Raw genomic sequence first — 54067 nt, 5'->3', positions numbered from 1 at the left:
GGCGGGGCGCAAGCAGAAGTTCGAGGTCAGGGCCTACACCCGGTGCTCGCGTTGCGGTCGTCCGCGCGCCGTGTACCGCAAGTTCGGCCTGTGCCGCGTGTGCTTCCGCGAGATGGCGCACCGGGGCGAGCTGCCCGGCATCACCAAGTCGAGCTGGTAGATACCCTGGGGGACGGCCCCGCGTCGTCCCCTGGGACCCATGTTCAGAAGAAGACAGGACGCTCCGCGTCCATGACCGCGCCGAAGGTCCACCGGCAGAGCGCTGCTTGGCCGACTGGAAACCGCGGCGAGGAAGGCCACTGGCCATGACGATGACCGACCCGATCGCAGACATGTTGACGCGTCTGCGTAACGCGAACTCGGCGTACCACGAGAGCGTGTCGATGCCGTATTCGAAGATCAAGGCGCATATCGCCGAGATCCTCCAGCAGGAGGGTTACATCCAGTCCTGGGCCGTCGAAGACGCCAAGGTTGGAAAGAACCTCGTGGTGGAGCTCAAGTTCGGGCCCACCCGTGAGCGTTCGCTCGCGGGCCTGCGCCGGGTTTCCAAGCCCGGTCTGCGGGTTTATGCAAAGAAGGACAACCTGCCTCGAGTCCTGGGCGGGCTGGGCGTCGCGATCATCTCGACGTCCGCCGGTCTCATGACTGACAAGCAGGCCGGCAAGCGTGGCGTGGGCGGCGAAGTCCTCGCCTACGTCTGGTAGAGGGGAGGAACACAGCATGTCGAGAATCGGACGGCTGCCCATCCCTGTGCCCAGTGGCGTAGACATCACGATCACCGGCCAGGATGTCCAGGTCAAGGGCCCGAAGGGCACGCTTTCTCACACGGTCGCGGACCCGATTTCGGTCGGTCGTGACGACGACGGCGCCATCGCCGTCTCCCGGCCCAACGACGAGAACAAGGTCCGTGCGCTGCACGGCCTGTCCCGGACGCTGATCGCCAACATGGTGCAGGGCGTCACCCAGGGGTACACCAAGGCCCTTGAGATCGTCGGCGTCGGTTACCGCGTCCAGGCCAAGGGCCCGACGCAGCTGGAGTTCTCGCTGGGCTTCAGCCACCCGGTCATCGTCGACGCCCCCGAGGGTGTCACCTTCCGCGTCGAGAAGCCGACCCTGTTCCACGTGGACGGCATCGACAAGCAGAAGGTCGGCGAGGTCGCGGCCAACATCCGCAAGTTGCGCAAGCCTGACCCGTACAAGGGCAAGGGCGTGCGTTACCAGGGCGAACAGATCCGCCGCAAGGTCGGAAAGGCTGGTAAGTAGGCATGGCTCCGAAGACTGCGTTCAGCAAGCACACGGCTGCCCGCACCGTCTCGCGGGCTCGCCGTCACCGCCGCGTCCGCAAGTTCGTCGTCGGTACGGCCGAGCGTCCGCGCCTGGTCGTCAACCGCTCGACCCGTCACATGTTCGTCCAGATCGTGGACGACTCCGTCGGCCACACGCTGGTCAGCGCGTCCACCATGGACGCCTCGCTGCGAACCCTTGAGGCCGACAAGACGGAGAAGGCCAAGAAGGTCGGCGAGCTCCTCGCTCAGCGGGCCAAGGAAGCCGGGATCACCAAGGTCGTCTTCGACCGCGGTGGCAACCGCTACGCCGGTCGCATCGCGGCTCTGGCGGACAGCGCCCGCGAAAGCGGGTTGGAATTCTGATGGCAACTGAGAAGAGGAACCACTGATGGCTGCAGCTCCGCGTCGCGGTGGCGGCACCGGTGGCGAGCGGCGGGACCGTCGTGACGATCGCCGCGGTGGCGCCGCCGACAAGGGCGTCTCGTACATCGAGCGCGTAGTGAAGATCAACCGAGTGGCCAAGGTCGTGAAGGGTGGTCGTCGCTTCAGCTTCACCGCCCTCGTCATCGTCGGTGACGGCAACGGCCTGGTCGGCGTCGGTTACGGCAAGGCCAAGGAAGTCCCCGCGGCCATCGCCAAGGGCGTCGAAGAGGCGAAGAAGCACTTCTTCAAGGTGCCTCGGATCCAGGGCACCATCCCGCACACCGTGCAGGGCGAGGAGGCGGCCGGTGTCGTCTTCCTGCGTCCGGCCTCGGCCGGTACCGGCGTCATCGCCGGTGGCCCGGTGCGCGCGGTCCTGGAGTGCGCCGGCATCCATGACGTGCTGTCCAAGTCGCTCGGCTCGGACAACCCGATCAACATCGTGCACGCCACGGTGGCGGCTCTGAAGGGCCTTTCGCGCCCCGAGGAGATCGCCGCCCGCCGTGGTCTGCCGATCGAGGACGTCGCCCCGGCCCGCATGCTCAAGGCTCAGCGCGAGGGCATCGCCGAGGCCGCGGCCGCGAAGGCGGTGAGCTAGTCATGGCACGCCTGAAGATCACTCAGGTTCGCTCGAAGATCGGTGGCAAGCAGAACCAGCGTGACTCGCTGCGTTCGCTTGGCCTGAAGCGAATCGGCGATGTCGTCGTCAAGGAGGACCGTCCCGAGATTCGCGGGATGGTGTCCGTGGTGACGCACCTCGTCGAGGTGGAAGAGGTCGACTAGTCATGACTGACAAGGCTCCGCTCAAGATTCACGACCTGCGTCCTGCTCCGGGTGCCAACAAGGCCAAGATCCGCAAGGGTCGCGGCGAGGCGTCCAAGGGCAAGACGGCCGGTCGCGGCACCAAGGGCAGCCACGCCCGTACCACGGTTCCCCTCGGCTTCGAGGGTGGCCAGGTGCCGCTGCAGAGGCGTCTGCCGAAGCTCAAGGGCTTCTCCAACGCGATGTTCAAGACGACCTACCAGGTCGTCAACCTGGACAGGCTCGGCGAGCTGTTCCCCGAGGGTGGCGACGTCACCGTCGAGGCCCTGGTGGCCAAGGGCGCCGTTCGCAAGAACCAGCTCGTGAAGGTGCTCGGCACCGGCGAGATCTCCGTCGCTGTGAACGTTACGGCTCACGCCTTCTCGTCCGCCGCGAAGGAGAAGATCGCCGCCGCCGGTGGTTCCGTTACCGAGCTGTAGCTCCGCTATGACGAGGCGTGGGGGTTCCGACAATGGGCCCCCACGCCCTTAGTGCGTTAGAGTTCGGCGAGGCGGCAGGATTCTGTCCGGCTCGTTTGACTGAGACTTGACATGGCAGATCCCCGCACCACCGCATACTCACATCGCCATAAAGGCGCGCAGGAGGGACCGTGCTGACCGCGTTTACCCGGGCGTTCCGGACACCGGACCTGCGCAAGAAGTTGCTCTTCACCCTGGGCATCATCGCGCTGTTCCGTCTCGGCTCGGTTCTTCCGACTCCGGGAGTTCACGTCCAGAACCTCGCGGCCTGTTTCGATCAGGCCCGTAACGGAGCCACCGGCAACATCTATGGGATGGTGCAGCTCTTCAGTGGTGGTGCGCTCCTGAAGCTGTCGGTGTTCGCGCTGGGCATTATGCCGTATATCACCGCGAGCATCATTCTCCAGCTGCTCGTCGTGGTGATTCCACGTCTTGAGGCTCTCAAGAAAGAAGGCCAGGCGGGTCAGGCCAAGATCACGCAGTATACGCGTTATCTGACCATCGGCCTCGGCATCCTCCAGTCGACCGCTTTCATCGCGCTCGCGCGTTCCGGTCAGCTGTTCCCGAACTGCCAGCAGGACGTCCTGCTCGACCCCGACAACATCTTCGGCATCGTCACGATGGTCATCATCATGACGGCCGGCACGTCGGTGATCATGTGGCTGGGTGAGCTCATCACCGACCGCGGCGTCGGCAACGGCATGTCCATCCTGATCTTCACGCAGGTCGTCGCGGTCTTCCCGTCCGAGCTGTCCAACATCTTCCGCGCGAACAAGTTCACCTTCTCGGTGGTCATGGTCGTCGGTGTCTTCATGATCGCGGCTGTGGTCTTCGTCGAGCAGGCGCAGCGCCGCATCCCGGTCCAGTACGCCAAGCGCATGGTGGGCCGCAGGATGTACGGCGGCACCTCGACGTACATCCCGCTCAAGGTCAACCAGGCCGGCATCATCCCGGTCATCTTCGCCTCGTCGCTGCTCTACCTGCCGCAGCTGCTGACCTCGCTCTTCCCGACCTCGAACAACGCGGTCGTCCAGTGGATCTCCCAGTACCTGGTCAGAGGCGACCACCCGGTCTACATGGCCACGTTCTTCCTGCTGATCGTCTTCTTCACGTACTTCTACGTGTCGATTACGTTCAACCCCGCTGAAGTCGCCGACAACATGAAGAAGTACGGTGGGTTCATTCCGGGCATCCGTCCCGGCCGTCCGACGGCTGAATACCTGAACTTCGTGCTCACCCGTCTGACCGCGCCTGGCGCGCTCTATCTGGGTCTGATCTCCATGATCCCGATCGTCGCGCTGGCGGTGGCCGGGGCTAGCCAGAACTTCCCGTTCGGAGGGACGAGCATTCTGATCATGGTTGGTGTCGGCCTGGACACGGTGAAGCAGATCGAGAGCCAGCTGCAGCAGCGTAACTACGAAGGTTTCCTGCGGTAGTGCGTCTCGTTCTCGTCGGGCCCCCCGGAGCGGGTAAGGGGACTCAGGCCCAGTACATCGCATCGAACCTGTCCATCCCGAAGATCTCGACAGGTGACATCTTCCGTGCCAACGTCTCCGGCGGCACGGACCTCGGCAAGCTGGCCAAAACCTACATGGACCGTGGCGATCTCGTGCCCGACGAGGTCACCATCGCCATGGTCCGCGACCGACTGTCCGAGGACGACGCGCAGGACGGGTTCCTGCTCGACGGCTTCCCGAGGAACGTCGCGCAGGCGGAGATCCTGCGCGACATGCTCAAGGACTGGGGTCTGGAGCTCGACCTGGTGCTGGAGCTGGTCGTGGACGACGACGAGGTCGTCCGGCGGCTGGCGGGGCGGCGTACGTGCAGTCAGTGCGGCCGCATCTGGCACGTGGAGTTCGACGACAAGAAGGACGACAAGTGCGACGCCTGCGGCGGCGCGCTGTTCCAGCGTGACGACGACAAGGAAGAGACCGTCAGGCACCGCCTGGAGGTCTACCAGGAGCAGACCGCGCCGCTGGTCTCGTACTACGTCGACGAGGACATCCTCGTGGGTGTAGACGCGACCGGGCCGGTCGAAGAGGTGACTCAGCGGGCAATGGAGGCGATCCGCCCGTTCCTGGGATGACGCCGGACACGATCTCCTGCGAAGGTGGCACGGATATCCGTGCCACCTTCCTTTTTTGTGTGCGGCTATTGTGGGGGAATTAGGGCTCCCACGAGGCCCGTTAGAACCCCCGGGGGGTGCCGAACAATGTTCAAGAGAAACCGACACGGAATCCAGATCAAGTCGCCCGAGCAGCTGGAGAAGATGCGGGCCGCCGGCCTGGTGGTCGGACGGACGCTCGATCTGCTGAGGCGTTCCGTCGAGCCGGGCATGACGCCGCTCGACCTCGACTCCATCGCCGAGAAGGCGATCCGGGACGAAGGCGCGATCCCGTCGTTCAAGGGTTACCAGGGTTTCCCGGCGACGATCTGCGCGTCCGTCAACGACGAGGTGGTGCACGGCATCCCCACGGACGCCCGCAAGCTGCGCGAGGGCGACGTCATCTCCATCGACTGCGGCGCGATCCTGGAGGGCTGGCACGGCGACTCCGCCGTCACGGTGCCGGTCGGCGAGGTCGACCCGAAGCTGACCGAGCTGATGCGGGTCACCGAGGAGGCCATGTGGCGCGGCATCGCCGCGCTGAAGATCGGCCGCCACCTGTCCGACATCGGCTACGAGGTCGAGCGCTACGTGAAGTCTCAGGGCCGCTTCGGCATCCCTCCGGAGTACGGCGGCCACGGCATCGGCACCGAGATGCACATGGACCCGTGGATCGCCAACCAGGGCAAGCCGGGCCGTGGCCCGCTGCTGGAGGAAGGCATGTGCCTGGCCATCGAGCCCATGGTGAACCTGGGCACCGAGCGCACGCGCGTGCTGTCCGACGACTGGACGGTGGTGACGATCGACGGGAAGGCGTCGGCACACTTCGAACACAGCGTCGCGGTGACACATAATGGACCTTGGGTGCTTACCGCCCTGGACGGCGGCGAAGAGCGCCTGCGTCACCTTCAGCTCTGACCCCCGGGAGTGGTGGGAATGGCGAACAGCCCCGAGATGCGTGCCTCGGACGTCGACCGCGATCGGGTCGCCGCCATCCTCCGCGAGCACACCGCGCAGGGCCGCATCACGATGGACGAGTTCAACGAGCGACTCGAAGAGCTCTACAAGAGCAAGACCTACGGCGACCTGGCCAAGCTGACGGCCGACCTGCCCGACGTCGACCTGCGCCACCGGGCCGCCAAGCCCGAGGCGGTGCCCGCGACGCGTGGCAACCTCCATCCGGGCATGCGGGCGGCCTGGGGCGCCTGGGCCGCGGCCAGCGCCGTCAACTGGGTGATCTGGCTGATCGTGGGCATCTCGACCGGCCACATGATCTACCCGTGGCCGCTGTGGGTGATGGGCCCGTGGGGCGCGATCCTGCTGATGAGCACGATCTTCGGGAACGGGCAGAAGCGCGACTAGTCCGGAGCCGTTTGTGGCGTAATGCACTGTGTGTATTCCTCCGCAGTGCGTGAGGGCGGTCGTTCCTAGCGTGAGCCGTGTCAGGAACACGATTCACGGAGGAATCAGATGCGCAAGGTCCTCGCAGCCGCCGCCCTCGCCGGCTCGATCGCCGTCACCGGTCTCGCCGTCGCCCCCGCCGCGCAGGCGGCCTCGTCCGGCGGGTGGGGCACGTTCTACGCCGGCAACCACAAGGCGTCCACCCACGGGAGCACGTACCGGTCGCACGGCAGGGTCTACACCCACTGGTACGGCAGGGAGTCCACGCCGAAGTTCGGCTACGTGTGGTTCCGGTACTACGCGAACGGGAGCTGGCACCAGTTCTTCAAGAAGTGGGACGGGAACCACGACGAGACCTGGTCCGGCCGGGACATCAAGAAGATCTACACCTGGACCTGCTGGGGCGGCTCGGTCAGGTACTGCGGTGACCGGCACCGCATCTATTAGGAACGCCTCGCGGAAGGCCCGCCCTCCCCGGCGGGCCTTCCGTCGTACGGTCTTAGGACTAGGAGCCGTGGGGTAGACTCTTACATGGTTGTGTCAGGACACCTGGCACGCGTTTCGCGTTTTTGGCTCAGGTGTCGTACACTCCTTAGTCGGCTCACTATGACTATCACGCGTCGGCGGTCTTTGCCGATCGCCGCTCTCTTCGAAGCGTGAGGTCGCGGCTGCTTAGTGAACCGTAGCCTCAGACGACCGATCAGTGAAACGCGAGGGATTTTGGCCAAGAAAGACGGCGCCATCGAGATCGAGGGCACTGTGGTTGAGTCGCTCCCGAACGCCATGTTCCGGGTGCAGCTCGACAACGGCCATAAGGTCCTGGCCCACATCAGCGGACGGATGCGGATGCACTACATCCGGATTCTTCCTGACGACCGGGTAGTCGTTGAACTGAGCCCCTACGACCTGAGTCGCGGGCGGATCGTCTACCGATACAAGTAAGACGTCTGAGGAACACGAAGGACAATGAAGGTAAAGCCGAGCGTCAAGAAGATCTGCGACAAGTGCAAGGTGATTCGCCGGCACGGTCGCGTCATGGTGATCTGCGACAACCTGCGCCACAAGCAGCGTCAGGGCTAGTCGTACGCAAGGTTTCTCCGAGTCCGCCCCGAATTTCAGGGAGCGGGCTCGACGTATGAGGAGCCTGCGACAGTAATCGCGTCTCACACCTGAGCAGGCGGAGCGATCCGTACCTCTCAGGAGACCCCCGGTCGGAGGCCGGGGCCCTCACCCCGGGCATGGGGAGGGGTAGTGCGGCGCAAGACCTCCGCTCAAAAGAAGGAGAATGCCCGACCATGGCTCGCCTGGTTGGCGTCGACCTCCCCCGCGAGAAGCGGCTGGAGATCGCTCTCACCTACATCTACGGAATCGGCCGCACCCGCGCCCAGGAGATCCTCCAGGCGACCGGTGTCAGCGGCGACCTCCGCGTGCACCAGCTCTCCGACACCGAGCTCGTCCCGATGCGTGACTACATCGAGGCGAACTTCAAGATCGAGGGTGACCTGCGCCGCGAGGTCCAGGCCGACATCCGTCGCAAGATCGAAATCGGTTGCTACCAGGGCATCCGGCACCGCAAGGGCCTTCCGGTCCACGGTCAGCGCACGCAGACCAACGCGCGTACCCGTAAGGGCAAGAAGAAGACCGTCGCCGGTAAGAAGAAGCCCGGTAAGAAGTAGTCCACAGCCGCGGACCGAAGATCTCAGGAGTAATGGCAAACAATGCCTCCTAAGAGCCGTCAGGGTGCACCGAAGAAGGTGCGCCGCAAGGAAAAGAAGAACGTCGCTCACGGGCACGCCCACATCAAGAGCACGTTCAACAACACGATCGTCTCGATCACCGACCCGAACGGGAACGTGATCTCCTGGGCCAGCGCCGGCCACGTGGGTTTCAAGGGCTCCCGTAAGTCCACCCCGTTCGCCGCCCAGATGGCCGCCGAGAACGCCGCCCGCCGCGCCATGGAGCACGGCATGCGCAAGGTCGACGTGTTCGTCAAGGGTCCCGGCTCCGGCCGCGAGACCGCGATCCGCTCCCTCCAGGCCACCGGCCTTGAGGTGGGTTCGATCCAGGACGTCACGCCGGTCCCGCACAACGGCTGCCGTCCGCCGAAGCGCCGCCGCGTCTGAATTTCCCCAGGAGATATTGAGAAATGGCTCGTTACACGGGCGCGGACTGCAAGCTCTGCCGTCGCGAGAAGACAAAGCTCTTCCTCAAGGGCAGCAAGTGCGAGTCCGCCAAGTGCCCCATCGAGATCCGTCCTTACCCGCCGGGTGAGCACGGCCGCGGACGCCCCAAGGAGTCCGAGTACCAGCTTCAGCTTCGCGAGAAGCAGAAGACCCGTCGTATCTACGGCGTCCTCGAGAAGCAGTTCCGTAACTACTACGAGGAGGCCGCGGGCAAGAGCGGCAAGTCGGGTGAGGTGCTGCTCCAGATCCTGGAGAGCCGTCTCGACAACGTCGTCTACCGCGCCGGCTTCGCCCAGTCGCGTGACGCCGCCCGCCAGCAGGTGCGCCACGGCCACATCCTGGTGAACGGCAAGAAGGTCGACATCCCGTCGTACCGCGTTCGCGAGCACGACATCATCGAGGTCCGCGAGACCAAGCGCAACCTGCTGCCGTACGAGGTCGCTCGGGCGACCGCGGGCGAGCGCACGGTTCCCGCGTGGCTCGGCGTCGTGCCGGAGAAGCTCCGCGTCCTGGTCCACCAGCTGCCGGTTCGCCAGCAGATCGACACCCAGGTCCAAGAGCAGCTCATCGTCGAGTACTACTCCAAGTAGTCACTGACGTCCTAGTTCGGGTGCGGAATTCCGTGCCCGAACTAGACTGTTTATCGGAGTGGCGTCATATAGCGGGCGCCACACGACAAGGGGAGAACCCACACCATGCTGATCGCTCAGCGTCCGACTCTTCTCGAAGAGTCGATCGACGAGACCCGGTCCCGGTTCGTCATCGAGCCGCTGGAGCCGGGCTTCGGCTACACCATCGGCAACTCGCTGCGCCGCACGCTGCTGTCGTCCATCCCGGGCGCGGCCGTGACGAGCATCCGCATCGAGGGCGTGCTGCACGAGTTCTCGACCGTTCCCGGGGTCAAGGAAGACGTCACCGACATCATCCTGAACCTCAAGGAGCTGGTCGTCTCCTCCGAGCACGACGAGCCGGTCGTGATGTACCTGCGCAAGCAGGGCCCGGGTGAGGTCACCGCCGCCGACATCGCGCCGCCGGCCGGTGTCGAGGTGCACAACCCCGAGCTGCGCATCGCCACGCTCAACGGCAAGGCGAAGCTGGAGATGGAGCTGACCGTCGAGCGCGGTCGCGGCTACGTCTCCGCCGCCCAGAACAAGCAGCCGGGCCAGGAGATCGGGCGCATCCCGATCGACTCGATCTACTCCCCGGTGCTCAAGGTCACCTACAAGGTCGAGGCGACCCGAGTCGAGCAGCGCACCGACTTCGACCGTCTCATCCTCGACGTCGAGACCAAGCCCGCCATGAAGCCCCGCGACGCGGTGGCCTCGGCCGGCAAGACCCTCGTCGAGCTCTTCGGCCTGGCCCGTGAGCTCAACGTCGAGGCCGAGGGCATCGACATCGGCCCGTCGCCGACCGACGCCGCCCTGGCCGCCGACCTGGCGCTGCCGATCGAGGAGCTGAACCTGACCGTTCGCTCCTACAACTGCCTCAAGCGCGAGGGCATCCACACCGTGGGTGAGCTCGTCGCCCGCAGCGAGCAGGACCTTCTCGACATAAGGAACTTCGGGGCCAAGTCGATCGAAGAGGTCAAGCAGAAGCTGCACGAGATGTCGCTGGCGCTCAAGGACTCCCCGCCCGGGTTCGACCCGAGCGCGGTGGCCGGCGGCGGCTACGACGACGACGACAGCGCGTACGTCGAGACCGAGCAGTACTGAGCTTCGTGCGGAGACCCCGTCTCCGCACGTGCCCCGCACGCGCCGAGTGGTCCGACCGCTCGGCGCGTGACGAACGTAACGGCCCAGTCGCCATGATTGCGGCCGGCCCGACTCCGGTACCTGGTACGGCCGGGGCGGGTTAACCCAAGAGGAGAAAGCAATGCCCAAGCCCACCAAGGGTGCACGTCTTGGCGGCAGCCCGGCGCACGAGCGGCTGATCCTGGCGAACCTCGCCACGGACCTGTTCCGCCACGGCAAGATCCGCACGACGGTGACCAAGGCCAAGCGCCTTCGTCCGCTGGCGGAGCGCCTGATCACCAAGGCGAAGAAGGGCGACATCCACAACCGTCGCCAGGTCCTGACCGTGGTCAGGGACAAGGGCGTGGTTCACCACCTGTTCACCGAGATCGCGGTGACGTTCGCCGAGCGTCCGGGTGGTTACACCCGGATCACCAAGATCGGCGCGCGTAAGGGCGACAACGCTCCGATGGCCGTCATCGAGCTGGTGTCCGAGCCGCTGAACGGTGTCACCACCCGCCGCGCCGAGGCGCCGGCCGCCGCTGCCGCTCCGGCTCCGGCCGCCGAGGAGACCGAGGTCGCCGAGACCGAGGCCCCCGAGGCTCCTGAGGCCGCCGCCGAGGAGACCCCGGCTGCCGCCGAGGAGGCTCCGGCCGCCGAGGCCGAGGCGAAGAAGGACGAGGCCTGATCTCTCAGGCTGGTTGAATCGGGCCCGGATCCCCTTCGCGGGGGTCCGGGCCCTTTTCCGTGAACGCGAAAGGGACGATCGTGCTACGGCTCCGCCTGGATCTGGCATACGACGGGACCGACTTCTCCGGATGGGCCAGGCAGCCCGGTCGCCGTACCGTCCAGGGTGAGATCGAGCTGGCGCTCACCAGGATCCTGCGCCTGGCCGAGCCCGCCGCGCTGACCGTGGCGGGGCGCACTGACGCGGGCGTGCACGCGCGCGGACAGGTGGCGCACGTGGACGTGCCGGTCACGTCGTTGGCCGAGCTCGACGGCAACCGCGGGCCCCTGGAGCTCGATGAGCGGCTCTCTGCGCTCGTCCGGCGGCTGGGTGGGATTCTGCCCTTGGATGTACGCGTTCAGCGGGTCTCGGTGGCTCCTGAGGGCTTTGACGCCCGGTTCTCCGCAATGTTCCGGCGGTACGCGTACCGGGTGTGCGACACGGCCGGCGGGGCCGATCCGCTGCGACGGCACGAGGTGGTCTGGCACAGCCGTCCGCTGGACCTCGACGCCATGAACGAGGCCGCCCGGCGGCTGGTGGGCGAGCACGACTTCGCGGCGTTCTGCAAGAAGCGCGAGGGCGCCACGACGATCAGGGAGCTGCAACGCCTGGAGTGGACGCGCGAGGCGGACGGCGTGCTGGTGGCCGCCGTCGTGGCGGACGCGTTCTGCCACTCGATGGTCCGCGCGCTGGTCGGCTCCCTGCTGGCCGCCGGCGACGGGCGCCGGCCGGTGGAGTGGCCCGGCCAGGTGCTGACGCGGGCCGTACGGGACTCCGGGGTGCACGTCGCGCCCGCGCACGGGCTGTGCCTGGAGGAGGTGGGCTACCCGGCGGCGGACGAACTCGCCGCGCGGGCAGCGGCCACGCGGCGGGTCCGCACGCTCTCAGCCCTTGGTGACGCGGCGCTCCAGGACGAGTGAGGTCTGGTCCCTGAACGCCCCGCTGACCTTGGCGAGCGTCTTGTCCTTGGCGTCCGGGGTGTGGCCGTCGACGTGGGTGGCGTAGCTGAAGACGATGTACCTGCCCCACACCAGGCCGGCCGCGTAGCCGCCGGCGATGGACACCCGCTCGCCCCCGCTTCCCTTCGCGCCGGGCAGCGCGCGGAACCAGATGTTGCGCGAGAGGTTCTTGGCCTGGTCGGTCAGGGTGGCGTCCTCCTTGGTCGGCAGCACCGCGATGCCGGTGGTCACGGCCCAGCGGCGCTTGCTGTCGACGTAGGTGGCGCGGATGATCCGGCTGCACTTCCGCTCGCTCAGCGCGTCGGCGAACGCGCCGGTCGCCGCCTTGTCGCAGCTCGTCTCCGTGTCGGTCTTGACCCTGGTGAACGTCACGCCGGCCGCCGAGACCTTCTTCTTCGGGAAGGCCTCCGTCAGGGACATCTTCTTCGGGTCCGTCTCCTCCGAGTTCAGCATCGACGAGCCCGGGACGTCGGCGGGCGGGCTGCTGGACAGCTCCGTGCTGGGCAGCAACGTGGGCGGGGTGGGGCGGGGACCCGCGGTCGTGGCGGCCGGCGGGGCGGTGTTCAGGGCGCGGTAGGCGAAGAAGCCGCCGGTCGCGACGCCTGCCAGGGCCAGGGCGCCGAGGGTGACGAGCAGGGCCCGCTTGCTCTTGCCCCGGGCGGGGGGCGGCGGGGGCGGGATCTGGAACGGGGGTTGCCTGAACGCGCCGGGTGGGAAGGTGGGGGTGCCGGCGGGCGGGGTGGGGAGGTCCAGGGCGGTGCTGGGCCTCTTGCTCCACAGGTCCTGGTTGAAGGGCAGGTCGGGGAGTTTGTCCGTGGCGGGTGTCTCGTCCGGGCGCTGGTCTGATGGACGCTCGTCGTCGGCGGGCTGGTCCGCTGAGGCCGTTTCGGCTGGGTGCCTGGGCTCGGGGTGGGGGTCCGCCGGGCGTGCGCCTTCTGGGTGCGTCGTCGGGGTGTGGCCGGACGTGCGCTGGTTCGCCTCCTCGCGGCCGTCCTCCGTGTGGACCTCCTCCGGGAGCCTCTCCTCGGCGGGGGGCACGGGGGGCACAGGGGACGCGGGGGGCCATACGGGCACGTCGCCGGGCTCCGGGGGGCGTCCCGTCGGGTTGGTGGGGTGGGGCTCGACGTAGTGGGCCGTCCGCATGGGGCCCGTGGGTTCCTCGCGGGGGTCGGACGCGCGCATGCCCTGCGGCGGGGTGTCCTGGGCCGTCGGGTCGTCCCCGTGGGGAGGGGCGGGCGCGGCGTGCTGCTGGACGGCGGCCGCGGCCTCGCGCTTGGCGGCCTCGGGGTCGAAGTAGTGGGCCGCTTTGGGAATCCCGCCGGGGCGGGTGGCATCGGGGTCGTACGACCCTGCGCCCCCGCCGTTGAACGGTTCTGCGTCGGAACCGCCGTACGACGCGGGGTCCGGCGCGTACGGCGCCGGGTCCGGGCTGTACGGCGTGGCATCCGGGCTGTACGGCGGGGTGTCGGGTTTGTGGGGTGCCGGGTTTGTGTGGGGCGCGGGGTTGCGGCCGGGCAGTGTGGCGTCGGGGTCGCGGGGGAACGCGGGCTCGGCGGCATGCCGGTCGCCGGGCGTGCCGATGGTGTCGGCCCCGGCGGCCGACGGGCTGGTCGGTGCATCGACGGGGTGGACGGTCGGGGTGGTGGGGAAGCGGGCGGTGGGTTCGCCCGTGGCCGGGTCGTCGTTGTCCGGCTCGGCCACCAGTTCGCCCGTGGCGGCGGGCCAGGGGGGCATGACGTCCGGGTCGGCGACCGGGGCGGGCCACACCTGCAGGCCCGCGGCGGCGGCCGTGAACGCCGGTGGCGGCTCCCACGGCGGCGCGCCGGGCACGACCGGCTTGGCGGGCCAGCCGGGAGGGTCCTCCTCCGGGGTGGCGGCCCACTGCGCGGGGGCGGCGGACCAGGAGGCGTCGTCCTCAGGCTGGGGACCCCAGGTGGCTTCGGCGGCGTTTCTGGGCGTCCAGGCGGCTTCGTCGGACGCGCTGGGAGCCCACTCGGGCGTGCCGGAGGCGCGAGGAGGCCACGCAGGCGCGTCGGAGGCGGGGGGAGGCCAGGCGGGCGCGTCGGCGGGCCCGGCGCTTCGGCCGGTCTCGTTGGACGCCCTGGGGCCCCATGCTGCCTGGTCTGGGGTTCCGGGGCCTCGGCCGGTCTCCTCGGGAGGGGCGGGTGCCCATGCGGGTTGGCCTGGAGCTCCGTCGGTTCGTCCGGTGTCGTGCGGGGTTCCGGGGGCCCATGCGGCTTGGCCGGGGGAGGCGGGAGTTCGCCCAGGTTGGTCGGGGGGGACCCACGCGGGTTGGCTGGGCGCTCCGGGTGCGCGCCCCGGGGCTGCGGGCGGCTGCTCAGGGGTCGAACCGGACTCGGGGGAGGCGCCGGGGGGCCAGCCGGTCTCGTGGGAGGTGCCCGGGGTCCAGCCGGGTCGGTTGGACGGTCGGGGCGGCCCTGTGGGGTCCTCGGGAATGTGGGGAGCCCAGGCGGGTCTCGTGGGAGCGTCGATGGCCCAGTCGGGGGCACCGGCGGGGTCGGAGATGCCGGCGGGGGCGCCAAGGGGGCCGGACGCCGCGGTGGGCGCACCGGTGAACGTACCGGGGGCGTCGGCGAACGTGCCGGGGGCGTTGGAGCCAGGGGTGGGCGTGGCTGGAGTTCCGGGGGCCCAGGTGGGGGCGTCCCCTCTGTGCGGGGGGCGGGAGGCGGTGATGGTCTCTTCGCCGGGACCGGAGGCGGTGGGCCCCGGTGTGCCGGACGGGCCGCCCGTGACGGGGCCGGAGGGGGCGCCGGTTCCGTAGGGGGGCTTGGTGGGGGCGGAAGAGGGGGCGGGGTCGGGGGCGTCGTCGGCGAACCAGTCGTAGGGGGCCGAGTCGTCGCCGGTCACCTCCCACGGTTGTACGCCGGCGGACGACTCGGCGGGCTCCGGTGGGGTGCCACGCGGAACCCGCGTCTCGTCGGACGGGGTGATCGCCGACGGAACGCCGCCCCCGATGCGGCCGAAACTCGGCGGTGGCATCGGTGATGCGGTCGTACGGTCGGCTTCCCTGCGATCGTGCTCAGACCCGGGTTCCTGGCCACGCATAGGGCGAGCCTAGCGAGAGTAGCGAGATCGTTATGTCGGTATGGGGGTTCCCAACGGGAACCGCCGTCCCCTTTGAGGGGTTATCGACCGTGATGCCGGTTCAGCTGAGCGCGCTCCCCGTCATCGACCGGCTGTCCAGAGCCTTGAAGACCGTCGCGTCGGTGAGGTCCTTGATGGCCTCGAAGATACGCTTCGATCCCTTCTTGTCCGGTTTGCTGCCGTCCTTGTTCTGGAACCACACCATGATCGCGTAGTGGCCGTGGGTCGAGATCTTGGCACCGCCGCTGCCCGAGCCGAGCATCTTGGTGACGCTGTCCTTGCCGGCCAGCGGCTTGACGTAGTTGCTCGCGTCGCCGACCTTGGCCACCTTGGTGGCGGTGCCGCTCGTCTTGAGGTTGGCCACGCCGATCGTGCCGATCACCTTGCCGGCCTTGTCACGGAAGCTGGCCCGCAGGAACTGGGTGCACTTGCCGGACTTGAGGGCCTTCTGGAGCTTGTCGCCCAGGGCGCCATCGGTGCACTTCTTGTCCTTGCTGGTGACCGTCATCTCGTAGCCGCGCCCCGAGACGGTGAACTTCTTCGCCGACCCGAAGATCTCCTTGACCGTGATCGGGTCGGGGTCGGTCTTGCGGTCGGCCGCGAAGCCGTACTTGCCGGGCGGGGCCGACGGGAGCGGCGCGGAGGTACGGGTGGGCGCGCCGGCCTCGGCCGTGCTGGGGCTGCCCGCGTTCCACATCATCGCCAGGCCGCCGCCGAGCAGGCCCAGCAGCAGGACGCCGCCGATCGCGAACCACAGCGGGGCGCGTGAGCGCCGGCCCTCGTCGTAGGGGCTCCAGCCGACCCTGCTCTGCTGCGCCTGCGACACCTGCGTCGGCTGCCCGGAGTCCGGCGACTGGGCGGACTGCCCGGCCGGCGGCGTCGGCCCGCTCAGCGGCGGCTGTCCGGGCTGCCCGGTCGGCGGTTGCTGCTGTTGGGCCGGTGTGAACGGAGACTGCCCGAACGAGGACTGCGCGTACGGCGGGGCCTGCGGTGACTGCTGAGTGGTCTCGGCCCCGGCGGCGCGGTCTCTACGCGAACGGCGGGGACCGCTGTCCATGCCACGTTCCTCATTGCCGTTGGAAACCATGCGGAGACATTACCGTGATGTTCGTCATCGGGTCCCGAAGTCCTGGGTCCACCATGGGCCGTCCGGTCCGGAGGCGACGCCGACGCCGATGGCCTTGAGTGTGCAGTCCAGGATGTTCCTGCGGTGGTCGCGGCTGTCCAGCCAGCCGCGTACGGCCTGCTCGGCAGTGCTGTAACCGTTGCCGATGTTCTCGGCGGCGCCCCAGTGGTAGCCGGCGCGGTCCATGCGGTCCCAGGGGGAGGCGCCGTCGGGGGAGTTGTGGGCGAGCTGCCCGGTACGCGCCATCTCCAGCGAGTGCTGGCGCGCCGAGCGTGCGAGCCTGCCGTCCACGCGCAGCGGGCCGCAGCCGTGCTCGGCGCGGGCGGCGTTGGTGAGCGTGATGACCCGGGCGGCCATGCCGGGCATCACCTTGGCCTGGTCGTCGCCGCCGCCGGTGAACACCTGGGTGGGGTCGCCCTTGGCGTCGAAGCCCGCGATCTGCCCTTCCGGGATCTTCGTGGGCTTGGGGGTGGATCTGCCGCGCGGGGTCCTGACCGTGGTGGCCTGCCGCGGGATGCGGTCCAGCTCGGGCCGGGCCTTCTGCGCCGTGGTGGGGGCGGGGCGCGCGGTGGCCGCGGCGGGCGGGGCGGTCTCGTTGAGGTAGATGTGCGCGGTGGGCTCGACGTCGTCGGACAGCCGGCCGAGCAGCACGCCCGTGAACAACGCGGCCATCAGGCAGGTCAGCACGCCCAGGCTGTTCCGGCGCCGCGCGCCCCGCTGGGTTTGCCGGGTGTGAGAGTTCCGCCACATACCGCAGCTAACGATAGAGATGTCGGGTACCGGGAAAGAAGGGATCCCAGGGAAACGAAATGGAACCGTTCTGTCGTCGGGTAGACTCGTGCAGGGTTACCGGTCTTTTGACCTGCGCGCCTTCAGGCGGGTAACCTAATCGTTCGTTGTGTGCATAGGTCCAGCGTGACCGATGCGCGGCGCGTCCGGCGTCATCTCCCATCATCAAGCCCATCGGGCTCGGGAGACGGAAGGTCCGGGCTGCCGTGTGCCCGCACCGACCGACCCATGTAGCTGTCGCATCCGACAGCGCCGAAGACGCGAGCAAAAGAAGGCTACGACCGTGCGCACGTACTCACCGAAGCCCGCCGACGTCCAGCGTCAGTGGTACGTCATCGACGCGACCGATGTCGTGCTGGGCCGGCTGGCCAGCCACGTCGCGAACCTGCTCCGCGGCAAGCACAAGCCGATCTTCGCGAACCACGTCGACACCGGTGACTTCGTCATCGTCATCAACGCCGACAAGATCGCGCTGAGCGGTAACAAGCGTGAGCAGAAGAAGGCGTACCGTCACTCGGGCTACCCGGGCGGTCTGCGTTCCGTCACCTATGGCGAGCTCATGGACAAGCGGCCGGAGAAGGCCGTCGAGAAGGCCGTCAAGGGCATGCTGCCGAAGAACTCCCTCGGCCGGAAGATGGCCAAGAAGCTGAAGGTCTACGCGGGTACCGACCACCCGCACCAGGCCCAGCAGCCGGTGCAGTTCCAGATCACCCAGATCGCCCAGTAGTAGTTCGAAAGAGTTAGAGGAGAACCGTGGCTGAGCCCACCGGTGTCGAGACGGTCGTCGAGACCGAGCTGGAGGAATTCTCCGGCGAGGACTTCCCGTCCGAGTACACCACCGAGTCCGCTGCCAGCGCTGACGCGCCCGTGCGCAAGCCCGTCACCACGGGTAACTCGTACGGCACCGGTCGCCGCAAGGAGGCGATCGCCCGCGTGCGCATCGTCCCCGGCACCGGCAAGTGGACGATCAACGGTCGTTCGCTGGACGTCTACTTCCCCAACAAGGTCCACCAGCAGATCGTCAACGAGCCCTTCGTGGTGCTCGGCGCCGAAGAGGCGTTCGACGTCATCGCGCGCATCGACGGCGGCGGCGTCACCGGCCAGGCCGGCGCGCTGCGCATGGGCCTGTCCCGCGCCCTGGCGATCCTGGACGTCGACGTCAACCGGCCGCCGCTGAAGAAGGCCGGCTTCCTCACCCGTGACGCCCGCGCCACGGAGCGGAAGAAGTACGGCCTCAAGAAGGCCCGCAAGGCTCCGCAGTACAGCAAGCGCTAAATTGGCGCGCCTCTTCGGCACCGACGGGGTACGTGGGGTCGCTGGTCGCGACCTCACGGCCGAGCTGGCCATGGATCTGTCCGTGGCGGCCGCCCACGTACTCGGTGATGCGGGCGCGTTCGCGGCCACGGGGCGTCGTCCCGTGGCCGTCGTGGGCCGGGACCCGCGAGCCTCCGGGGAGTTCCTGGAGGCCGCAGTGGTCGCCGGCCTCGCGGCGTCTGGAGTGGATGTGCTGCGCCTCGGCGTGCTGCCCACCCCGGCCGTCGCCCATCTCACCGCCGCTCTCGGCGCCGACCTCGGCGTCATGCTGTCCGCCTCGCACAACGCGGCGCCGGACAACGGGATCAAGTTCCTGGCCAGGGGCGGCTTCAAGCTGTCCGACGTGGTCGAGGACGAGATCGAGCGCCGGCTCGGTGAGAACTGGTCCTTCCCCGTCGGTTCGGGGGTCGGGCGCGTACGCGACGCGTACGGCGAGGCCGACCGCTACATCTCGCACGTCCTGACCACGATGACCGCCGCGCTCGACGGCCTGCACATCGTGGTCGACTGCGCGCACGGCGCCGCCCACATGGTCGCGCCCGAGGCGCTGGTGCGTGCGGGCGCCCGGGTCGAGGCCATCGGCGCCAGACCCGACGGGCTCAACATCAACGCCGGGCACGGCTCCACCCACCTGGACAAGCTCCAGCAGGTGGTCGTGTCCAGGGGCGCCGATCTGGGCGTGGCCTACGACGGCGACGCCGACCGCTGCCTGGCGGTCGACCACACGGGCACGGTCGTCGACGGCGACCAGATCATGGCGGTGCTCGCCGCCGCCATGCACGGCGACGGCCAGCTGGCCAAGGACACCGTGGTCGCGACCGTCATGTCCAACCTGGGCTTCAAGCTGGCGATGCGCGAGACCGGCATCACCGTGATCGAGACCGCGGTCGGCGACCGCTACGTCCTCGAACGCATGAAGTCCGAGGGGTTCAACCTGGGCGGCGAGCAGTCCGGCCACGTCATCCTGCTCGACCACGCCACCACGGGCGACGGCCTGCTCACCTCGCTGCACCTGCTGGGCGTGGTGGCCAAGTCGGGCGTCCCGCTGAAGGAGCTGGCCTCGGTGATGACCCCGCTGCCGCAGATCCTGATCAACGTCAAGGACGTCGACAAGGGCAAGGCGTCGGTGCCCGAGCTCATCGCCGCCGTGGCCGAGGCCGAGGCGGAGCTGGGGGAGACCGGCCGGGTCCTGATCCGGCCGAGCGGCACCGAGCCCATGATCCGGGTGATGGTGGAGGCCGCCTCCGAGGAGCACGCCAACCAGGTGGCCGGTCGCCTGGCCGACGTGGTCCGTACGGCCTGCGCCTCCTGACGCGCCTGGGCGGGTACGGCCTCGCGCCGTACCCGCCGGGCCGCTACTCGTCGCCGGTGAGGGCGAACACCCGCAGCCTGCGGCCGGCCCAGAAGACCGCGCCCACGGTCACGATGACGAGCGCCGGGACGGCGAAGCCCATCGTGACGGTCGACTGCAGGAACGGCGAGTCGGAGATCTGGTCGGCGATGGTCTTGGCCCACGCCTGGACCGAGAACTTGCCCGCCCCTGGCATCAGGGTGACCACGGTGACCTCCCAGACGAGGGCGTAGATGACGCCGATCGTGACCGCGTGCTTGGTCACGACCCCGAGGAGCAGGAAGAGCGCGGCGTAGGCGATGCCGGCGACCAGGGCGCCGAGGGCGAAACCGGTCGCGATGCCGTCCTCGCCGCCCACCAGGATCCAGGCCGCCACGTACGTCGGCAGGGCCCCGAACAGGGCCATGAGCGAGGCCGCCACCCCGAACTTGGTCAGGGCGATCACGGGCCTGGAGATCGGCTTGGACATCAGGTGGATGACGGTGCCGTCGTCGATCTCCGGCGCGATGACGCCGGTGCCCGCGATGACTCCCAGCAGCGGCAGCATCGCCTGGACGGCGAACTTCTGCATCAGGTCCACGGCCAGTTTCTGGTCGGTGCCGGTCGCCACGCGCAGCAGCACGGCCAGGGCGATCAGGGCCAGCGGGAGCAGCAGGAGCAGGATGATGCGGCGACGCCCGAGCAGTGAGCGGTACGTGATGCCCGCGACCACGGTGTTCATTCAGGTGCTCCTGTTGATCAGGTAGGCGAAGACGCTCTCCAGGTCCTCGTCGGCGGGGGAGACCTGGTGCAGGCGCACACCCTCGTCGCGGGCGACGCGGGGGAGCAGCCGGGCGAATCGCCGCAACTCGGTCGCCTGGACCTCCAGGCCGTCCGGGCGGAGCGTGATGCCGCCGGCCGACTCGTCGCGGATCAGGGCCGCGGCGAGCTTCCGGTCGTCGCTGGACCGGATGACGAACAAGTGGGGCCGGTCGGTCATCAGGCGCCTGATCTCGCGGAAGTTGCCCGAGGCCGCGTGCCGGCCGGACACCAGGACCTCGATGTGCTGGGCGACCCGCTCGACCTCCTCCAGGATGTGCGAGCTGAACAGGATCGTCTTGCCGGCGGTGCCCATGGCGCGGATGAGGTCCATCAGGTGCAGGCGCTGGCGCGGGTCCATGCCGTTGAACGGCTCGTCGAGCAGCAGCACGGCCGGGTCGTGGACGAGGGCGGCGGCCACCTTGACCCGCTGGCGCATGCCCTTGGAGTACGTCTCCACCCGGCGGTCCTTGGGCTCCTCCATCTCGACCGTGGCCAGGGCCTTGCGGGCGGCCTCGACGGGGTCGGGGAGGCCGTGCAGGCGGGCGGCGGACAGGACGAACTGCCAGCCGGTGAGGAAGCCGTACACGCCCTCACGTTCCGGGACCAGGCCGATATTTCGGTAGATGTGGTGGTTCTTCCAGACCTGGGTGCCGTCCAGCGTGACCGAGCCGCCGGACGGCGCCAGGAACCCGGCCATCATGTGCAGCAACGTCGACTTGCCGGCGCCGTTGGGCCCGAGCAGGCCGGTGACGCCGGGGCCGATCGTCATGGTCACGTCGTTGACCGCCACCACGTTGCCGTACCAGCGGGACACCTGGGAGAGGTCGATCCTCATCGCGAGGCCGCCTTCCTGTAGCGCAGCGCGAGAGCGGCCAGGCCGACGCCGATCAGCACCACCAGGATCGCCGCCGAGGCGGGACCGCTGGGGTAGGGGCCATCGGCGTGGGACGGGGTGCCGAACAGCCACGACTGCACGGAGTCGACCAGCCAGAACGGGTTCATCAACCAGGCCCAGGCGGCCCCCGACTCGTTCCCGGTGCTGATCATCGTGCCGTAGAGCAGCGGCACCGACGCCGAGGACAGCAGGTAGACCGTGATCACCGAGGCCACCCCCAGCCCGCGCCGCGGCGTGAACGAGGCGAGGGCCAGGCCGAAGGCCGACAGCAGCAGCGCCAGCACCAGCGCCATGAGCAGCGCGCCGAGGTACTCGCCGGTGGCGGGCGGCCCGGGCAGGTCGACGACCAGCTCGCCGATCCACAGCAGCGTCAGCGGCCCGCCGACCAGCAGGAAGAGCGCGGCGGTCATCGCGATCACCTTGGCGGCCACGTACTGGAAGACCGAGATCGGCCGGGACAGGTACAGGGGCAGCACGCGGTGGCGCAGGTCGGGGGCGACGACCGTGGGGGCCTGGGAGGCCAGGAAGATGGCCACCACGGCCTGCAGGAGGACCGCGAACCCGCTGTAGGGGATGCCGCGCTGCTGGGCAAGCGCCATGAGCGCGATCGACACCACCATGGGCAGCAGCATGATGACGACCAGCGCGAACGGCACGATCTTGCTGCGCGCCGGACGGCCGAGGCCGAAGATGCCGCGCAGGCTGTGGACGGTGAGCGCGCGGGTGGCGTACGCGCCGCCCATGCGGGGGCCGTCGTAGTGCCGGTAGCCGATGTCGTAGATCTCAGACACTGGCCGTCTCCTCCCTGAAGACGTCCTCGATGCGGTGGCGTCCCTGTTCGAGGCGGATGAGGCACAGGTCGAGGTCGACGGCGGCGTCGCGGATGGCGTCGTAGGTCTCGGGGCCGAGCACCTTGACCACCAGCAGGCGGCCCTGCTGGGAGACGGTCTGGCCGGTCTCGGTCAGCCGCCGGGCCAGCGGCTCCAGGCCGTCCTCGACCTCGACCGTGACCGTCTGGGTGGCCTGGGTGAACTCCGAGATCGCCGACGAGCGCAGCAGGCGGCCGCCGTCGATGACGATGACGTGGTCGCAGACGCGTTCCAGCTCGCCCAGCAGGTGGGAGGTGACCAGCACGCTGATGCCGAACTCGGTGCCGATGCGCCTGATCAGCGTCAGCATTTCGTCGCGGCCGCGCGGGTCGAGCCCGTTGGTGGGCTCGTCGAGGAAGACGAGCTTGGGGTCGTGCACGAGGGCCTGGGCCAGTTTGACCCGTTGCTTCATGCCGGTGGAGTAGCCGCCGATCGGGCGGTAACGCTCTTCGGCCAGGCCCACGTGGCGCAGCACGTCGGCGGCGCGCTCGCGGGCGGCCGTGCGCGGCAGCCCGGAGATCCTGGCGAGGTGGACGACCAGCTCGGTCGCGGAGACGTCGGGAGGGAGGCATTCGTGCTCGGGCATGTAGCCGACGAGCCGGCGGATCTCGGCGCCCTGCGCGGTCACGTCGAGGTCGAGCACCCGCGCGGCGCCCTGGCTGGGCGGCAGCAGGCCGAGCAGCATCTTGATCAGTGTCGACTTGCCCGCGCCGTTCGCCCCCACCAGACCGGTGACGCCGGATCCCACGGTCACCGTGAGCCCGTCGACCGCGGTGACGGTGGGGAAGCGTTTGGTCAGCCCCTCGGTGGCGAGGATGTGCATGTGGCGGACCCTACCCGTCGCGGGGTGGGCGTGGCCTCGTTCACACGGATGAACGCTGTCCTACTTGAGGCCAGAATTTCCGCTGGACCATGAGCGTGGCCGTGCCCGAGATGACCATCCCGAGGATGTTCACCGCGAGCTGCGAGACCGACCCCGCGACCTCGGCCCAGTCGCCGAGCCCCAGCGCGACGGCGAGGTAGCCGGCCGCCGGGACCGTGGTGACCGAGATGAACACGCCGATCAGCGCCGAGGACTTGCCCGCCGTCACCGACAGGACGCCCGCCGCCCCCGCCAGCAGCGCCACGATGAACGACCATTTGTCGGGCTTGACGATGAACTGCACCTCCGCGTTCGCCTTCAGGTTGCCGATGTCGATCCAGCCGAACCACTTGGAGACGAGCGCGCAGGCGAAGGTGACGGCGATGGCGGCCGTGAAGCCGATGACCAGCGTCCGGAGGGCGGTGGTGATCAGACGTCCGCGCCGGCCCAGCAGGCCGAAGCAGATGGCGGCGATCGCGCCGAACTCCGGGCCGAGCACCATCGCGCCGACGATCAGGATGGGCGAGTTCTGCAGCACGCCGATGCCCGCGAGCTGCGTCGCGATGGCGAGGAAGGCCAGGTAGGCCCAGGTGATGCGGGACTCGCTGGAGACCTTGTGGGCCAGCTCCTCCCACACCACCGCGTCGTCGGGATCGCCGGGAGCCTCCTCGACCGCCGCCGTGGCCGCCCTGGACAGCGACAGGTCCACCTGCTCGATGGCGATCGAGCCGACGTCCTCCAGCCACTTGAGCCGGCTGATCACCTCGTTGGCCGCCTCGCGGGCGGAGTCGCAGAGGACGACGTCGCCCGCCGGCTCGCGGGCGGCGCCCGGCAGGACGACGATGTTGGTGACGCCCGTGCACTCCTGAAGCAGCTCGACGGCCTCGTCGGTGCGGTCGGGAGGGATGATCAGTCGCAGATGCAGCACTCCGCCATTGTTGTCCATCGGACATTGACGTCGCGTTGACCGGCGTACGCGAGGCTGCCTCACATGATTCGCTTCAGATGCCACGATCATGGTGAGGACTGCTGGTTCGCCGACATCGACGACCAGGAGTGCGCGGGCCGGTTCGCCGCCTACGTCTTCGACGAGGTGTTCAGGTCCGGCGAAGCCGTACCCGCCTGACCGCGTGGTCGGCGCCCTTCTTCAGGACGAGATCGGCCCGGCCCCTGGTGGGGGCGATGTTCTCGACCAGGTTGCGCTCGTTGATGTCGCGCCACACGTTGACCGCGAACTCCGTGGCCTGCTCGTAGGTGAGCTCGGCGATGTACTTGAAGTAGGACTTGGGGTCCTCGAAGGCGGTGCGGCGCAGCTTGTGGAAGCGTTCGACGTACCAGGTGCGGATGTCCTCGACCTTGGCGTCCACGTAGATGGAGAAGTCGAAGTAGTCGTTGACGGCCAGGGACGTGGGCGGGGCGGGCTGGAGGACGTTCAGGCCCTCGATGATCAAGATGTCTGGATTTTTCACGACCTGGCGGGCGCCGGGGACGATGTCGTACTCCAGATGGCTGTAGACGGGCGCGTACACCTCGGGGGCGCCCGCCTTGACCTCCGCCACGAACCTGACCAGCGCGCGCCGGTCGTAGCTCTCCGGGAAGCCCTTGCGCTGCATGATGCCCTTGGCCTCCAGCACCGCGTTGGGGTAGAGGAAGCTGTCGGTGGTGATCAACTCCACGTGCGGGTGCTCGGGCCAGCGGGCCAGCAGGGTGTGCAGGAGCCGCGCCGTGGTCGACTTGCCGACCGCGACGCTGCCGGCGATGCCCAGGATGTACGGGAGGCGCGTCCCCGCGTCCCCGAGGAAGGCGCTCAGCACGCTGCTGCGCTGCTTGGACCCGGTGAAGTGCAGGTTCAGCAGCCGGGTCAGGGGGAGGTAGATGTCGGTGACCTCGGTCAGGTCGATGGGGTCATCGACGCCGCGAAGGTCCTCCAGCTCGTCTGCGGTGAGAGTCAAGGGCGTGTTCTTGCGGAGCTCGCTCCACTGCTCCCTGCTCAGTTCCACGTAGCCGTTGTTCACCTAGGCAGCGTAGCGATGGGGGACAAATGCGATCATGGGCGGGTGCGGCGCGGCGGCCGTCCACAGCCTGTGGATAAAAACGTGGGATTACCAAAGCATGATTCCGGGAAGGAAGACCGGTTCTGACGATCCGGGCATGCCGGAACCGGCAGGCGGCTACCGTTCCGGACGTATCCTCCGGGAGGTCTTGTGGATCGTCGCCGCTTCCTCGCCGGCGTGGTCGCCGTCGCCGGGCCCTTCGCCGGGGTCGCCTGCGCCGGGGCCCGCGGCGGCCTCCGTCCCGCGGCCGGCTACGGGCCGCTGAAGCCGGTCGCCGACCTGCGCGACGGCAAGGTACGCCTGCACCTCCCCGACGGTTTCCGCTACCGCTCGTTCAGCGCCGCGGGCGAGAAGTTCTCCGACGGGAGCACGGTCCCCGGCCGGCACGACGGCATGGCGGCCTTCGCCGGCCCCAAGGGCGGCACGATCCTCGTACGCAACCACGAGGTCGCCGGCCCGGTCGGCGCGTTCGGCGACAAGGACGCCGCCTACGACCCCATGGCGGGCGGCGGCACCTCGACCCTGCACGTCACCGGCCACGGCGAGGTGCTCAGGAGCGGCCCCTCGCTCAACGGCACCATGATGAACTGCTCCGGCGGCCCGATGCCCTGGCGGGCCTGGGTGAGCTGCGAGGAGACGGTCAACGGCCCCGACGTGGGCAACGACCCGTCCGGCGGCGACAACAGCAGGCTCACGCGCCGGCACGGCTACCTGTTCGAGGTGCCGGTCGACGGGGTCGCGAGCGCGCGACCGATCAGGTCGGCCGGCCGCTTCCCGCACGAGTCGGCCGCCTTCGACCCCTCCACCGGCGCCGTCTACCTCACCGAGGACAACTTCTCCTTCCCCTCCGGCTTCTACCGTTACCTGCCGCCCAGGCACCCGATGCGGGAGGGCCGGCTGCTCGACGGCGGCAGGCTCCAGATGCTCGCCGTCGACGGGGTGAAGCGCGCCGACCTGTCGCGCGGGCAGCGGGCGGGGGCCTCCTACGCCACACGCTGGGTGGACATCGACGACCCCGACCCGCGCTTCACCGGCAGGCCGCCGTACGAGGAGGCGGTCCAGGCGGTGGGGCGGCAGGGGCGCGCGGAGGGCGCGGCGATCTTCGCCAGGCTGGAGGGCGCGGTGTTCCACCAGGGCGTCGTGTACTTCGTCTCCACCCAGGGCGGGGCGACCGCGCCGGGTGACCCGCCGCCTTCCGGGTTCGGCGACGGGCGGGGGCAGGTGTGGGCGTACGAGACGTGGAGCGGGCGGCTCAGGCTCGTCCACGAGTCGCCGCGCTCGTCGGTGCTCGACCTGCCCGACAACGTGACCGTCAGCCGGCGCGGCACGCTGGTGCTCTGCGAGGACGGCGACGGCGACAACTACCTGCGCGGCCTCACCAGGACGGGCGAGATCTTCGACTTCTGCCGCCTCCACCCGATCCCGGACGATCCGGGCGCCGAGTTCGCCGGCTCGACGTTCGGGCCGGGCGGGCTGACGCTCTTCGTGAACGTCCAGGCCAAGCGGGGTCGCTCGTTCGCCATCTGGGGGCCGTGGGAACGCGGCCTGTTCTGAGTAGCCTGGGACGATGATCCTGGGTATCGGAGTGGACATCGTCGACATCGCCCGCTTCGAGGCGGCTCTCGAACGTACACCGCAGCTGCGCGAGCGGCTGTTCACCGACATCGAGCGGCCCCTGCCGACGCATTCGCTGGCCGCCAGGTTCGCCGCCAAGGAGGCGGTGGCCAAGGCGCTCGGCGCGCCCAGGGGGCTCGGTCACCTGGAGGCCGAGGTGCGCTGCGACGAGCTGGGCAAGCCGGAGCTGCACGTGTCGGGCAAGGTCGCCGACGTGGCGTACGGCCTCGGGGTCAAGCGCTGGCACCTGTCGCTCAGCCATGACGGGGGCGTCGCCGTGGCCTACGTGATCGCGGAGGGATAACTTCGGATCATGCGCGCGAGGCAGTGCCGTCCCGTGGAGGAGCGGCGGGAGCGAAGCGACCGGAGCGGGGGAAGGCGGCACATGGAGGCCGGGCAGCCGAACGGGGTGAGGCCATGAAGACCGCCTACACCGCCGACCAGATCCGGGGCGCCGAGCGCACGCTGATGGCGCGCCTGCCCGAGGGCGCCCTCATGCAGCGGGCCGCCCACGGCCTGGCCGCCGCCTGCGCCGACCTGCTTGGGCGGGTGTACGGCGCCCGCGTCGTGCTCCTGGTCGGCAGCGGCGACAACGGCGGCGACGCCCTCTATGCCGGCGAACGCCTGGCCCGCCGGGGAGCCCGGGTGGCGGCGGTCCTGGCCGGCTCCAGGACGCACGAGGCCGGCCTGCGCGCCTTCCTGCACGCCGGAGGCCGCGTCGCCGGCCAGGACGCCGTCGCGGACGCCGACCTGATCGTCGACGGGCTGGTCGGCATCGGCGCCACGGGCGCGCTGCGCGAGCCGTACGCCCGGCTGGCCGAAGAGGCGAACGCGGCCCACGGCACGATCGTCGCGGTCGACGTGCCGAGCGGCGTCGAGGCGAGCACCGGGCAGGTCGCGGGCGCGGCGGTGCGGGCACGGGTCACGGTGACGATGGGGGCGTACAAGACGGGCCTGCTGGTCGATCCCGGAGCCGCGCACACGGGCAGGGTCGAGCTGGTCGACATCGGGCTGGGCCCCTTCCTGCCCGATCCGGACGTGGCGGCGCCGACCCGCGCGGACGTGGAGGACCTGCTGCCCAGGCCCGGCAACGAGTCCGACAAATACCGCAGAGGCGTGCTCGGGGTGGCCGCGGGCAGCGACCTGTACACCGGCGCGGCCGTGCTGGCCGTGGGCGGCGCGCTGCGGGCGGGCGCGGGCATGGTCCGCTACGCGGGCACCCACGAGCCGGTCCAGCAGGTGCGCGCGCACTGGCCGGAAGCGGTGATCACCCCGCTCGACCGGCCGTCCATCGAGGACGTCGGCCGCGTCCAGGCGTGGCTGCTCGGCCCGGGGCTCGGCACCGGCGACTGGGCGCACGAGCTGGCCGCCCGCGTGCTGGCCTCCGACGTCCCCGTGCTGATCGACGCCGACGGGCTCACGCTGGTGGCCCGCGACCGGTCGTTGCTGCGCCGGCGGGCGCCCGTGCTGATCACGCCGCACGCGGGCGAGCTGTCGCGGCTGATCGGCGTGAGCCGTGAGGAGATCGAGGCCGCCCGGCTGGAGCACGCCCGCAGGGCCGCCGCCGAGCTGGGCGTGACCGTGCTGCTCAAGGGCTCGACCACGGTGGTGGCCGAGGAGGCCAGGCCGGTCCGCGTCAACGAGACCGGCACGTCCTGGCTGGCCACCGGGGGCACCGGCGACGTGCTGTCGGGCGTGGCGGGCGCGCTGCTGGCCCAGGGGCTGTGCTGTTACGACGCGGGCTCCGTCGGCGCGTACGTGCACGGGCTGGCCGGACGGCTGGCCGCCCGCGGCGCCCCGCTCACCGCCGCCGGGGTGGCGGCGGCCGTCCCGGAGGCGATCCGCTCCGTCCACGGCGAACCCCGCCCCTGAGCGGCGCGAACCGCGCTCGACCACCCGTCCGAGCTGACACACTGGAGAGATGTACTCCTCGATGGCCACCCCCGCCGAGGCGCGGGTCGACCTGTCCGCGATCAGGCACAACGTGGCCCTGCTGAAGGAGCGGGCGGGCGGCGCCGAGCTGATGGGGGCCGTCAAGGCCGACGCCTACGGCCACGGGCTGGTGCCCTCGGCCAGGGCCGTCCTTGAGGGCGGCGCGTCCAGGCTGGGCACGGCGTTCGTCGCCGAGGCGCTGGCGCTGCGCGAAGGCGGCGTCACCGCGCCCGTCCTGGCCTGGCTGATCACCCCCGGCGAGCCCCTCGACCGGGCCGTCGCGGAGGACATCGAGCTGTCGGCGGCCCACGAGGGCGTGCTCGGCGAGATCGCCGCCGCCGCCCGCCGCGCGGGCCGCCCGGCCAAGGTCCACCTGGAGGCCGACACCGGCATGTGCAGGGGCGGCGCGCCGCTGGCCACCTGGCCGGGCCTGCTGAGCAGGGCGCTGGAGCTGCGGGCCGAGGGCGTCGTCGAGATCGTCGGCCTGTGGTCCCACTTCGCCTGCGCCGACGTCCCCGGCCATCCGTCGGTCGGTCAGCAGGTGGAGGCGTACGAGAGCGCGCTGAAGCTGGCCGAGCAGGCGGGGGCCGCCGGGTCGTCGGTGATCAGGCACCTGTCCAACTCGGCCGCCGTCCTGACCCTGCCCGCCGCCCGCTTCGACGTGGTCAGGCCGGGCATCGCCATGTACGGCCTGAGCCCCGTGCCCGAGCTGGGCGACTTCGGGCTGCGTCCGGCCATGACCCTGACGGCCAGGATCGCGCTCGTCAAGCGGGTCCCGGAGGAGTCGGGGGTCTCCTACGGCCACCTCTATGTCACCGACCGCGAGACCACCCTCGGCCTCGTGCCGCTCGGCTACGCCGACGGCATACTCCGGCACGCGACGGGAAGAGCCGAGGTGCTGGCGGGCGGGCGCCGCCGGACGGTGGCGGGCCGGGTGTGCATGGACCAGTTCGTGATCGACGTCGGCGACGACCCCTTGTCGCCGGGCGACGAGGTCGTGCTGTTCGGTCCCGGCGACGGGGGCGAGCCGACCGCCCAGGAATGGGCGGATACCCTCGGCACGATCACGCATGAGATCGTGACCAGGATCGGTTCCCGGGTGCCACGGGTCCACCAGCATGTGACGACGAGCACTCCGGAGCGGCCATGAGCGGAGAAGGATCGGGGACATGACGACGACGACAACACGGCGGCGCAGGGTCGGGATCGCCGGCGCGATCGTCGGAGCGGCGTCGGCCGGTGTCGCGGCGGCGGCGCTGGCCAAGCGCTACGCGGTCGGCCGGATCAGGCTGCGGCACGACGAGGAGGCCAGCGAGCCGTTCGGCGAGCTGCGCGGCAGGGAGCGCACGCTCGTCACCTCCGACGGGGTGGCGCTGCACGTCGAGATCGACGGCCCCGAAGACGCGCCGCTGACGATCGTGATGTGCCACGGCTACTGCCTCAACCTCGAATCGTGGCACTACCAGCGCAAGGACCTGCGCGAGAACTACCGCCTGGTGTTGTGGGACATCCGCTCCCACGGCCGGTCGCAGCGCGGCACGGCCGACGACAGCACGATCGACCGGCTGGGCCAGGACCTCGCCGAGGTGATCGAGGAGTTCGTGCCCGGCCCGTGCGTGGTGGTCGGCCACTCGATGGGCGGCATGACGATCATGGCGCTGGCCGACAGCCACCCTGAGCTGTTCGGCGGGAAGATCCGGGCGGCCGCGCTCATCGCGACCTCGGCGGGCAAGCTGGCCGAGCTGACGCTGGGGCTGCCGGCGATGGTGTCCAAGGCCGTGCACAAGGTGGCGCCGTCCACGGTGTCGCTGCTCGGCAGGAAGGGCTCGCTGGTCGACAAGACCCGGCACGCGGGCAGCGACATCGCCTTCCTGATCACCCGCTACATGGGCTTCGGCGACTCCGCGAACGTGAGCCCGACCGTGGTCGACTTCGCCGAGTCGATGATCAGGCAGACCCCCACCGAGGTGTTCGCCGCCTTCTACCCGGCCCTGATGAACCACGACAAGCTGTCCGCGCTGCACGTCCTCGACCCGGTCCCGACCGCCATCGTCTACGGTGAGCGCGACTGGCTGACCCCGCCCGACCACAGCAGGGCCATCGCGGCGGCGCTGCCCAAGGCGCAGGTCACCGAGATCCCCGACACCTCCCACCTGATCCAGCTGGAACGCCCGGGGATCGTCAACGACGCGCTGCGCGACCTGATCAAGCGAGTGGAGTTGTAGTGCGACTGGCGACAGCGGAGGACATGCGGGCCTACGGCGCCCGCCTGGCGGCCCACCTGCGGCCCGGAGACCTGATCGTGCTGTCCGGCCCGCTCGGCGCGGGCAAGACCACGCTGGTCCAGGGCATCGCCGAAGGTCTCAAGGTACGCGGGCCGATCACCTCGCCCACCTTCGTGATCGCCAGGGTGCACCCGTCGTTGCGGCAGGGCCCGCCCCTGGTGCACGCCGACGCCTACCGGCTCGGCGGCGACCTGGAGGTCGACGACCTCGACCTCGACGCCTCGCTGGAGGAGTCGGTCACCGTGGTCGAGTGGGGCGAGGGCCTGGTCGAGGGGCTGGCCGAAGACCGGCTGGAGATCCACATCGACCGCGAGACCGGCGACGACGCCCGCCTGGTGACCCTGCGCGGGGTGGGCGACCGGTGGGCCGACACGCCGTCTGATCCGGCCTAAGGCTAAAACGTCCGTCAATTCCTGGCAAAGCTGGCACCCTTGACGTACCTGTCCGAAGACATAAATCATGATCGTTGGTCAGGGATTTGCCCAGAATTTCTGGGTATCAGGAGGGGCGACATCCACTTTTTTGGTGGATGCTGGGTGCAAGACGGCAAAGTGGGGTGCGGCGGTGCTCAGGGTCAGGCGAGTCGCGTACGCGGGTGCCATCATGGTGGTCGGGCTGACCGGGTGTGCGGCCTCGGCCGAGACCACACCGACAGCCACACCGACGGCCACACCGACGGCCACAGCCACCACGTCCACCACCGCCACCACGACGGCGACGACCACGGCGACGGCCACGCCGGCCGCCAAGAGGCCGAGCATCGCGGTCCAGCTCAACCCCGACCGGGTCACCGCGGGCGAGACGTCCAAGGTGTGGATCCTGGCCAACTGCCCGGTGCCCTCCGGCGGTCCGGCCCACACCGGCACCGCGACCTCGAAGGCGTTCATCAACGGCGTCCCGCTCAACCCCGTGCCGGCCGGATCGGCCTCGCCGACCGCGACCGGCACCCCGGCCAACGGCTCGCCCTGGGTCCGGGGTGAGGCGACGGTCTCGGGCACGGTCAAGCGCGGCTCCTACACCGTCGACGTCAAGTGCGACGGCACCAACGACGTCGGCAAGGCCACGATCAAGGTGGTCAGGGCCGAGGCCGAGCCGACCGGCGTGCCGACCAAGGCGCCCAGGGCCGGCGGCGGCGGCACCTTCGGCCGCGACGTCGACGACGAGTCCTCGATCCCGCTGGGCCCGGCCGGCGCGCTGGTCGCCCTGGTCCTCGTCGGAGGCGCGGTCGTGGTGGCCAAGCGGCGCAGCCGGGCGTGACGGATGGCACGTCCGGGTCGGGTGGTGCTCGCGGGCGCCGTCACGGGCCTGCTGCTGGTCGCCTTCGGCAAGAGCATGCAGAACTCCTCCACTCCCGCGGCGAGCGTGGTGCCCAAGAGCATCGACATCCCCTCGCTCGACCTTGAGGCCCCGCTGATGAAGCTCGGGCTGAGCAAGGACGGCGAGGTCGAGCTGCCGCCGTACGAGAAGCCGAAGGTGGCCGGCTGGTACAGCGGCAGCGCGGTGCCCGGCGAGAAGGGCGCCTCGGTGATCATCGGCCACGTCGACACCAAGACCGCCCCCGCCGTGTTCTACAAGCTCAGGCAGTTGCGCAAGGGCGAGACCGTCAAGGTGGAACGCAGCGACGGCAAGGTCGTCAGCTTCAAGGTGGACGCCATCGAGCAGGTCTCCAAGGACAGCTTCCCGGCCCGCCGCGTGTACGTCGACGACGGGCTCAAGCTGGTGACCTGCGGCGGCAAGTTCGACTCCGCCAAGGGCGAATACGTCGACAACATCATCGTCTACGCCTCCAAGGCTTGATCATGGAGGTATGAGCACAGACAACAACCCGCCGGCGTCCGGCTCCCGTGTGCCCTGGGAAGAGGTCCACCCGCTGGTGCGCGAGGCGGTCGAGGGCTTCCTCGGCGACCAGGTCGTGGAGGCCGTCACCCAGGAGGGCGGCTTCTCCCCGGCGGCCGCCGTGCGCCTGCGGACGAGCGACGGACGGCGCGTGTTCGTCAAGGCCGTCGGCCCCGAGCCCAACCCCGACAGCGTGCGCATCTACCGCTCCGAGCTCAGGAACGCCGCCGCGCTGCCCGAGTCCGTCCCCGCGCCGAAACTGCTGACGGCGTTCGAGCTGGAGGGCTGGGTGGCGCTGGTCTTCGAGGACATCGAGGCCGTGCATCCCGCGATGCCCTGGCGGCGCGACGAGCTCGACCGGGTGCTCACGGCCGTGAAGGAGATGGCCGCCGCGCTCACCCCGTCGCCGATCGAGGCGCCCACGATCGGGGAGGTCATGGACAAGTCCTTCCGAGGCTGGCGCACCCTCCTCGCCGAGGACGCCGCCGAGGACGCCGCCGAGGACGCCGCCGAGGACGCCGCCGGGGACGCCGCCGGGCTCGACCCGTGGGCGGCGCGCCACCTGGCCGAGCTGGCCGAGCTGGAGTCCGGCTGGGCGACGGCGGCGGCCGGCGACACCCTGGTCCACGCCGACGTGCGGGCCGACAACGTCATGCTCACGCCCGACCGCGTCTACGTGGTCGACTGGCCGTGGGCCTGCCTGGCCGCGCCCTGGTACGACCAGGTGGCCATGCTGCCGTCGGTCGGCATGCAGGGCGGTCCCGCCCCGCACGAGCTGTTCGACGATCCCGACCCGGCGGTCACCGCGGTCATCGCGGCCATCACCGGCTACTTCGTCCGGCAGGGCCGATTGCCGGATCCGCCGGGGCTGCCCACGCTCAGGGCGTTCCAGCGGGCGCAGGGAGTGGTCGCCCTCGACTGGCTGAAACGGCGTACCGGCTGGGTGTGACCCGTCCGGCGGGTAGGCTAAACAGTCGTGCTGGTCCTGGCCTTTGATACCGCGACGCCCGCCGTCACCGCCGCCCTCCACGACGGTGAGCGGGTGCTCGCCGAGTCCACGACGATCGACGCCCGCCGCCACGGCGAGCTGCTCGTCCCCACCATCGAACGCGTGCTGACCGAGTCGGGCGCCGCCCTGCGTGACGTGACGGCCATCGTCGCGGGCAGCGGCCCCGGGCCCTACACGGGCCTGCGCGTCGGTCTGATGACCGCGCAGGGGCTCGCGACGACGCTCGCCGTCCCCGCGTACGGCATCTGCACCCTCGACGCGGTCGCCTACGGCAGCAGGCTCGGCGAGCCGTTCCTGGCCGCCACCGACGCCCGGCGCAAGGAGGTGTTCTGGGCGCGCTACCAGGACATGCGCACCCGGATCGACGGCCCGTTCGTCGACCGGCCCGCCGACGTGCCCGTCGAGGGCCTGCCGGTGGTGGGCGCCGGCGGCGCGCTCTACCCCGACGTCCTGGGCGGCCACGACGCCCCGCCCTACCCCTACGCGGGGGCGCTGGCCGCGCTGGCCGCCGAACGGCTGGCCGCGGGCGTGCCGCTCGACCCGCCGCGGCCCATCTACCTGCGCAGGCCCGACGCCGTGGTGCCGGGCGCGCCCAAGAGGGTGACGGCGTGAGACTCCGGCCGATGACCGAGGCCGACCTGCCGGCGGTCATGGCGATCGAGCGGGCCATGTTCCCGCTCGACGCGTGGAGCGAGGGCATGATGCGCGGCGAGCTGGCCGACATGCCGCGTTCGCGCCACTACCTGGTGGCCCTGGCCGACGACGAGATCGTCGCCTACAGCGGCATCGCGGTCGCGGCCGACCAGGCCGACGTGCAGACCATCGCCGTGCTGGAGAAGCACCAGGGCACCGGCATCGGCAGCGCGATGCTGACCGAGCTGCTGGCCGAGGCGCGGCGCAGGGGAGCGCGCGAGATCTTCCTGGAGGTGCGCGCCGACAACCCGCGCGCCCAGGCCGTCTACCGGCATTTCGAGTTCGAGGAGATCGGCACCCGCCGCCGCTACTACGACGACGGCACCGACGCGATCATGATGAGAAGGAAGCTGGATGGCTGACGCACCCCTGGTCCTGGGCATCGAGACGTCGTGCGACGAGACCGGCATCGGCATCGTCAGAGGCCACACGCTCCTCGCCAACACCATCGCCTCCAGCATGGACGAGCACGCCAGGTACGGCGGCGTGGTGCCCGAGGTCGCCTCCCGCGCGCACCTGGAGGCCATGACGCCGACCGTTGAGGCGGCGCTGGCCGAGGCCGGGCTCAAGTTCTCCGACATCGACGCCATCGCCGTCACCGCCGGGCCGGGCCTGGCCGGTGCGCTGCTGGTGGGCGTGGCCGCCGCCAAGTCGTACGCGCTGGGCCTGGGCGTCCCGCTCTACGGCGTCAACCACCTGGCCGCCCACGTGGCCGTCGACCAGCTCGAACACGGGCCGCTGCCCAAGCCGTGCATCGCCATGCTGGTCTCGGGCGGTCACTCCTCGCTGCTGCTGGTGCCCGACGTGGCCGAAGACGTCATCTCGCTCGGCTCGACCGTCGACGACGCGGCCGGCGAGGCGTTCGACAAGGTGGCCCGGGTGCTCGGGCTGCCCTTCCCCGGTGGCCCGCACATCGACAGGGCCGCCCGCGAGGGCTCAGGCACCGCCGTGACCTTCCCGCGAGGCAAGATCGACGACGGCACGCTCGACTTCTCCTTCTCCGGGCTCAAGACCGCCGTCGCCCGCTGGGTGGAGGCGCGCGAGGCGTCCGGGCAGTCGATCCACGTGCCCGACGTGGCCGCGTCCTTCCAGGAGGCGGTGGTCGACGTGCTGACCCGCAAGGCGTTGCAGGCGTGCAAGAAGTACGACGTGCACGACCTGCTGATCGGCGGTGGCGTGGCGGCCAACTCGCGGCTGCGGGCGCTGGCCCAGGAGCGCTGCGACGCGGCGGGCGTGCGGCTGCGGGTGCCCCGGCCGGGGTTGTGCACCGACAACGGGGCCATGGTCGCCGCTCTGGGGTCCGATCTGGTGGCGGCGGGGGTCACGCCCTCGACCCTGGAGATCCCAGCGGACTCGTCGCTGCCGATCACGACGGTCCACGTCTGAGCCCTGGCGGGCCGGGAATGCCGGCGGTGCGGCGCGGGTGTGCCACACCGCCGGGGCGGCGTCAGTCTTTCGTCCTGGTGGGCCGGAGCAGGGCCTCGGCCAGCACCAGCATGGTCTCCTCCAGCGCGGCCAGCCGCTTGGTGAGGTCGTCGGTGGCGGGCTGCACGATGCCGCTGACCGTCTCGCTCAGCTCGTCGCGGTCGGGCCTGGAACGCACCAGCTCGGTCAGCGTGTCGGCGGCGGCCGACAGGCGGTCGGCCTGCGCGCCGGCCTGCGACTGGATCAGCTCGCCGACCCGCTCGGGGATGGCCAGGGCGGCCGGTAGCTGGCTGACCTGCTGGTTCATGGCCTGGATGCGGTCGTCGACCGACTCCAGGTGCTCGCCGGCCTGATCGGCGCGGGCGGCCAGGCCGTTGAGGTGGGTGTCGAGGCCGTTGAACCGGCTGTCGAGGCCGCTGAACTGCCCGTCGAGGGTGTCGAAGCGGGTGATGAGGTGCTCCTCGGCCTCGACCAGCCGCTCGTCGATCGACTCCATCTGGTTGTCGAGCTTGTTGAAGCGGCCCTCGCTGCGGACGGCGGTCTCGGTGAGGCGTTGGTCGGTGCCCGAGGCGCGCTCGTCGAGCGAGCCCAGGCGGCCGTCGAGGGCGTCGAAGCGGTCGTCGTGGCGGACCAGGTGGCCGTCGATGGTGCCCAGGCGCTTGCCGAGGCCGCCGAGCTGGCCGTCGACCGAGGTGAGGCGCTTGTCGACGCCGCTGATGCGGCCGTCGACGCCGTCGAGCCTGGTGTCGATGTCGGCCAGGCACTCGTCGGCCGACTCCAGCCGCCCGTCGAACCCGGTGAGCCGGGTGTCCAGCCCCAGGAGCCGGCCCTCGACCCGGTCGAGCCGGGAGTCGACGCCGTCGAGCCGCCCGCTGAGCCGCAGCTCGCTCTCCCCGAGCTGGACGGCGAGGTGTCGGTCGGCCTCGTCGAGGCGGGCGGTGAGCCGCTGCTCGACGTCGGACAGCCGGCCCGTGAGCCGCTGGTCGGCCTCGTCGAGCTGGGCGGCCAGGCGCTCGTCGGCGCGGTCGAGCCGCTCGTTCAGGCGGTGGGTCAGGCGCTCGTCGGTCTCGTCGAGCCGGCCCGCCAGGCGCTTGTCGGCCTCGTCGAGGCGGGCGGCGATGTGCAGGTCGGTGTCGTCGAGCCGGCCGGTCAGCCGCTGCTCGGCCGCGTCGATCTTGACCGCCACCTGCTGCGACGTGGCCGCGACGCTCTCGGCCAGCTCGCCGACCACGCCCTCGACCCGTTCGGTACGGCCGGACAGGTCGGCCACCGACTTGTCGAGCCGGGTGAAGCGGCTGGCCGCTGCCTCCATGCTGGAGTTGAGCTGCGTCAGCTTGGCGGCGAAGTCGGTCATGCCCTGCGTGATGCCGTCGGTGGTGTCGAGCACGGTCTGCAGGCGTTTGAGCGCCTCGTCGACGGCCTCGCCCACGGTGCCCAGATCCGCCCACAGGCTCGGCAGCTCGGCCACCGGCGCGACCCGGGCGTCGACATGGCCGATCTTCTCCCCGACGGCGTCGACGTGGTCGCGCACGGCCTCGACGTGCTGGGCCAGGCCCTCCGCCCACATCGGCGGCTTGGCGGTGATGTCGTCGAGCCGCCCGCTGACCGATTCGAGGGTGCCGCTCAGACCGCCGAGCTCGCGTTCGCGCACCTCGCGCAACAGCCACTCCATGCCTTCCAGCCGCTGGCGGATCTCGTCGAGCACGGCTCCCTGGGTGCGCTGCTCATAGACATGGTCCTGGGCGGCGCGCGCAAGGAGGTCTCGCATCCTCTCGGAGATGGCGGACTGGCCGCCTGCCTGCAGAAGGGTGGTGTGGTTGGAATGGTCCACCGAAAGGCTCCTTCGCTCGCCGACGGTCTGCCGCGCAGCGGTGGGATAGGTCCGGTTTGCAGATGAAAAGGCGAGTACGCGGGTTACCGCATAAGGGGGAGAACTCCCGCCCGCCCACCTTAGCCTTTCGATCAAGGTCCGGCAGGGCCACAGTGAAAGATCGTATTTAGCGGAAGAATGACCGCTTTGGTTTGTTCAGGCAGGTGAGATGGGGTTGCAGATGATAACCGAAGGCTTATCGAGAATGCGGGTCAGGATAATGACCACCGAGTTCTCGCCGGAAAGTCGGAGATCGGTTCGCAGGCGTTCGATGTCGACCGCCGACGCGCGTTTCTTGATGGTGACATTGCCGATCCGGCGTTCGCGCAGGGCCGCGCGGAGCTTTTTCAGCGAGAACGGCATGACCTCGTCCACCTCGTATCCGGCGGCCCAGGGGGTGTGTCTCGGCTCGTCGGCGGTGATGTAGGCGATCATGGGGTCGGCCAGGCGTCCGTCGATCATTTCGGCCACCTCGCCCACGAGGTGGGCCCGGATCGCGGCGCCGTCGGGCTCGTAGACGTAGCGGCCCATGGGGCCGACGGGGGCCTGCACGCCGGTGGCGGTCAGGGTGTGCCCGCCGGGGAGGAGGGTGGCGCGGCGGGCGAGGTCGGTGCCGTCGGCCGGACCGTTCTCTGGGCCGGTCCAGAGGGTGGCCTCCTTGACCTCGCCCTTCCAGGAGACCCATTCGGCCTCGGCGCCGTCGGGGATGAACTCGTACGGGATGCCGGGGGCGACCTTCAGGCAGGCCCGCGGGGCCCGCGCGACCATGTCGAGCACGACCGGCCAGGGCGGCGAGTAGGCCATCGGGTCGAACGTCCGGCCCTTGCCGCTGCGGCGGGCCGGGTCGGCGAACAGTGCGTCGTACTCCTCGGGCCGGACCCGCGCCGCGTCGCCCGCGCGCACCCGCACCCGGTCGGCCAGCCCGAGCGCGTCGGCGTTGGCCGTGGCCACGGCGACGGTCAGCGGGTCGAGGTCGACGGCGTCGACCTCGCAGCCGGCGCGGGCGAGCGCCAGGAGGTCGCCGCCGATCCCGCAGCAGGCGTCGATCACCCGGGCGCCGCCCATACGGCGGGCGCGGTGGTCGGCGACCTCCCGGCGGGTGGACTGTTCCAGGCCGTGCGGGGTGAAGTACATGACCGCGGCGTCCGCGCCGAACTTCGCCCTGGCGCGCTCGCGCAGCGCCGCCTGCGTGAGCGCGGCGGAGGTGAGCGCCGCGTCGTAGGTGCGGCGCAGCCTGGTCGCCGCCGCCACCGGATCAGTCCCGGTCAGCTCGGCGGCCTCGGCGAGCGCCCGCTGCCCGTGCGGGGTCAGCAGTTCGCCGAAGGCGTCGAGATCCATGTACGCACTCCGCTCTCGGGATCGCTCACAACTCGGGACGGCTCACAGGGTGGTGTCGCCCAGGGACACCAGGAGCGTGCGCAGCAGCCCGGCCAGGGCTCCGCGCTCCTCCTCCGACAGCCCGGCGAGCAGCCGCTCCTCGTTGGCGGCGTGCAGGACGAGCATCTCGTCGGCGACCCTCCTGCCCTCGTCGGTGAGGGCGACCAGCGTCATGCGGCGGTTGTGCGGCGCGGGCCAGCGGTGGACGAGGCCGCGCCGGACCAGGTGGTCCATCCGGTTGGTGAGCGCGCCGGGGCTGACCATGGCGGAGGAGGACAGGTCCTTCATGCACATGGCGTCGGCGCCGCTGCGCAGCAGCGTGGCCAGCATGTCGAACTCCCACGCCTCCAGGCCGTGCTCGGCGAGGAAGTCCTTCACGCCGCGCTCCAGCAGGCGCGAGGCCCGTGAGACCCGGCCGATCACGCCCATCGGGGACACGTCGACGTCGGGCCGTGTCCGTGCCCACTGTCCGAGTATCGCGTCGACCGCGTCATCCACGGGGATCACCCTACCAAAGCTTCGACGTTGAAATGTTCAGGGTCGTGCGGTAGTGTCCACGACGTCGAAATGTTCAACATGGAAATGTTCGAGGTAGGTTCATCATGAAGGTGCTGGTGCTGGGCGCGACAGGTTACATCGGCGGCGCTGTGGTCGAGCGGCTGGCCGATCAGGGGCACGAGGTGGCCGTCCTGGTGCGGCCCGCCGCCGACGGGTCCAGGCGGGTGCCGGGCGTGGCGGACGAGCGCTACGGGGACCTGGCCGACACCGCCGCGCTGGCCGCCGCGATCACCCCGGACATCGACGCGATCGTGGTCGCCGCCCAGCTCGGCGGCGACAAGGAGGCCGACCTCGCCTCGATCGGCGTGCTCGTCGCGTCGGGCCGGAAGGTCGTCTTCACCAGCGGCGTGTGGGTGCTGGGAGCCACCGCCGAGGGGCACGAGGACAGCCCGGCCGACCCGATTCCGCTCGTGGCGTACCGGCACGAGATCGAGCGGCTGGTCACCGACGGCGGTGGCTCGGTGGTCCGGCCCGCCGTCGTCCACGGGCGCGGCGGGGGCATCCCCGCCCTGATGCGCGCGCAGGCCGCCGAGCGCGGCGCCGGCGTGTACGTCACCGCCGGCGGCGAGCCGCACACCTGGACGTTCGTGCACGTCGACGACCTGGCCGACCTCGTCGTCGTCGTCCTGGAGAGGGGCGGCGCCCGCGTCTACCACGGCATCAGCGAGGAGGCCGTGTCCGTCGCCGACGTGGCCGAGGCGGCGGCCCGGTCCGCGGGCGTCAAGCCGCAGGCCGAGCCCTGGCCGGTGGCCGAGGCGGCCCAGGTGCTGGGGGAAGGCTTCGCCGAGGCCCTGGCGCTCGGCCAGCGCGTCAGCGCGACACGCACGCGCGCCGAGCTCGGCTGGAACCCCTCCCGGCCCGGTGTCGTCGCCGATCTGGTGGAGGGCTCCTACGTCTGATCGCTCTGAGCAGACGCGTTCGTGTTGACTGTCAAGGCCCTCTTGCATATGTTTCCTGTTGGCACTCTCACCTTGAGAGTGCCAACGTGCGACGAGGCAGGTCTGACACCCGCGACGGCAGGCCCCGCTGGTCGCCTCTTCTAGATCATTCAAATCTGAAGGGGAGGTCCGATCGTGACGACCGCCACCAAGGTTCCCGTTAAGCCGCTCGGCGACCGCATTGTGGTTCAGCCGCTTGAGGCAGAGCAGACCACCGCTTCCGGTCTGGTCATCCCGGACACCGCCAAGGAGAAGCCGCAGGAGGGCAAGGTCCTCGCGGTGGGCCCCGGCAACTGGGATGAGGACGGCGACAAGCGCATTCCGCTCGACGTCTCCGAGGGCGACGTCGTCCTCTACAGCAAGTACGGCGGCACCGAGGTCAAGTACGGCGGCGAGGAGTACCTCGTGCTCTCCGCCCGCGACGTTCTCGCGATCATCGAGAAGTAGGCCGGTTGTGTCGAGCCCCGGGCGCTCTTGAGGGCCCGGGGCTTTCGACGCCAGGAGAGGACTTTCAGCATGGCGAAGATCCTGCAGTTCGACGAGGACGCCCGCCGCGCGCTTGAGCGCGGTGTCAACGCCCTCGCGGACGCCGTGAAGGTAACCCTCGGCCCGCGTGGCCGTAACGTCGTCATCGACAAGAAGTTCGGTGCGCCGACGATCACGAACGACGGTGTGACCATCGCTCGTGAGATCGAGCTGGAGGAGCGCTACGAGAACCTCGGCGCCCAGCTCGCCAAGGAAGTAGCCACCAAGACCAACGACATCGCGGGCGACGGCACCACCACCGCCACCGTGCTGGCCCAGGCCATGGTCCGCGAGGGCCTGCGCAACGTGGCCGCCGGCGCCTCGCCGCTGTCGCTCAAGCGTGGCATCGACAAGGCCGCCAAGGAGATCAGCGACCGGCTGCTGGCCAGCGCTCGCGAGGTGGGCGACAAGAAGGAGATCGCCAACGTCGCCACCATCTCCGCCCAGGACGCCAAGATCGGCGAGCTGATCGCCGAGGCGTTCGACAAGGTGGGCAAGGACGGTGTCCTCACCGTCGAAGAGTCCAACGCCATGGGCATGGAGCTCGAGTTCACCGAGGGCATGCAGTTCGACAAGGGCTACCTGTCGGCCTACATGGTGACCGACCCCGAGCGCATGGAGTCCGTCCTGGAGGACGCGTACATCCTGCTCACCCAGGGCAAGATCTCCTCCATCGCCGACTTCCTGCCGCTGCTGGAGAAGGTCGCCCAGACCAAGAAGCCGCTGCTCGTGGTCGCCGAGGACGTCGAGGGCGAGGCCCTGGCCGTCCTGGTCACCAACAAGATCCGCGGCACCTTCACCTCCGTGGCCGTCAAGGCCCCGGGCTTCGGTGACCGCCGCAAGGCGATGCTCCAGGACATGGCCATCCTCACCGGCGGCCAGGTCGTCAGCGAGGAGGTCGGCCTCAAGCTCGAGCACGTCGGCCTCGAGGTGCTCGGCACGGCCCGCCGCGTCGTCGTCACCAAGGACGCCACGACCATCGTCGACGGCGCCGGTGACCAGCAGGCGATCGAGGACCGCGTCAAGGAGATCAAGATTGCCATCGAGCAGTCCGACTCCGACTGGGACCGCGAGAAGCTGCAGGAGCGCCTGGCCAAGCTCGCCGGCGGTGTGTGCGTGCTGCGCGTCGGCGCCGCCACCGAGGTGGAGCTGAAGGAGAAGAAGCACCGTCTCGAGGACGCGATCTCCGCGACCCGCGCCGCGATCGAGGAGGGCATCGTCTCCGGCGGTGGCTCCGCCCTCATCCACGTGGGCAAGGAGCTCGACGACCTCGGCCTGACGGGCGACGAGGCCACCGGTGTCGGCGTCGTGCGCCGCGCGCTGGTCGAGCCGGCCCGCTGGATCGCCGAGAACGCCGGCCTTGAGGGCTACGTGGTGACCCACAAGGTCGCCGAGCTGCCCGCCGGCCAGGGCCTCAACGCCGCCACCGGCGAGTACGTCGACCTGGTCGCCCAGGGCGTCATCGACCCCGTCAAGGTGACGCGGTCCGCGGTGCAGAACGCGGCTTCGATCGCGGGCATGCTCCTGACGACCGAGGCGCTCGTGGTGGACAAGCCCGAGGAGGAGGCTCCGGCCGCCGGCCACGGCCACGGCCACGGTCACTGACCCGCCTGGTTCCCCCGCGCCTGTACGGCCCGCACCGGTTCCCTCCGGTGCGGGCCGTCGGCTTTCCCGCCCCCTCCGATTCCTCTGGACGCGGCCCGTCGGCTTCCTGGCCGTTCCTCACGCTCCGGTGCGGGGTGTCGGCCTTCCCGGCCCGTGCCGGCCCTTCCGGGGCTTCTGGGGCAGCCCGGAGGGGTTCGGGTGGGGCCGGAAATACGGTTGGGGCTCCTGGTGGCTGAGGGCATGCGGTGAGGAAAAGTGAGGGAAGAGGTGGATTATTGGAGTAAACCGGGAGTGGAGGTTAAGCGTCGGGGGCTGGCAATTGTCGTGCATTTCGGGTTATCAGGTGAAATATTATGTCAGCTCTTAAGGCTTAGTGTGGTCATTCGATTACTGGTAGTTATCGCCGCTTCAATGTGACCAATCCGTAGCCGTTCGCCATGGGGACAGGCCGGATCAGTGCGGGCATCATGCCTATCGTGAGCGAGGGAAGCGTCGCCGACGCCAAAATTGGGGTAAGGCTCGCGTCGAGACTTCCGGCACGAACGGATGACTCCGACCTAAGGGAACTGACGAGCCTCGCCGTGCAGGGAGATCGCAGTGCGATCGAATCTCTGCTCGGGGAGTTGCGTCCCATGGTGGTGCGGTATTGCCGCGCCAGGCTGGGCAGGGTTTCAGGGCAATATCACATTGCCGATGACGTAGCCCAGGAGGTGTGCATCGCGGTGTTGTCCGCGTTGCCGCGATACCGGGACATGGGGCGCCCTTTCGCGTCCTTCGTGTTCGGGATCGCCTCGCACAAGGTGGCCGACGCGCTGCGCAGCTCGGTGCGCTCGGCCGTGCCCACCCAGGACCTGCCTGACGGGCCCGACGACGGCCCGGGGCCCGAGGAGACGGTGGTCCGCTACATCGAGGTCGAGCACGCGCGCAGGCTGCTGGCCAGGCTGCCCGACAACCAGCGGGAGTTGCTGCTGTTGCGGGTGGTGTCGGGCCTGTCCGCCGAGGAGACCGGTAATGTACTCGGTATGTCACCAGGTGCGGTCCGCGTAGCCCAGCATCGGGCGCTGGCCAGGTTGCGGCAGATGGCCGAGCTGGAGTCGGCTTGACGCCGGAGGACGACGAGCTCCATGCGCTCCTCGAGGCCGACGACCTGCGTAAGACCGACGAGCTGCTCGACGCGGTCGCACAGGGCCGGGCGCGTGACTCGTCCGACCCTGCGGTGCGGTTGCTGGGCGCGCTACTGGACGATGTCTCGGAGGTCGATCAGCGGCGCTCCTCCGTGTCGATGACGCCGTCGACGTAGCCTCGGGCGTACTCCCAGCTGACGTAGTCGGCGGGGTCGGGGTGGAAGGCCGGCTCGTGCACCTGCGGCTGGCCTTTCTCGATCATCTGGCGAAGGTTGCCGCGCAGCAGCTCCCAGTCGAAGAAGTGCTGCTCGCCGCACTCGGGGCAGTCGAGCACCAGGCCCAGCACCCCCTGCGGTTCGAGCAGGGAGCGAAAGACCTCGACGTCTGCCAGGTCGGTGATGGCCTCGTCGCGCTCGGCCGCGGTGAGTGGCTCGGCGTCGTCGAGAGCGCCCATCGCCGAGGACGGGTCGTTCGGGTCGTCCGCGAACGGGTCGCGGGGGACGTCTTCCAGCACCTTCCCACCATATGACCGAAGCGGCCCCGGCGGAGAGTATTAGCTGAGCCATCCCCGTCTGGCGGCCTCCACGCCGGCGTGGAAGCGCGACTGCGCGCCCAGCTCGGCCATGGCGTCGGCGAACCTCGCGCGTACGGTCCGGACCGAGACGCCGAGCTGGCGGGCGATGGAGTCGTCGCACACGCCCTGCGCGGCCAGGCGCAGCACCTGGACCATCCCGTCGCCCCTGCGCCCCCAGGGCAGGGGCACGGCGCGGCCCCACAGCTCGTGGAACAGCGAGCGCAGCACGCCGACGACGATCGGCGTGCGCACCAGGTAGAAGTTGTAGGCGTGGTCGGGCAGGTTGCCGCCCCAGAGCGCGGGCAGGCCGGCGACCTCGGGCCCGGCCGTCATGAACCAGCTCGGCACCCGGTCGAGTGTGCGCACCTTGCCGCCGGTGTCGAGCAGGCGGGTGAGCTGTTCGCGTACGCCCGGCAGGCTCAGCGTGGAGACCGGGATGATCACCTGGACGGTAAGAAGCTGCCGTTTCTGCGCATCAATCCATGGGTCCGCAAATTTACGAACAAAATCTGCCATTGTGCGCTCGTCGGGGATTGCGGTCAACAACTCCATCGGCGGCGATTGCACGGCTATGCCGACGACGCTCTCGTAGAGCACGTCCGCGCCGTTCACCATCTCCACCGGAAATGTTCCGCTCTGATAATCGCGACCGGCGTCGTAGTCGTGGATCAGCCCGCGGATCGAGCCGAGCGCGGAATCGATCCGCCGGCTCTCCTCGGCCAGCCGGTCGAGCCGCTCGGCGATGACCCGGCCGAGCGCCGCCGCCGGGTGCCTGGCCAGGTACTCGCCGGACTGCTCGTCGACCACCCCCAGCTTGACCAGGTCGTCGAGCTGGCGTCCGACCTTCTCGACGGGGCCGTCCATAGCCTGGGCGAGATCGGTGCGCGTGGCTCTGTGCAGGCGCAGCAACGCCGTGTACAGGGCGGTCTGCGCCGGGTCGAGGCCCAGCGTCTCGAAGGGCTCTGCAACACGCCGAGGCTGGTTTCGCATTATGGGCGGCTCCGTCGGGGGGACACGGGCGTGCCGCGAGGATAACCCCCTGCCGCGTGCGTGTCCGGACCTTGCCCGGAATCATCGGCGGAACGTGCAACTTCGTGCAATTGCACGTTTTCACATTGCGCCGTGCCGCTGAGTGACGCAGGCTTTACCTAGCGTCGGCACCCTGAAGCGGGGCCTTGCGGCAGCCGCCATCAGGACGCGGAGGGGGGTTCGGTGGCGTGAACGCGCCGCGGGGCCTGGGTGCCGGTGGCCGGGGTATGGGGCGGATCACCGACCGTCCCATCCCCCGGCACTTTTGACGTTCCGGACGGCGAAGCCGGGAGGACGACGGACCCTGGGGGTCGTCGTCCTCCCGGCTTCGTTGCGTTTTGGAGGCAGGCCCTAGACTTAGGTCAATCAGCGCAGAGGTCAGGAGGGGGCCGAGGCATGTCCAAGTTCACCGAGATGGGTTTGACCTTCGACGACGTGCTGCTGGTGCCCGGCTACTCCGATCTCCAGCCAGGTGAGGCAGACACGGGGTCCCGCCTGTCACGGGACATCACGTTGTCCATCCCGCTCGTCTCCGCGGCCATGGACACCGTGACCGAGGCCCGCATGGCGGTCGCCATGGCGCGCCAGGGCGGCATCGGCATCCTTCACCGCAACCTGTCGGTCGAGGAGCAGGCCCAGCAGGTCGATCTGGTCAAGCGGTCCGAGGCCGGCATGGTGACCAACCCGGTCACCTGCAGCCCCGACGACACGCTGGCCGACGTCGAGCGGTTGTGCGCGACGTACCGGATCTCCGGGGTGCCGGTGACGGACGTGGCGGGCACGCTGGTCGGCATCGTGACCAACCGCGACATGCGTTTCGAGAGCGACCAGACCCGCCCCGTGCGCGAGGTCATGACCAAGATGCCGCTGGTCACCGCGCCGGTGGGGGTGTCGCGTGACGAGGCGTTCGCGCTGCTGCGGCAGAACAAGATCGAGAAGCTGCCCCTGGTCGACCCCGACGGCAGGCTGCGCGGCCTGATCACGGTCAAGGACTTCACCAAGAGCGAGCAGTACCCGCTGTCCACCAAGGACGCCGACGGCCGCCTGCTGGTCGGCGCGGCCGTGGGCGTGGGCGGCGACGCCGAGCTGCGGGCCAAGGCGCTGATCGAGGCCGGCGTCGACGTCGTCGTCGTCGACGTGGCCCACGGCCACTCCAAGGGGCTGGCCGACATGATCGCCAAGCTCAAGGCCAACAGCAAGGTCCAGGTCATCGGCGGCAACATCGCGACCAGGGCGGGCGCCCAGATGCTGGTCGACGCGGGCGCCGACGCGGTCAAGGTCGGCGTCGGCCCGGGCTCGATCTGTACCACCCGCGTGGTGGCCGGGGTGGGCGCGCCGCAGGTGACGGCCATCCACGAGGCGTCCAAGGCGTGCGGTCCCGCCGGGGTGCCGGTGATCGGCGACGGCGGCCTCCAGTACTCCGGCGACATCGTCAAGGCCATCGCGGCCGGCGCCGACACGGTCATGCTGGGCTCGCTGCTGGCCGGCTGCGAGGAGTCGCCGGGCGAGCTGATCTTCATCAACGGCAAGCAGTTCAAGTCGTACCGGGGCATGGGGTCGCTCGGCGCGGTGCGCAACCGCGAGCGCGGCGGCACCTCCTTCAGCAAGGACCGCTACGCGCAGGCCGACGTCGGCGGCGAGGACAAGTACATCCCCGAGGGCATCGAGGGGCAGGTGCCCTACCGCGGGCCGGTCGCGGCCGTCGCCCACCAGCTCATCGGCGGGCTGCGCCAGGGCATGTGGTACGCCGGCTGCCGCACGATCACGCAGATGCACACCGACTGCGAGCTCATGCCGATCACGGCAGCGGGCCTCAAGGAGAGCCACCCCCACGACATCCAGATGACCGTGGAAGCTCCGAACTATCACAGAAGGTAAGTTCATGACTCAGCAGGTGGAGATCGGCCGGGGCAAGACCGGGCGGAGGGCGTACGCGCTCGACGAGATCGGGCTCGTGCCCTCGCGACGCACCCGTGACCCGGAAGAGGTGTCGATCGCCTGGCAGATCGACGCCTACCGGTTCGAGCTGCCCGTCGTCGTCGCCCCCATGGACAGCGTGGTCTCGCCCGCCACCGCGATCGAGATCGGCCGGCTCGGCGGCCTGGCCCCGCTCGACCTCGAAGGGCTCTGGACGCGTTACGAGGACCCGTCCCCTCTGCTGGAGGAGTGCGCCGCCCTCGACGCCGCGGCCGCGACCCGCCGGCTCCAGGAGATCTACGACGCGCCGATCAAGGAAGAGCTGATCGGGCGCCGCATCGAGGAGATCCGGGCGTCCGGGGTGACGACGGCCGTCCGCCTGTCGCCGCAGCGCACGGTCCAGTACCACAAGGCCGTGATCGACGCCGGGGTGGACATCTTCGTCATCCGCGGCACCACCGTCTCGGCCGAGCACGTCTCGGGCCGCGCCGAGCCGCTCAACCTCAAGCAGTTCATCTACGAGCTCGACGTGCCGGTCATCGTGGGCGGCTGCGCCACGTACACCGCGGCGCTGCACCTGATGCGCACCGGCGCGGCGGGCGTGCTGGTCGGCTTCGGCGGCGGCGCCTCGCACACCACCCGCAACGTGCTGGGCGTGGCCGTCCCGATGGCCACCGCGATCTCCGACGTGGCCGCGGCCCGCCGCGACTACATGGACGAGTCCGGCGGCCGGTACGTCCACGTGATCGCCGACGGCGGCATGGGCACCTCGGGCGACATCGCCAAGGCCATCGCGTGCGGGGCCGACGCCGTCATGGTGGGCTCGCCGCTGGCCAGGGCGTCCGAGGCCCCCGGGCACGGCTTCCACTGGGGCTCCGAGGCCCACCACCCCGACCTGCCGCGCGGCCGCCGCGTGGAGTTCGGCCAGGTCGGGACGCTGGAGCAGATCCTCCACGGCCCCTCCAGCGTGGCCGACGGCTCGATGAACCTGATGGGCGCCCTCAAGCGCACGATGGCCTCCACCGGCTACTCCGACATCAAGGAGTTCCAGCGGGTCGAGGTCGTGGTCGCGCCGATCCAGCGCTGACCGACGTCCGCGACGGCTCCCGGGGGTTGCGACCTCCGGGAGCCGAGTGTTCTTCCGGCGGGCGCCGTGTCGATTCCGGGGGCCGCCGTTCGTTCAGGACATGCACAGGGACGCCCGTCACGGCGAGGTGGTTGCAGAATGTCCGACCGGGACGATCAGGTGGAACGCGCCTTCCGGGAGGAGTACGGCCGGGCGGTGGCCGTGCTCGTCCGCGCGTTCGGCGACATCGACGTCGCCGAGGAGGCGGTGCAGGAGGCGTTCGCGGTGGCGGCGCGGCAGTGGCCGCAGGCGGGCCCGCCGCCGAGCCCCGCCGGCTGGATCATCACGACCGCCAGGAACCGGGCCGTCGACCGGTTGCGCAAGGAGTCCGGCCGCCACGACAGGCACGTGCAGGCGGCGCTGCTGCACGCCCGGGACGAGCCCGCCGAGGAGGGGCCCGTGCGGGACGACCGGCTCCGGCTGATCTTCACCTGCTGCCATCCGGCGCTCGCCCCGCACGCGCGGGTGGCGCTCACGTTGCGGCTGCTCGGCGGGCTGACCACGGACGAGATCGCGCACGCGTTCCTGGTGCCGGCGGCGACCATGGCCCAGCGGCTGGTCAGGGCCAAGAACAAGATCCGGCAGGCGGGGATCCCGTACCGGGTGCCGGCGGCGGCGGATCTGCCGGACCGGCTGCGCGCGGTGCTGGCGGTCATCTATCTGATCTTCAACGAGGGGTACACGGCCAGTTCGGGCGAGCGGCTGGTCCGGGAGGACCTGTGCGCGGAGGCCGTCCGGCTCGGGCGGCTGCTCGCCGAGCTGATGCCGGACGAGCCCGAGGTGTGGGGCCTGCTAGCGCTGATGTTGCTGATCGAGGCGCGCAGGCCGGCGCGGACCGCGGGCGGGGAGCTGGTGCCGCTGGCCGAGCAGGACCGCGCGCTCTGGGACCGCGCGCTGGTCGAGGAGGGGCAGGACATCGTGCGGCGCTGCCTGGGGTGGGGGCGGCCGGGGCCGTACCAGGTGCAGGCCGCGATCAACGCCGTGCACGGCGACGCGCCGAGCGTGGGGGAGACCGACTGGGGGCAGATCGTCCAGCTTTATGACCTGCTGCTGACGTTCACGCCGGGGCCGGTCGTGGCGTTGCACCGCGCGGTGGCGGTGGCCGAGGTGGACGGGCCTGAGGCGGGGCTGACGCTGGTCGAGGGGCTGGAGGTGACAGGCTATTACCTGTTCCACGCCGTACGGGCCGACCTGCTGCGACGGCTGGGACGCGACGGGGAGGCGGCACGGGCGTACGACGAGGCGATCGCCTGCGCGGGCAACGAGGTCGAGCGGGAGTTCCTGCGCCGCAGACGCGCGACGTTGAGGGGGACGTGAAGGTGGACCGGGTGTGTGTGGTCACAGGGGCCAATCGGGGGATCGGGCTGGAGGTGGTCAAGCAGCTCGCGGCGGCCGGCGACACCGTCGTGCTGACCGCCAGGGACGAGCACAAGGCCCGCGACGCCGCGGCGGGCATCCCCGGCGACGTGCTGGCGCGCCGGCTCGACGTCGCCGACGAGCGGTCGGCGGCAGGGCTGGCGCGGGAGCTGGAGTCGACTCATGGGCGGGTCGACGTGCTGGTCAACAACGCCGCCATCCATTACGACACCTGGCAGCGGGCCTGCGACGCGGACCTGGGCGTGGTGTCGGAGGCGCTGGAGACGAACCTGCTGGGCGCCTGGCGGGTCACCCTCGCACTGCTGCCGCTGTTGCGCGCCGGCGCGCACGGGCGGATCGTCAACGTCTCCAGCGAGGTCGGCTCGCTGGCCTCGATGGGGGGTGGCACGCCCGCGTACACGGTGTCGAAGACGGCGCTGAACGCGCTGACGAAGATGCTCGCGGCCGAGCTGCGCGGCGACGGCATCCTGGTCAACGCCGTCTGCCCGGGCTGGGTGGCGACCGACATGGGCGGCCCGGGCGGGCGGCCGGTCGCCGAGGGCGCGCGGAGCGTGTTGTGGGCGGCGGATCTGTCCGACGGCGGGCCGACCGGTGGGTTCTTCCGCGACGGGGTGCCGCTGCCGTGGTGATCAGCGGGTGTAGGTCATGAGGACCACACCGCCCTCGAACGGTCGGGTGCCGGTCAGGGTGAACGTGGTCGGCCGGAACGCCCCGTCGAACGCGGAGACGCCCGCTCCGGCCACCACCGGGTAGGACTTGATGATCAGCTCGTCGATCTCGGGCAGCAGGGCCGCGGCCAGCTTGCCGCCGCCGCAGAGCCAGATGTCGAGGCCGTCCTCCTGCTTCAGGCGGCGCACCAGGGCGAGCGGGTCGCTCTCGACCAGCTCGACGGCCGGGTCGTCGATCTTGCCGATCGTGCTGGACACGACGTACTGGCGCAGGTGGGCGTACGGGCTGGTGATGCCGACGTCGAGCGCCGGCTGGTAGGTGCCGCGGCCCATCAGGAGGGTGTCGAAGCGCTGGTTGGGCGCGTCGAGGCCGATCTGGGCCCTGATGTGCGTCGGCACGGCCTCGGGGACCTCGCCGTTGATGTAGCCCATCAGGGCGTCGCTCACGGGATAGAAGTCCACCTCGTGACCGGGGCCGGCGATGTAACCGTCGATGGAGACGCCGACGTAGTAGACAAGCTTGCGCATACGTAACTCCGTTTGAAGTACTATGAGTGAAGTGGTCACACCGTAGTACTACAGATGGAGTGGTGTCAACGTGGTTCGACAGAACCTGGCCAGGCGGGCGGCGCTCGTCGACGCCGCGATCGAGGTGCTGGCCGCCGAGGGTGCCCGCGGCCTGACCTTCCGCGCGGTCGACGCGCAGGCCGGGGTGCCGACGGGCACGGCCTCCAACTACTTCGCCAGCCGGGACGAGCTCTTCACCCAGGCCGGCGGCCGGATCTACGAGCGGCTCCAGCCGGACGCGCAGACCATCGCCGAGAGCCTGTCCGGCCCCCGCGACCGGGAGCGCGTGGTGCGGCTCATGATCGAGCTGGTCGACCGGATCTCGGCGTTCAGGCCGGGCTACCTGGCGCTGCTGGAGCTGCGGCTGGAGGCCACCAGGCGGCCGGAGCTGCGGGCCGTGCTGACCGAGCGCATCCGCGCCGACGTCGAGGCCAACGTCGGCTACCACCTGGAGTCGGGGCTGCCCGGCGACGCCACCAGCGTGGAGCTGCTCTACCTGGCGATGAACTGGCTGGTGGTCGAACGGCTCACGCTGCCCGACGTGTTCGGCGAGGACAAGATCCGCGAGCTCGTACGGCAGGCGGTCGAGCGTATCCTGCCGTAGCATGGCCGATCTTGTGCACACCCATCTCCTCGACTTCGACGGAGACGTCGTCACCAAGCGCTACATCGACGGCAAGCCGGGCGCGGCCGAGCGCGAGTGGCGGGCGCTCACCCTGCTGGCCGAGCACGCGCCGGGCCTGTCACCGCGGCCGATCGCCTTCGAGGCCGGCGTCGTGCGCATGACCAGGATCGACGGCGTGCCGCTGCGCGGCCTGGCCGCCGAGGAGTCGCCCCTGGCCGCCATGGCCGCGGCGCTCACCGAGCTGTACGAGGCCGTCCCGTCGGGCGTGCTCCAGGCCGTCCCGGTCCGTCCGTGGCAGATCGAGGCGGTCAGCGACTGGGTCAGGGAACGGGCGGCCGCCTGGCGGCCCCGCGACCCGCTGGCCGACCGCGCGGTCGAGGAGGGCGTGCGCTGGCTGGAGGCCTGGCGTCCCGGTGAGGCGGGGGTGCGGCCGGCGTTCGGGGCGGGGGACGGCAACCTGGCGAACTTCCTGTGGGACGGCGTCCGCGTGCGCATCGTCGACTTCGAGGACTCCGGCCGTAGCGACCTGGCCCACGAGCTGGCCGAGCTGTCCGAGCACGTCTCGATGTGGGTGGACGGCGAGGTGGAGATCGCCCGCCGGTTCGAGCTGAGCGGGCCGGAGGAACGCCGGCTGCGCGACTGCCGCAGGCTGCAGAGCCTGGTCTGGCTGTTCCTGCTCTCGCACGACAGCCCGCGCAATCCCCCCGGCACCTTCGCTCGTCAGGTCGAGAGGGTGCTGCGATCATTGGGCGCATGAGACTGGCGCAGGAGGCCGACAGGGCCGCCGTCGAACAACTCGTCCACGACGCCTACCAGCCCTGGGCCGAGATCATCGGCACGCGGCCGCTGCCCATGGAGGCCGACTACCCGGCCCTCATCGCCGCGGGCCGGGTGCACGTCACCGACGGCCTCGAAGGGCTCGTCGTGCTCATCCCCGAGGAGGGCGCGCTGCTGGTCGACAACGTCGCGGTCCGGCCCGACCTGCACGGCAGGGGCATCGGCCGCGGCCTGCTGGCCTACGCCGAGCAGGAGGCCGCCCGGCTCGGCCTGCCCGCCCTGCGCCTCTACACCAACGTCAAGATGGCCTCGAACATCGCGCTCTACACCTCGCTCGGCTACGTCGAGACCGGCCGGGTCGATCTCGAAGGCCGCTCGGCCGTGCGGATGCGCAAGGAGCTCAGCCGGTGAGCACGCCCAGCAGGTGACTCACCTCGCGGGCCACGGCGTCGCGGCCCGCGTTGAGGTATTTGCGGGAGTCGACCACCCGCTCGTCGTGGGCCAGGTAGTCGCGTACGGCCCGGGTGAACGCCTTGTTCAGGTGGGTGGCGATATTGATCTTCTTCATGCCGTTGCGCACGGCCTCGCGCAGCACGTCGTCGGGCACGCCGGACGAGCCGTGCAGCACCAGCGGCACCGGCACCGCCGCCCGCAGCTCGGCGATGAGCTCCAGGTCGAGCACGGCGTCCTTGGTGGTCATGGCGTGCGAGGTGCCGACGGCCACGGCGAGCGCGTCGACGCCGGTCCTGGCGACGTAGTCGACCGCCTCGTGGGGCTTGGTGCGGGCGCCGGGCGCGTGCACGCCGTCCTTGCCGCCGACCTCGCCGAGCTCGGCCTCCAGCCAGACGCCGCGCTCGTGGCACCAGGCCGCGACCTCGGCCGTGGCGGCCACGTTCTCCTCGTCGGGCAGGGCGGAGGCGTCGTACATGACCGAGCCGAGGCCCAGCGACACCGCCTCCTCCACCAGCGCGCGGTCGGTGGCGTGGTCGAGGTGGACCGCGACCGGCACCTCCGCGCGGCGCGCGACGGCCAGCGCGGCCAGCGCGACGGGCTCCAGAGCGCCGTGGTAGCGCACGCAGTTCTCGCTGATCTGCAGCACGACCGGCAGGCCGAGCGCCTCCGCGCCGGCCACGATGGCGGTGGCGTGCTCCAGCTGGATCACGTTGAACGCGCCCACCCCAGCGGGGGACTGCCGGACGATGTCGCCGATTCCGGCGAGGGCCATGACGAGCTCCTTACGTGATGATGATCTGGGGGTGTATGTCGGCGTAGACCTCGCCGTCGAAGTCGCCGGCGACCGGCGCGGCGACGGCCGCCGCGCCCAGCGCCGCGGCCCGCCGCAGCCTGTCGGGCCACGGGG

Annotated in this window: 65 protein-coding genes (2 of these 65 cut by a window edge); 48 read left to right on the top strand and 17 right to left on the bottom strand. The window is 70.3% G+C overall.

Annotated elements, in window-relative coordinates:
• From ABZ815_RS37245 to truA, 20 genes are all read left to right on the top strand, one after another.
• A protein-coding gene (locus ABZ815_RS37245) for a type Z 30S ribosomal protein S14 (RefSeq protein ID WP_020542298.1) crosses the window boundary here: on the top strand, window positions 1–160 show its 3' portion. 26 nt of this gene lie to the left of the window's left edge; the window shows 160 of its 186 coding nt (coding positions 27–186); its start codon lies off the left edge, out of view; its stop codon occupies window positions 158–160.
• A 145-nt stretch (window positions 161–305) separates the two neighbouring features.
• Complete coding sequence (gene rpsH / locus ABZ815_RS37240; RefSeq protein WP_125644666.1) at window positions 306–704, top strand: 30S ribosomal protein S8; 399 nt, start codon at window positions 306–308, stop codon at window positions 702–704.
• A 16-nt stretch (window positions 705–720) separates the two neighbouring features.
• On the top strand, window positions 721–1263 hold the full coding sequence (gene rplF / locus ABZ815_RS37235; RefSeq protein ID WP_125644665.1) for a 50S ribosomal protein L6: 543 nt from the start codon (window positions 721–723) through the stop codon (window positions 1261–1263).
• A gap of 2 nt (window positions 1264–1265) precedes the next feature.
• On the top strand, window positions 1266–1649 hold the full coding sequence (gene rplR / locus ABZ815_RS37230) for a 50S ribosomal protein L18 (RefSeq protein WP_357705908.1): 384 nt from the start codon (window positions 1266–1268) through the stop codon (window positions 1647–1649).
• Between the two features lie 25 nt (window positions 1650–1674).
• Window positions 1675–2304, top strand: a complete 630-nt coding sequence (gene rpsE, locus ABZ815_RS37225) for a 30S ribosomal protein S5 (protein WP_357705907.1) — start codon at window positions 1675–1677, stop codon at window positions 2302–2304.
• Between the two features lie 2 nt (window positions 2305–2306).
• Window positions 2307–2489, top strand: coding sequence for a 50S ribosomal protein L30 (rpmD, locus tag ABZ815_RS37220; RefSeq protein ID WP_080043226.1), 183 nt, complete (start codon window positions 2307–2309; stop codon window positions 2487–2489).
• A 2-nt stretch (window positions 2490–2491) separates the two neighbouring features.
• Entirely contained in the window at window positions 2492–2947 is a 456-nt protein-coding gene (gene rplO / locus ABZ815_RS37215) for a 50S ribosomal protein L15 (protein ID WP_357705906.1), read from the top strand.
• 170 nt (window positions 2948–3117) lie between these two features.
• Window positions 3118–4422, top strand: a complete 1305-nt coding sequence (secY, locus tag ABZ815_RS37210; protein WP_357705905.1) for a preprotein translocase subunit SecY — start codon at window positions 3118–3120, stop codon at window positions 4420–4422.
• Complete coding sequence (locus tag ABZ815_RS37205; RefSeq protein WP_357705904.1) at window positions 4422–5072, top strand: adenylate kinase; 651 nt, start codon at window positions 4422–4424, stop codon at window positions 5070–5072. The genes secY and ABZ815_RS37205 overlap by 1 nt, the downstream gene beginning before the upstream one ends.
• 126 nt (window positions 5073–5198) lie before the next feature.
• Window positions 5199–6008 carry a type I methionyl aminopeptidase gene (map, locus tag ABZ815_RS37200; protein ID WP_357705903.1) on the top strand — a complete coding sequence of 270 codons (810 nt, stop codon included), beginning with the start codon at window positions 5199–5201 and terminating at the stop codon, window positions 6006–6008.
• A gap of 18 nt (window positions 6009–6026) precedes the next feature.
• Window positions 6027–6452, top strand: coding sequence for a DUF1707 domain-containing protein (locus ABZ815_RS37195; protein ID WP_357705902.1), 426 nt, complete (start codon window positions 6027–6029; stop codon window positions 6450–6452).
• Window positions 6453–6560: 108 nt separating this feature from the next.
• Window positions 6561–6938 carry a hypothetical protein gene (locus ABZ815_RS37190; protein WP_357705901.1) on the top strand — a complete coding sequence of 126 codons (378 nt, stop codon included), beginning with the start codon at window positions 6561–6563 and terminating at the stop codon, window positions 6936–6938.
• Window positions 6939–7211: 273 nt separating this feature from the next.
• The gene (infA, locus tag ABZ815_RS37185; RefSeq protein WP_012887858.1) at window positions 7212–7433 is read left to right on the top strand and encodes a translation initiation factor IF-1; all 222 of its coding nucleotides are present in this window, start codon (window positions 7212–7214) and stop codon (window positions 7431–7433) included.
• Between the two features lie 24 nt (window positions 7434–7457).
• Window positions 7458–7571, top strand: a complete 114-nt coding sequence (gene rpmJ, locus ABZ815_RS37180; RefSeq protein WP_003956441.1) for a 50S ribosomal protein L36 — start codon at window positions 7458–7460, stop codon at window positions 7569–7571.
• A gap of 215 nt (window positions 7572–7786) precedes the next feature.
• Window positions 7787–8167 (top strand): 30S ribosomal protein S13, encoded by a 381-nt coding sequence (gene rpsM / locus ABZ815_RS37175; protein WP_125644650.1) that lies wholly within the window; start codon window positions 7787–7789, stop codon window positions 8165–8167.
• 42 nt (window positions 8168–8209) lie between these two features.
• Window positions 8210–8614 (top strand): 30S ribosomal protein S11, encoded by a 405-nt coding sequence (gene rpsK, locus ABZ815_RS37170; RefSeq protein ID WP_020542285.1) that lies wholly within the window; start codon window positions 8210–8212, stop codon window positions 8612–8614.
• 23 nt (window positions 8615–8637) lie between these two features.
• Complete coding sequence (rpsD, locus tag ABZ815_RS37165; RefSeq protein WP_352327498.1) at window positions 8638–9264, top strand: 30S ribosomal protein S4; 627 nt, start codon at window positions 8638–8640, stop codon at window positions 9262–9264.
• 105 nt (window positions 9265–9369) lie between these two features.
• Window positions 9370–10386, top strand: coding sequence for a DNA-directed RNA polymerase subunit alpha (locus ABZ815_RS37160; protein ID WP_043623495.1), 1017 nt, complete (start codon window positions 9370–9372; stop codon window positions 10384–10386).
• A 160-nt stretch (window positions 10387–10546) separates the two neighbouring features.
• A complete protein-coding gene (gene rplQ, locus ABZ815_RS37155; protein ID WP_357705900.1) occupies window positions 10547–11092 on the top strand; it encodes a 50S ribosomal protein L17 in 546 nt (181 codons plus the stop codon).
• Between the two features lie 80 nt (window positions 11093–11172).
• Window positions 11173–12051, top strand: coding sequence for a tRNA pseudouridine(38-40) synthase TruA (gene truA / locus ABZ815_RS37150; RefSeq protein ID WP_357705899.1), 879 nt, complete (start codon window positions 11173–11175; stop codon window positions 12049–12051).
• Here the strand turns inward: truA and ABZ815_RS37145 are convergent.
• The 3 genes from ABZ815_RS37145 to ABZ815_RS37135 all read right to left on the bottom strand — a co-directional run bounded on the left by ABZ815_RS37145 (window position 12016) and on the right by ABZ815_RS37135 (window position 17071).
• The gene (locus ABZ815_RS37145) at window positions 12016–13920 is read right to left on the bottom strand and encodes a hypothetical protein (protein WP_357705898.1); all 1905 of its coding nucleotides are present in this window, start codon (window positions 13918–13920) and stop codon (window positions 12016–12018) included. The two genes, truA and ABZ815_RS37145, sit on opposite strands and share 36 nt — an antisense overlap.
• Before the next feature lie 1336 nt (window positions 13921–15256).
• On the bottom strand, window positions 15257–16252 hold the full coding sequence (locus tag ABZ815_RS37140) for a hypothetical protein (protein ID WP_357705897.1): 996 nt from the start codon (window positions 16250–16252) through the stop codon (window positions 15257–15259).
• A 54-nt stretch (window positions 16253–16306) separates the two neighbouring features.
• Window positions 16307–17071 carry a CAP domain-containing protein gene (locus ABZ815_RS37135; protein WP_357705896.1) on the bottom strand — a complete coding sequence of 255 codons (765 nt, stop codon included), beginning with the start codon at window positions 17069–17071 and terminating at the stop codon, window positions 16307–16309.
• 322 nt (window positions 17072–17393) lie between these two features.
• Here ABZ815_RS37135 and rplM point away from each other — a divergent pair, with 322 nt between their 5' ends.
• The 3 genes from rplM to glmM are packed head-to-tail and all read left to right on the top strand — an operon-like array spanning window position 17394 to window position 19736.
• Window positions 17394–17837, top strand: coding sequence for a 50S ribosomal protein L13 (rplM, locus tag ABZ815_RS37130; protein WP_125644641.1), 444 nt, complete (start codon window positions 17394–17396; stop codon window positions 17835–17837).
• A gap of 26 nt (window positions 17838–17863) precedes the next feature.
• The gene (rpsI, locus tag ABZ815_RS37125; protein WP_125644639.1) at window positions 17864–18385 is read left to right on the top strand and encodes a 30S ribosomal protein S9; all 522 of its coding nucleotides are present in this window, start codon (window positions 17864–17866) and stop codon (window positions 18383–18385) included.
• A gap of 1 nt (window position 18386) precedes the next feature.
• Window positions 18387–19736, top strand: a complete 1350-nt coding sequence (gene glmM, locus ABZ815_RS37120; protein ID WP_357705895.1) for a phosphoglucosamine mutase — start codon at window positions 18387–18389, stop codon at window positions 19734–19736.
• Window positions 19737–19779: 43 nt separating this feature from the next.
• On the opposite strand, the gene ABZ815_RS37115 is transcribed toward glmM, so the two are convergent.
• The 5 genes from ABZ815_RS37115 to ABZ815_RS37095 are packed head-to-tail and all read right to left on the bottom strand — an operon-like array spanning window position 19780 to window position 24130.
• On the bottom strand, window positions 19780–20496 hold the full coding sequence (locus tag ABZ815_RS37115) for an ABC transporter permease subunit (RefSeq protein ID WP_357705894.1): 717 nt from the start codon (window positions 20494–20496) through the stop codon (window positions 19780–19782).
• The gene (locus ABZ815_RS37110; RefSeq protein ID WP_357705893.1) at window positions 20497–21411 is read right to left on the bottom strand and encodes an ABC transporter ATP-binding protein; all 915 of its coding nucleotides are present in this window, start codon (window positions 21409–21411) and stop codon (window positions 20497–20499) included.
• A complete protein-coding gene (locus ABZ815_RS37105) occupies window positions 21408–22262 on the bottom strand; it encodes an ABC transporter permease (RefSeq protein ID WP_357705892.1) in 855 nt (284 codons plus the stop codon). Before ABZ815_RS37105 ends, ABZ815_RS37110 begins: the two co-directional genes overlap by 4 nt.
• Window positions 22255–23163, bottom strand: coding sequence for an ABC transporter ATP-binding protein (locus ABZ815_RS37100; RefSeq protein ID WP_357705891.1), 909 nt, complete (start codon window positions 23161–23163; stop codon window positions 22255–22257). Before ABZ815_RS37100 ends, ABZ815_RS37105 begins: the two co-directional genes overlap by 8 nt.
• 40 nt (window positions 23164–23203) lie before the next feature.
• Window positions 23204–24130 carry a DUF389 domain-containing protein gene (locus ABZ815_RS37095; RefSeq protein ID WP_357705890.1) on the bottom strand — a complete coding sequence of 309 codons (927 nt, stop codon included), beginning with the start codon at window positions 24128–24130 and terminating at the stop codon, window positions 23204–23206.
• A gap of 63 nt (window positions 24131–24193) precedes the next feature.
• On the opposite strand from ABZ815_RS37095, the gene ABZ815_RS37090 reads away from it, so the two are divergent.
• Window positions 24194–24328 carry a hypothetical protein gene (locus tag ABZ815_RS37090; RefSeq protein ID WP_357705889.1) on the top strand — a complete coding sequence of 45 codons (135 nt, stop codon included), beginning with the start codon at window positions 24194–24196 and terminating at the stop codon, window positions 24326–24328.
• Here the strand turns inward: ABZ815_RS37090 and coaA are convergent.
• The gene (gene coaA / locus ABZ815_RS37085; RefSeq protein WP_357705919.1) at window positions 24300–25202 is read right to left on the bottom strand and encodes a type I pantothenate kinase; all 903 of its coding nucleotides are present in this window, start codon (window positions 25200–25202) and stop codon (window positions 24300–24302) included. The two genes, ABZ815_RS37090 and coaA, sit on opposite strands and share 29 nt — an antisense overlap.
• 204 nt (window positions 25203–25406) lie before the next feature.
• On the opposite strand from coaA, the gene ABZ815_RS37080 reads away from it, so the two are divergent.
• The 12 genes from ABZ815_RS37080 (at window position 25407) to tsaD (ending at window position 36011) form a co-directional block, all read left to right on the top strand.
• A complete protein-coding gene (locus ABZ815_RS37080) occupies window positions 25407–26810 on the top strand; it encodes an alkaline phosphatase PhoX (RefSeq protein ID WP_357705888.1) in 1404 nt (467 codons plus the stop codon).
• A gap of 13 nt (window positions 26811–26823) precedes the next feature.
• On the top strand, window positions 26824–27174 hold the full coding sequence (locus tag ABZ815_RS37075) for a holo-ACP synthase (protein ID WP_357705887.1): 351 nt from the start codon (window positions 26824–26826) through the stop codon (window positions 27172–27174).
• A 113-nt stretch (window positions 27175–27287) separates the two neighbouring features.
• Window positions 27288–28742: an NAD(P)H-hydrate dehydratase gene (locus tag ABZ815_RS37070; protein WP_357705886.1), complete on the top strand. Its 1455-nt coding sequence runs from the start codon at window positions 27288–27290 to the stop codon at window positions 28740–28742.
• Window positions 28743–28803: 61 nt separating this feature from the next.
• A complete protein-coding gene (alr, locus tag ABZ815_RS37065; protein WP_357705918.1) occupies window positions 28804–29952 on the top strand; it encodes an alanine racemase in 1149 nt (382 codons plus the stop codon).
• Between the two features lie 19 nt (window positions 29953–29971).
• Window positions 29972–31027 carry an alpha/beta hydrolase gene (locus tag ABZ815_RS37060; protein ID WP_357705885.1) on the top strand — a complete coding sequence of 352 codons (1056 nt, stop codon included), beginning with the start codon at window positions 29972–29974 and terminating at the stop codon, window positions 31025–31027.
• The gene (gene tsaE, locus ABZ815_RS37055; RefSeq protein WP_352362852.1) at window positions 31027–31479 is read left to right on the top strand and encodes a tRNA (adenosine(37)-N6)-threonylcarbamoyltransferase complex ATPase subunit type 1 TsaE; all 453 of its coding nucleotides are present in this window, start codon (window positions 31027–31029) and stop codon (window positions 31477–31479) included. The genes ABZ815_RS37060 and tsaE overlap by 1 nt, the downstream gene beginning before the upstream one ends.
• Window positions 31480–31651: 172 nt before the next feature.
• Entirely contained in the window at window positions 31652–32344 is a 693-nt protein-coding gene (locus ABZ815_RS37050; RefSeq protein WP_357705884.1) for a hypothetical protein, read from the top strand.
• A 3-nt stretch (window positions 32345–32347) separates the two neighbouring features.
• On the top strand, window positions 32348–32884 hold the full coding sequence (locus ABZ815_RS37045) for a class F sortase (protein ID WP_357705883.1): 537 nt from the start codon (window positions 32348–32350) through the stop codon (window positions 32882–32884).
• 10 nt (window positions 32885–32894) lie between these two features.
• Window positions 32895–33872 (top strand): phosphotransferase, encoded by a 978-nt coding sequence (locus tag ABZ815_RS37040; RefSeq protein ID WP_357705882.1) that lies wholly within the window; start codon window positions 32895–32897, stop codon window positions 33870–33872.
• A 27-nt stretch (window positions 33873–33899) separates the two neighbouring features.
• Window positions 33900–34544 carry a tRNA (adenosine(37)-N6)-threonylcarbamoyltransferase complex dimerization subunit type 1 TsaB gene (tsaB, locus tag ABZ815_RS37035; protein WP_357705881.1) on the top strand — a complete coding sequence of 215 codons (645 nt, stop codon included), beginning with the start codon at window positions 33900–33902 and terminating at the stop codon, window positions 34542–34544.
• Between the two features lie 11 nt (window positions 34545–34555).
• Window positions 34556–34987 (top strand): ribosomal protein S18-alanine N-acetyltransferase, encoded by a 432-nt coding sequence (gene rimI, locus ABZ815_RS37030; RefSeq protein ID WP_357705917.1) that lies wholly within the window; start codon window positions 34556–34558, stop codon window positions 34985–34987.
• On the top strand, window positions 34980–36011 hold the full coding sequence (gene tsaD / locus ABZ815_RS37025) for a tRNA (adenosine(37)-N6)-threonylcarbamoyltransferase complex transferase subunit TsaD (RefSeq protein WP_352318676.1): 1032 nt from the start codon (window positions 34980–34982) through the stop codon (window positions 36009–36011). Before rimI ends, tsaD begins: the two co-directional genes overlap by 8 nt.
• 61 nt (window positions 36012–36072) lie before the next feature.
• On the opposite strand, the gene ABZ815_RS37020 is transcribed toward tsaD, so the two are convergent.
• From ABZ815_RS37020 to ABZ815_RS37010, 3 genes are all read right to left on the bottom strand, one after another.
• A complete protein-coding gene (locus ABZ815_RS37020) occupies window positions 36073–37881 on the bottom strand; it encodes a hypothetical protein (protein ID WP_357705880.1) in 1809 nt (602 codons plus the stop codon).
• 195 nt (window positions 37882–38076) lie between these two features.
• On the bottom strand, window positions 38077–39258 hold the full coding sequence (locus ABZ815_RS37015; protein ID WP_357705879.1) for a methyltransferase domain-containing protein: 1182 nt from the start codon (window positions 39256–39258) through the stop codon (window positions 38077–38079).
• Between the two features lie 42 nt (window positions 39259–39300).
• Window positions 39301–39795 carry a MarR family transcriptional regulator gene (locus ABZ815_RS37010; protein WP_357705878.1) on the bottom strand — a complete coding sequence of 165 codons (495 nt, stop codon included), beginning with the start codon at window positions 39793–39795 and terminating at the stop codon, window positions 39301–39303.
• A gap of 104 nt (window positions 39796–39899) precedes the next feature.
• Between ABZ815_RS37010 and ABZ815_RS37005 the strand changes: the two genes are divergently transcribed.
• The 5 genes from ABZ815_RS37005 (at window position 39900) to ABZ815_RS36985 (ending at window position 44223) form a co-directional block, all read left to right on the top strand.
• Window positions 39900–40754, top strand: a complete 855-nt coding sequence (locus ABZ815_RS37005; RefSeq protein ID WP_357705877.1) for an NAD-dependent epimerase/dehydratase family protein — start codon at window positions 39900–39902, stop codon at window positions 40752–40754.
• A gap of 171 nt (window positions 40755–40925) precedes the next feature.
• A complete protein-coding gene (groES, locus tag ABZ815_RS37000) occupies window positions 40926–41240 on the top strand; it encodes a co-chaperone GroES (RefSeq protein ID WP_226899011.1) in 315 nt (104 codons plus the stop codon).
• 69 nt (window positions 41241–41309) lie between these two features.
• Window positions 41310–42923, top strand: coding sequence for a chaperonin GroEL (groL, locus tag ABZ815_RS36995; RefSeq protein WP_357705876.1), 1614 nt, complete (start codon window positions 41310–41312; stop codon window positions 42921–42923).
• A gap of 467 nt (window positions 42924–43390) precedes the next feature.
• Window positions 43391–44026, top strand: a complete 636-nt coding sequence (locus ABZ815_RS36990; RefSeq protein WP_090930520.1) for a sigma-70 family RNA polymerase sigma factor — start codon at window positions 43391–43393, stop codon at window positions 44024–44026.
• Entirely contained in the window at window positions 44023–44223 is a 201-nt protein-coding gene (locus tag ABZ815_RS36985) for a hypothetical protein (RefSeq protein ID WP_357705875.1), read from the top strand. The genes ABZ815_RS36990 and ABZ815_RS36985 overlap by 4 nt, the downstream gene beginning before the upstream one ends.
• Here the strand turns inward: ABZ815_RS36985 and ABZ815_RS36980 are convergent.
• Complete coding sequence (locus ABZ815_RS36980; protein WP_090930411.1) at window positions 44184–44561, bottom strand: DUF5319 domain-containing protein; 378 nt, start codon at window positions 44559–44561, stop codon at window positions 44184–44186. The two genes, ABZ815_RS36985 and ABZ815_RS36980, sit on opposite strands and share 40 nt — an antisense overlap.
• 39 nt (window positions 44562–44600) lie before the next feature.
• The gene (locus ABZ815_RS36975; protein WP_357705874.1) at window positions 44601–45611 is read right to left on the bottom strand and encodes a LuxR C-terminal-related transcriptional regulator; all 1011 of its coding nucleotides are present in this window, start codon (window positions 45609–45611) and stop codon (window positions 44601–44603) included.
• A gap of 435 nt (window positions 45612–46046) precedes the next feature.
• Between ABZ815_RS36975 and guaB the strand changes: the two genes are divergently transcribed.
• The 4 genes from guaB to ABZ815_RS36955 all read left to right on the top strand — a co-directional run bounded on the left by guaB (window position 46047) and on the right by ABZ815_RS36955 (window position 50699).
• Entirely contained in the window at window positions 46047–47528 is a 1482-nt protein-coding gene (gene guaB, locus ABZ815_RS36970; RefSeq protein WP_357705873.1) for an IMP dehydrogenase, read from the top strand.
• Between the two features lie 4 nt (window positions 47529–47532).
• The gene (locus ABZ815_RS36965) at window positions 47533–48654 is read left to right on the top strand and encodes a GuaB3 family IMP dehydrogenase-related protein (RefSeq protein WP_357705872.1); all 1122 of its coding nucleotides are present in this window, start codon (window positions 47533–47535) and stop codon (window positions 48652–48654) included.
• 138 nt (window positions 48655–48792) lie between these two features.
• Window positions 48793–50010 (top strand): RNA polymerase sigma factor, encoded by a 1218-nt coding sequence (locus tag ABZ815_RS36960; protein ID WP_357705871.1) that lies wholly within the window; start codon window positions 48793–48795, stop codon window positions 50008–50010.
• Window positions 50011–50021: 11 nt separating this feature from the next.
• The gene (locus tag ABZ815_RS36955) at window positions 50022–50699 is read left to right on the top strand and encodes an SDR family NAD(P)-dependent oxidoreductase (RefSeq protein WP_357705870.1); all 678 of its coding nucleotides are present in this window, start codon (window positions 50022–50024) and stop codon (window positions 50697–50699) included.
• Here the strand turns inward: ABZ815_RS36955 and ABZ815_RS36950 are convergent, their stop codons facing one another.
• On the bottom strand, window positions 50700–51266 hold the full coding sequence (locus ABZ815_RS36950) for a dihydrofolate reductase family protein (protein ID WP_357705869.1): 567 nt from the start codon (window positions 51264–51266) through the stop codon (window positions 50700–50702).
• Between the two features lie 70 nt (window positions 51267–51336).
• Between ABZ815_RS36950 and ABZ815_RS36945 the strand changes: the two genes are divergently transcribed.
• Genes ABZ815_RS36945 through ABZ815_RS36935 form a run of 3 tightly spaced genes read left to right on the top strand, consistent with a single transcriptional unit; the run spans window position 51337 to window position 53118 of the window.
• On the top strand, window positions 51337–51909 hold the full coding sequence (locus ABZ815_RS36945; RefSeq protein ID WP_357705868.1) for a TetR family transcriptional regulator: 573 nt from the start codon (window positions 51337–51339) through the stop codon (window positions 51907–51909).
• Between the two features lies 1 nt (window position 51910).
• On the top strand, window positions 51911–52687 hold the full coding sequence (locus ABZ815_RS36940; protein WP_357705867.1) for an aminoglycoside phosphotransferase family protein: 777 nt from the start codon (window positions 51911–51913) through the stop codon (window positions 52685–52687).
• Complete coding sequence (locus ABZ815_RS36935; RefSeq protein WP_357705866.1) at window positions 52684–53118, top strand: GNAT family N-acetyltransferase; 435 nt, start codon at window positions 52684–52686, stop codon at window positions 53116–53118. The genes ABZ815_RS36940 and ABZ815_RS36935 overlap by 4 nt, the downstream gene beginning before the upstream one ends.
• On the opposite strand, the gene ABZ815_RS36930 is transcribed toward ABZ815_RS36935, so the two are convergent.
• Window positions 53108–53932 (bottom strand): class II fructose-bisphosphate aldolase, encoded by an 825-nt coding sequence (locus ABZ815_RS36930; protein WP_357705865.1) that lies wholly within the window; start codon window positions 53930–53932, stop codon window positions 53108–53110. The genes ABZ815_RS36935 and ABZ815_RS36930 overlap by 11 nt on opposite strands.
• A 10-nt stretch (window positions 53933–53942) precedes the next feature.
• A protein-coding gene (locus ABZ815_RS36925; RefSeq protein WP_357705864.1) for a 1-phosphofructokinase family hexose kinase crosses the window boundary here: on the bottom strand, window positions 53943–54067 show its final stretch. The gene runs 778 nt beyond the window's last position; 125 of the gene's 903 nt are visible here — the last part of the coding sequence; its start codon lies beyond the right edge, outside the window — the gene reads right to left on this strand; its stop codon occupies window positions 53943–53945.

The organism is Nonomuraea sp. NPDC047529 (assembly GCF_040642995.1).
Lineage (GTDB): Bacteria > Actinomycetota > Actinomycetes > Streptosporangiales > Streptosporangiaceae > Nonomuraea.
Note: the sequence above shows the minus strand (reverse complement) of the source record. Positions and strands in the feature narration are given on the sequence as shown.

Bases quoted from the DNA above. Each gene is read 5' to 3' on its own strand.
- rpsH (WP_125644666.1), top strand. From the start codon at position 306: ATGACGATGACCGACCCGATCGCAGACATGTTGACGCGTCTGCGTAAC.
- rplF (WP_125644665.1), top strand. From the start codon at position 721: ATGTCGAGAATCGGACGGCTGCCCATCCCTGTGCCCAGTGGCGTAGAC.
- rplR (WP_357705908.1), top strand. From the start codon at position 1,266: ATGGCTCCGAAGACTGCGTTCAGCAAGCACACGGCTGCCCGCACCGTC.
- rpsE (WP_357705907.1), top strand. From the start codon at position 1,675: ATGGCTGCAGCTCCGCGTCGCGGTGGCGGCACCGGTGGCGAGCGGCGG.
- rpmD (WP_080043226.1), top strand. From the start codon at position 2,307: ATGGCACGCCTGAAGATCACTCAGGTTCGCTCGAAGATCGGTGGCAAG.
- rplO (WP_357705906.1), top strand. From the start codon at position 2,492: ATGACTGACAAGGCTCCGCTCAAGATTCACGACCTGCGTCCTGCTCCG.
- map (WP_357705903.1), top strand. From the start codon at position 5,199: ATGTTCAAGAGAAACCGACACGGAATCCAGATCAAGTCGCCCGAGCAG.
- ABZ815_RS37195 (WP_357705902.1), top strand. From the start codon at position 6,027: ATGGCGAACAGCCCCGAGATGCGTGCCTCGGACGTCGACCGCGATCGG.
- ABZ815_RS37190 (WP_357705901.1), top strand. From the start codon at position 6,561: ATGCGCAAGGTCCTCGCAGCCGCCGCCCTCGCCGGCTCGATCGCCGTC.
- rpmJ (WP_003956441.1), top strand. From the start codon at position 7,458: ATGAAGGTAAAGCCGAGCGTCAAGAAGATCTGCGACAAGTGCAAGGTG.
- rpsM (WP_125644650.1), top strand. From the start codon at position 7,787: ATGGCTCGCCTGGTTGGCGTCGACCTCCCCCGCGAGAAGCGGCTGGAG.
- rpsK (WP_020542285.1), top strand. From the start codon at position 8,210: ATGCCTCCTAAGAGCCGTCAGGGTGCACCGAAGAAGGTGCGCCGCAAG.
- rpsD (WP_352327498.1), top strand. From the start codon at position 8,638: ATGGCTCGTTACACGGGCGCGGACTGCAAGCTCTGCCGTCGCGAGAAG.
- ABZ815_RS37160 (WP_043623495.1), top strand. From the start codon at position 9,370: ATGCTGATCGCTCAGCGTCCGACTCTTCTCGAAGAGTCGATCGACGAG.
- rplQ (WP_357705900.1), top strand. From the start codon at position 10,547: ATGCCCAAGCCCACCAAGGGTGCACGTCTTGGCGGCAGCCCGGCGCAC.
- ABZ815_RS37140 (WP_357705897.1), bottom strand. From the start codon at position 16,252: ATGGACAGCGGTCCCCGCCGTTCGCGTAGAGACCGCGCCGCCGGGGCC.
- ABZ815_RS37135 (WP_357705896.1), bottom strand. From the start codon at position 17,071: ATGTGGCGGAACTCTCACACCCGGCAAACCCAGCGGGGCGCGCGGCGC.
- ABZ815_RS37115 (WP_357705894.1), bottom strand. From the start codon at position 20,496: ATGAACACCGTGGTCGCGGGCATCACGTACCGCTCACTGCTCGGGCGT.
- ABZ815_RS37110 (WP_357705893.1), bottom strand. From the start codon at position 21,411: ATGAGGATCGACCTCTCCCAGGTGTCCCGCTGGTACGGCAACGTGGTG.
- ABZ815_RS37100 (WP_357705891.1), bottom strand. From the start codon at position 23,163: ATGCACATCCTCGCCACCGAGGGGCTGACCAAACGCTTCCCCACCGTC.
- ABZ815_RS37090 (WP_357705889.1), top strand. From the start codon at position 24,194: ATGATTCGCTTCAGATGCCACGATCATGGTGAGGACTGCTGGTTCGCC.
- ABZ815_RS37075 (WP_357705887.1), top strand. From the start codon at position 26,824: ATGATCCTGGGTATCGGAGTGGACATCGTCGACATCGCCCGCTTCGAG.
- ABZ815_RS37070 (WP_357705886.1), top strand. From the start codon at position 27,288: ATGAAGACCGCCTACACCGCCGACCAGATCCGGGGCGCCGAGCGCACG.
- alr (WP_357705918.1), top strand. From the start codon at position 28,804: ATGGCCACCCCCGCCGAGGCGCGGGTCGACCTGTCCGCGATCAGGCAC.
- ABZ815_RS37060 (WP_357705885.1), top strand. From the start codon at position 29,972: ATGACGACGACGACAACACGGCGGCGCAGGGTCGGGATCGCCGGCGCG.
- ABZ815_RS37045 (WP_357705883.1), top strand. From the start codon at position 32,348: ATGGCACGTCCGGGTCGGGTGGTGCTCGCGGGCGCCGTCACGGGCCTG.
- ABZ815_RS37040 (WP_357705882.1), top strand. From the start codon at position 32,895: ATGAGCACAGACAACAACCCGCCGGCGTCCGGCTCCCGTGTGCCCTGG.
- rimI (WP_357705917.1), top strand. From the start codon at position 34,556: ATGACCGAGGCCGACCTGCCGGCGGTCATGGCGATCGAGCGGGCCATG.
- tsaD (WP_352318676.1), top strand. From the start codon at position 34,980: ATGGCTGACGCACCCCTGGTCCTGGGCATCGAGACGTCGTGCGACGAG.
- ABZ815_RS37015 (WP_357705879.1), bottom strand. From the start codon at position 39,258: ATGGATCTCGACGCCTTCGGCGAACTGCTGACCCCGCACGGGCAGCGG.
- ABZ815_RS37005 (WP_357705877.1), top strand. From the start codon at position 39,900: ATGAAGGTGCTGGTGCTGGGCGCGACAGGTTACATCGGCGGCGCTGTG.
- groL (WP_357705876.1), top strand. From the start codon at position 41,310: ATGGCGAAGATCCTGCAGTTCGACGAGGACGCCCGCCGCGCGCTTGAG.
- ABZ815_RS36990 (WP_090930520.1), top strand. From the start codon at position 43,391: ATGCCTATCGTGAGCGAGGGAAGCGTCGCCGACGCCAAAATTGGGGTA.
- ABZ815_RS36975 (WP_357705874.1), bottom strand. From the start codon at position 45,611: ATGCGAAACCAGCCTCGGCGTGTTGCAGAGCCCTTCGAGACGCTGGGC.
- guaB (WP_357705873.1), top strand. From the start codon at position 46,047: ATGTCCAAGTTCACCGAGATGGGTTTGACCTTCGACGACGTGCTGCTG.
- ABZ815_RS36965 (WP_357705872.1), top strand. From the start codon at position 47,533: ATGACTCAGCAGGTGGAGATCGGCCGGGGCAAGACCGGGCGGAGGGCG.
- ABZ815_RS36960 (WP_357705871.1), top strand. From the start codon at position 48,793: ATGTCCGACCGGGACGATCAGGTGGAACGCGCCTTCCGGGAGGAGTAC.
- ABZ815_RS36950 (WP_357705869.1), bottom strand. From the start codon at position 51,266: ATGCGCAAGCTTGTCTACTACGTCGGCGTCTCCATCGACGGTTACATC.
- ABZ815_RS36940 (WP_357705867.1), top strand. From the start codon at position 51,911: ATGGCCGATCTTGTGCACACCCATCTCCTCGACTTCGACGGAGACGTC.
- ABZ815_RS36935 (WP_357705866.1), top strand. From the start codon at position 52,684: ATGAGACTGGCGCAGGAGGCCGACAGGGCCGCCGTCGAACAACTCGTC.
- ABZ815_RS36930 (WP_357705865.1), bottom strand. From the start codon at position 53,932: ATGGCCCTCGCCGGAATCGGCGACATCGTCCGGCAGTCCCCCGCTGGG.